Origin of the sequence: Aeromonas popoffii, from assembly GCF_000820025.1 — a bacterium.
GTDB lineage: Bacteria > Pseudomonadota > Gammaproteobacteria > Enterobacterales > Aeromonadaceae > Aeromonas > Aeromonas popoffii.
On sequence record NZ_CDBI01000014.1, the window covers coordinates 288,358 to 344,940 of the forward strand.

At 59.0% G+C, this 56,583-nt stretch carries 56 protein-coding genes and 1 pseudogene (1 of these 57 only partly in view); 34 read left to right on the forward strand and 23 right to left on the reverse strand.

Translation table 11 applies throughout. The features are described from left to right. From BN1129_RS03585 to BN1129_RS22135, 6 genes are all read left to right on the forward strand, one after another. On the forward strand, positions 1–655 hold the 3' portion of the coding sequence (locus tag BN1129_RS03585) for a DUF2157 domain-containing protein (RefSeq protein ID WP_042034536.1). The gene continues 284 nt to the left of window position 1, outside the view; the window shows 655 of its 939 coding nt (coding positions 285–939); its start codon lies beyond the left edge, outside the window; the stop codon is at positions 653–655. Positions 656–691: 36 nt separating this feature from the next. Further along, positions 692–1,711: a DUF4401 domain-containing protein gene (locus BN1129_RS03590; protein ID WP_042034537.1), complete on the forward strand. Its 1,020-nt coding sequence runs from the start codon at positions 692–694 to the stop codon at positions 1,709–1,711. Next, on the forward strand, positions 1,708–2,211 hold the full coding sequence (locus tag BN1129_RS03595; protein ID WP_042034538.1) for a GDYXXLXY domain-containing protein: 504 nt from the start codon (positions 1,708–1,710) through the stop codon (positions 2,209–2,211). Before BN1129_RS03590 ends, BN1129_RS03595 begins: the two co-directional genes overlap by 4 nt. 72 nt (positions 2,212–2,283) lie before the next feature. After that, positions 2,284–3,030, forward strand: a complete 747-nt coding sequence (locus BN1129_RS03600; protein WP_042034540.1) for a substrate-binding periplasmic protein — start codon at positions 2,284–2,286, stop codon at positions 3,028–3,030. A 113-nt stretch (positions 3,031–3,143) separates the two neighbouring features. Beyond that, complete coding sequence (locus BN1129_RS03605) at positions 3,144–3,890, forward strand: substrate-binding periplasmic protein (protein ID WP_042034649.1); 747 nt, start codon at positions 3,144–3,146, stop codon at positions 3,888–3,890. A 1,292-nt stretch (positions 3,891–5,182) separates the two neighbouring features. After that, positions 5,183–7,927, forward strand: a complete 2,745-nt coding sequence (locus BN1129_RS22135) for an NACHT domain-containing protein (RefSeq protein WP_084204559.1) — start codon at positions 5,183–5,185, stop codon at positions 7,925–7,927. Between the two features lie 634 nt (positions 7,928–8,561). On the opposite strand, the gene cysS is transcribed toward BN1129_RS22135, so the two are convergent. Further along, positions 8,562–9,938: a cysteine--tRNA ligase gene (cysS, locus tag BN1129_RS03610; protein WP_042034541.1), complete on the reverse strand. Its 1,377-nt coding sequence runs from the start codon at positions 9,936–9,938 to the stop codon at positions 8,562–8,564. 226 nt (positions 9,939–10,164) lie between these two features. Here cysS and BN1129_RS03615 point away from each other — a divergent pair, with 226 nt between their 5' ends. Genes BN1129_RS03615 through lpxH form a run of 3 tightly spaced genes read left to right on the forward strand, consistent with a single transcriptional unit; the run spans position 10,165 to position 12,066 of the window. Beyond that, complete coding sequence (locus BN1129_RS03615) at positions 10,165–10,662, forward strand: peptidylprolyl isomerase (RefSeq protein ID WP_042034542.1); 498 nt, start codon at positions 10,165–10,167, stop codon at positions 10,660–10,662. Then, positions 10,652–11,332, forward strand: a complete 681-nt coding sequence (locus BN1129_RS03620) for a DUF4269 domain-containing protein (protein WP_042034543.1) — start codon at positions 10,652–10,654, stop codon at positions 11,330–11,332. Before BN1129_RS03615 ends, BN1129_RS03620 begins: the two co-directional genes overlap by 11 nt. Further along, the gene (lpxH, locus tag BN1129_RS03625; protein WP_042034544.1) at positions 11,329–12,066 is read left to right on the forward strand and encodes a UDP-2,3-diacylglucosamine diphosphatase; all 738 of its coding nucleotides are present in this window, start codon (positions 11,329–11,331) and stop codon (positions 12,064–12,066) included. The genes BN1129_RS03620 and lpxH overlap by 4 nt, the downstream gene beginning before the upstream one ends. A gap of 98 nt (positions 12,067–12,164) precedes the next feature. Here the strand turns inward: lpxH and nrfD are convergent, their stop codons facing one another. The 4 genes from nrfD to pdsA form a co-directional block, all read right to left on the reverse strand. Then, on the reverse strand, positions 12,165–13,118 hold the full coding sequence (nrfD, locus tag BN1129_RS03630; protein WP_042034545.1) for a cytochrome c nitrite reductase subunit NrfD: 954 nt from the start codon (positions 13,116–13,118) through the stop codon (positions 12,165–12,167). 45 nt (positions 13,119–13,163) lie between these two features. After that, positions 13,164–13,832: a 4Fe-4S dicluster domain-containing protein gene (locus BN1129_RS03635; RefSeq protein WP_042034546.1), complete on the reverse strand. Its 669-nt coding sequence runs from the start codon at positions 13,830–13,832 to the stop codon at positions 13,164–13,166. After that, entirely contained in the window at positions 13,829–14,461 is a 633-nt protein-coding gene (gene netB / locus BN1129_RS03640) for an Nrf-like electron transfer protein NetB (RefSeq protein ID WP_042034547.1), read from the reverse strand. Before netB ends, BN1129_RS03635 begins: the two co-directional genes overlap by 4 nt. A 160-nt stretch (positions 14,462–14,621) precedes the next feature. Beyond that, complete coding sequence (pdsA, locus tag BN1129_RS03645) at positions 14,622–15,233, reverse strand: periplasmic diheme shuttle PdsA (protein WP_042034548.1); 612 nt, start codon at positions 15,231–15,233, stop codon at positions 14,622–14,624. A gap of 248 nt (positions 15,234–15,481) precedes the next feature. Here pdsA and BN1129_RS03650 point away from each other — a divergent pair, with 248 nt between their 5' ends. The 9 genes from BN1129_RS03650 to BN1129_RS03685 all read left to right on the forward strand — a co-directional run bounded on the left by BN1129_RS03650 (position 15,482) and on the right by BN1129_RS03685 (position 23,991). Then, a complete protein-coding gene (locus BN1129_RS03650; RefSeq protein WP_042034549.1) occupies positions 15,482–17,596 on the forward strand; it encodes an OmcA/MtrC family decaheme c-type cytochrome in 2,115 nt (704 codons plus the stop codon). Positions 17,597–17,649: 53 nt separating this feature from the next. Beyond that, on the forward strand, positions 17,650–18,624 hold the full coding sequence (locus tag BN1129_RS03655; protein WP_042034551.1) for a DmsE family decaheme c-type cytochrome: 975 nt from the start codon (positions 17,650–17,652) through the stop codon (positions 18,622–18,624). Between the two features lie 11 nt (positions 18,625–18,635). Further along, positions 18,636–20,627: an MtrB/PioB family decaheme-associated outer membrane protein gene (locus tag BN1129_RS03660; protein ID WP_042034552.1), complete on the forward strand. Its 1,992-nt coding sequence runs from the start codon at positions 18,636–18,638 to the stop codon at positions 20,625–20,627. Positions 20,628–21,029: 402 nt separating this feature from the next. Then, the gene (locus BN1129_RS22140) at positions 21,030–21,206 is read left to right on the forward strand and encodes a DUF3606 domain-containing protein (protein ID WP_080741165.1); all 177 of its coding nucleotides are present in this window, start codon (positions 21,030–21,032) and stop codon (positions 21,204–21,206) included. A gap of 330 nt (positions 21,207–21,536) precedes the next feature. After that, positions 21,537–21,701, forward strand: a complete 165-nt coding sequence (locus tag BN1129_RS23055; protein ID WP_157013245.1) for a hypothetical protein — start codon at positions 21,537–21,539, stop codon at positions 21,699–21,701. Between the two features lie 180 nt (positions 21,702–21,881). After that, positions 21,882–22,286 carry an MbcA/ParS/Xre antitoxin family protein gene (locus BN1129_RS03670; RefSeq protein WP_042034553.1) on the forward strand — a complete coding sequence of 135 codons (405 nt, stop codon included), beginning with the start codon at positions 21,882–21,884 and terminating at the stop codon, positions 22,284–22,286. Beyond that, positions 22,286–22,975 carry an RES family NAD+ phosphorylase gene (locus BN1129_RS03675; RefSeq protein WP_042034554.1) on the forward strand — a complete coding sequence of 230 codons (690 nt, stop codon included), beginning with the start codon at positions 22,286–22,288 and terminating at the stop codon, positions 22,973–22,975. The genes BN1129_RS03670 and BN1129_RS03675 overlap by 1 nt, the downstream gene beginning before the upstream one ends. 12 nt (positions 22,976–22,987) lie before the next feature. Beyond that, positions 22,988–23,536 carry a hypothetical protein gene (locus tag BN1129_RS03680; RefSeq protein WP_157013246.1) on the forward strand — a complete coding sequence of 183 codons (549 nt, stop codon included), beginning with the start codon at positions 22,988–22,990 and terminating at the stop codon, positions 23,534–23,536. Positions 23,537–23,694: 158 nt separating this feature from the next. Then, positions 23,695–23,991, forward strand: coding sequence for a putative quinol monooxygenase (locus BN1129_RS03685; protein WP_042034556.1), 297 nt, complete (start codon positions 23,695–23,697; stop codon positions 23,989–23,991). A gap of 189 nt (positions 23,992–24,180) precedes the next feature. On the opposite strand, the gene BN1129_RS22145 is transcribed toward BN1129_RS03685, so the two are convergent. From BN1129_RS22145 to BN1129_RS03700, 4 genes are all read right to left on the reverse strand, one after another. Further along, positions 24,181–24,411: a hypothetical protein gene (locus BN1129_RS22145; RefSeq protein WP_244463010.1), complete on the reverse strand. Its 231-nt coding sequence runs from the start codon at positions 24,409–24,411 to the stop codon at positions 24,181–24,183. Between the two features lie 91 nt (positions 24,412–24,502). Next, positions 24,503–24,625, reverse strand: a complete 123-nt coding sequence (gene cydX, locus BN1129_RS03690) for a cytochrome bd-I oxidase subunit CydX (RefSeq protein WP_042034557.1) — start codon at positions 24,623–24,625, stop codon at positions 24,503–24,505. A gap of 16 nt (positions 24,626–24,641) precedes the next feature. Next, positions 24,642–25,781, reverse strand: a complete 1,140-nt coding sequence (cydB, locus tag BN1129_RS03695) for a cytochrome d ubiquinol oxidase subunit II (RefSeq protein WP_042034558.1) — start codon at positions 25,779–25,781, stop codon at positions 24,642–24,644. Then, positions 25,781–27,352, reverse strand: coding sequence for a cytochrome ubiquinol oxidase subunit I (locus tag BN1129_RS03700; RefSeq protein WP_042034559.1), 1,572 nt, complete (start codon positions 27,350–27,352; stop codon positions 25,781–25,783). The genes cydB and BN1129_RS03700 overlap by 1 nt, the downstream gene beginning before the upstream one ends. Before the next feature lie 122 nt (positions 27,353–27,474). On the opposite strand from BN1129_RS03700, the gene BN1129_RS03705 reads away from it, so the two are divergent. The 5 genes from BN1129_RS03705 (at position 27,475) to BN1129_RS03725 (ending at position 31,544) form a co-directional block, all read left to right on the forward strand. Continuing rightward, the gene (locus BN1129_RS03705; protein WP_042034560.1) at positions 27,475–28,896 is read left to right on the forward strand and encodes an aminotransferase-like domain-containing protein; all 1,422 of its coding nucleotides are present in this window, start codon (positions 27,475–27,477) and stop codon (positions 28,894–28,896) included. Positions 28,897–29,041: 145 nt separating this feature from the next. Then, positions 29,042–29,839, forward strand: a complete 798-nt coding sequence (locus BN1129_RS03710) for a substrate-binding domain-containing protein (RefSeq protein ID WP_042034561.1) — start codon at positions 29,042–29,044, stop codon at positions 29,837–29,839. A gap of 46 nt (positions 29,840–29,885) precedes the next feature. Next, positions 29,886–30,305 (forward strand): COG4315 family predicted lipoprotein, encoded by a 420-nt coding sequence (locus BN1129_RS03715; RefSeq protein ID WP_052449310.1) that lies wholly within the window; start codon positions 29,886–29,888, stop codon positions 30,303–30,305. A 7-nt stretch (positions 30,306–30,312) separates the two neighbouring features. Continuing rightward, positions 30,313–30,855, forward strand: a complete 543-nt coding sequence (locus BN1129_RS03720) for an RNA polymerase sigma factor (RefSeq protein WP_042034651.1) — start codon at positions 30,313–30,315, stop codon at positions 30,853–30,855. After that, entirely contained in the window at positions 30,840–31,544 is a 705-nt protein-coding gene (locus tag BN1129_RS03725; protein WP_042034562.1) for a hypothetical protein, read from the forward strand. Before BN1129_RS03720 ends, BN1129_RS03725 begins: the two co-directional genes overlap by 16 nt. Before the next feature lie 87 nt (positions 31,545–31,631). On the opposite strand, the gene BN1129_RS03730 is transcribed toward BN1129_RS03725, so the two are convergent. Further along, positions 31,632–32,090, reverse strand: a complete 459-nt coding sequence (locus BN1129_RS03730; protein WP_042034652.1) for a GNAT family N-acetyltransferase — start codon at positions 32,088–32,090, stop codon at positions 31,632–31,634. A 198-nt stretch (positions 32,091–32,288) separates the two neighbouring features. Next, complete coding sequence (locus tag BN1129_RS03735) at positions 32,289–32,939, reverse strand: tellurite resistance TerB family protein (protein WP_042034563.1); 651 nt, start codon at positions 32,937–32,939, stop codon at positions 32,289–32,291. Positions 32,940–33,141: 202 nt separating this feature from the next. Between BN1129_RS03735 and BN1129_RS03740 the strand changes: the two genes are divergently transcribed. From BN1129_RS03740 to BN1129_RS03745, 4 genes are all read left to right on the forward strand, one after another. Then, complete coding sequence (locus tag BN1129_RS03740) at positions 33,142–33,612, forward strand: acyl-CoA thioesterase (protein WP_042034564.1); 471 nt, start codon at positions 33,142–33,144, stop codon at positions 33,610–33,612. A gap of 84 nt (positions 33,613–33,696) precedes the next feature. Beyond that, positions 33,697–33,852 carry a pleiotropic regulatory protein RsmS gene (gene rsmS, locus BN1129_RS22150; RefSeq protein ID WP_084204560.1) on the forward strand — a complete coding sequence of 52 codons (156 nt, stop codon included), beginning with the start codon at positions 33,697–33,699 and terminating at the stop codon, positions 33,850–33,852. A gap of 107 nt (positions 33,853–33,959) precedes the next feature. Beyond that, positions 33,960–34,112, forward strand: coding sequence for a hypothetical protein (locus BN1129_RS23060; RefSeq protein WP_244463011.1), 153 nt, complete (start codon positions 33,960–33,962; stop codon positions 34,110–34,112). Positions 34,113–34,200: 88 nt separating this feature from the next. Beyond that, positions 34,201–35,400 (forward strand): MFS transporter, encoded by a 1,200-nt coding sequence (locus BN1129_RS03745; RefSeq protein ID WP_042034565.1) that lies wholly within the window; start codon positions 34,201–34,203, stop codon positions 35,398–35,400. Positions 35,401–35,434: 34 nt separating this feature from the next. On the opposite strand, the gene BN1129_RS03750 is transcribed toward BN1129_RS03745, so the two are convergent. Then, the gene (locus BN1129_RS03750) at positions 35,435–36,277 is read right to left on the reverse strand and encodes a LysR family transcriptional regulator (RefSeq protein WP_042034566.1); all 843 of its coding nucleotides are present in this window, start codon (positions 36,275–36,277) and stop codon (positions 35,435–35,437) included. Positions 36,278–36,453: 176 nt separating this feature from the next. Between BN1129_RS03750 and BN1129_RS03755 the strand changes: the two genes are divergently transcribed. Beyond that, entirely contained in the window at positions 36,454–37,695 is a 1,242-nt protein-coding gene (locus tag BN1129_RS03755; protein WP_042034568.1) for a cyanate transporter, read from the forward strand. Positions 37,696–37,763: 68 nt separating this feature from the next. On the opposite strand, the gene rluF is transcribed toward BN1129_RS03755, so the two are convergent. Together rluF and BN1129_RS24355 are read right to left on the reverse strand one after the other, a co-directional pair. Beyond that, positions 37,764–38,798: a 23S rRNA pseudouridine(2604) synthase RluF gene (rluF, locus tag BN1129_RS03760; protein WP_042034569.1), complete on the reverse strand. Its 1,035-nt coding sequence runs from the start codon at positions 38,796–38,798 to the stop codon at positions 37,764–37,766. Then, positions 38,788–38,910: a hypothetical protein gene (locus BN1129_RS24355; RefSeq protein WP_258224700.1), complete on the reverse strand. Its 123-nt coding sequence runs from the start codon at positions 38,908–38,910 to the stop codon at positions 38,788–38,790. Before BN1129_RS24355 ends, rluF begins: the two co-directional genes overlap by 11 nt. 557 nt (positions 38,911–39,467) lie before the next feature. On the opposite strand from BN1129_RS24355, the gene gdhA reads away from it, so the two are divergent. Further along, positions 39,468–40,814: an NADP-specific glutamate dehydrogenase gene (gdhA, locus tag BN1129_RS03765; RefSeq protein ID WP_042034570.1), complete on the forward strand. Its 1,347-nt coding sequence runs from the start codon at positions 39,468–39,470 to the stop codon at positions 40,812–40,814. 208 nt (positions 40,815–41,022) lie between these two features. Next, positions 41,023–42,612 carry an alpha/beta hydrolase gene (locus BN1129_RS03770; RefSeq protein WP_042034571.1) on the forward strand — a complete coding sequence of 530 codons (1,590 nt, stop codon included), beginning with the start codon at positions 41,023–41,025 and terminating at the stop codon, positions 42,610–42,612. 141 nt (positions 42,613–42,753) lie between these two features. Here the strand turns inward: BN1129_RS03770 and BN1129_RS03775 are convergent, their stop codons facing one another. Further along, the gene (locus BN1129_RS03775; RefSeq protein WP_042034573.1) at positions 42,754–43,122 is read right to left on the reverse strand and encodes a VOC family protein; all 369 of its coding nucleotides are present in this window, start codon (positions 43,120–43,122) and stop codon (positions 42,754–42,756) included. Between the two features lie 414 nt (positions 43,123–43,536). On the opposite strand from BN1129_RS03775, the gene BN1129_RS03780 reads away from it, so the two are divergent. Further along, positions 43,537–46,680, forward strand: a complete 3,144-nt coding sequence (locus tag BN1129_RS03780; RefSeq protein ID WP_042034653.1) for a DEAD/DEAH box helicase — start codon at positions 43,537–43,539, stop codon at positions 46,678–46,680. A 113-nt stretch (positions 46,681–46,793) separates the two neighbouring features. Here the strand turns inward: BN1129_RS03780 and BN1129_RS22160 are convergent. The 6 genes and pseudogenes from BN1129_RS22160 to BN1129_RS03805 form a co-directional block, all read right to left on the reverse strand. Next, a pseudogene (locus BN1129_RS22160) lies at positions 46,794–47,014 on the reverse strand (IS5/IS1182 family transposase); the annotation flags it as partial. Between the two features lie 169 nt (positions 47,015–47,183). Further along, entirely contained in the window at positions 47,184–47,627 is a 444-nt protein-coding gene (locus BN1129_RS03785; RefSeq protein ID WP_042034574.1) for a hypothetical protein, read from the reverse strand. 93 nt (positions 47,628–47,720) lie between these two features. Continuing rightward, positions 47,721–48,317: a histidine phosphatase family protein gene (locus tag BN1129_RS03790; RefSeq protein ID WP_042034576.1), complete on the reverse strand. Its 597-nt coding sequence runs from the start codon at positions 48,315–48,317 to the stop codon at positions 47,721–47,723. A gap of 153 nt (positions 48,318–48,470) precedes the next feature. After that, entirely contained in the window at positions 48,471–49,124 is a 654-nt protein-coding gene (locus BN1129_RS03795) for a helix-turn-helix transcriptional regulator (protein ID WP_042034655.1), read from the reverse strand. 55 nt (positions 49,125–49,179) lie between these two features. Further along, the gene (locus BN1129_RS03800; RefSeq protein WP_042034577.1) at positions 49,180–50,469 is read right to left on the reverse strand and encodes an L-cysteine desulfidase family protein; all 1,290 of its coding nucleotides are present in this window, start codon (positions 50,467–50,469) and stop codon (positions 49,180–49,182) included. 22 nt (positions 50,470–50,491) lie between these two features. Continuing rightward, on the reverse strand, positions 50,492–50,875 hold the full coding sequence (locus BN1129_RS03805; protein WP_042034579.1) for a RidA family protein: 384 nt from the start codon (positions 50,873–50,875) through the stop codon (positions 50,492–50,494). A 249-nt stretch (positions 50,876–51,124) separates the two neighbouring features. Here BN1129_RS03805 and BN1129_RS03810 point away from each other — a divergent pair, with 249 nt between their 5' ends. Next, positions 51,125–52,420: an SLC5/6 family protein gene (locus BN1129_RS03810; RefSeq protein WP_042034580.1), complete on the forward strand. Its 1,296-nt coding sequence runs from the start codon at positions 51,125–51,127 to the stop codon at positions 52,418–52,420. 468 nt (positions 52,421–52,888) lie between these two features. Then, a complete protein-coding gene (locus BN1129_RS03815) occupies positions 52,889–53,179 on the forward strand; it encodes a hypothetical protein (protein WP_042034582.1) in 291 nt (96 codons plus the stop codon). A gap of 61 nt (positions 53,180–53,240) precedes the next feature. Here the strand turns inward: BN1129_RS03815 and BN1129_RS03820 are convergent, their stop codons facing one another. Then, positions 53,241–53,429: a hypothetical protein gene (locus BN1129_RS03820; RefSeq protein ID WP_042034583.1), complete on the reverse strand. Its 189-nt coding sequence runs from the start codon at positions 53,427–53,429 to the stop codon at positions 53,241–53,243. Between the two features lie 285 nt (positions 53,430–53,714). Then, positions 53,715–55,616, reverse strand: coding sequence for a biosynthetic arginine decarboxylase (gene speA, locus BN1129_RS03825; protein WP_042034584.1), 1,902 nt, complete (start codon positions 55,614–55,616; stop codon positions 53,715–53,717). 27 nt (positions 55,617–55,643) lie between these two features. On the opposite strand from speA, the gene BN1129_RS23065 reads away from it, so the two are divergent. Continuing rightward, positions 55,644–56,099 (forward strand): hypothetical protein, encoded by a 456-nt coding sequence (locus BN1129_RS23065; protein WP_157013247.1) that lies wholly within the window; start codon positions 55,644–55,646, stop codon positions 56,097–56,099. The last annotated feature ends 484 nt before the right edge of the window (positions 56,100–56,583 follow it).

The following is a 56,583-nucleotide window of genomic DNA, read 5'->3' on the forward strand; positions in this document are numbered from 1 at the left end:
GGCCGACACGCCTCGCCAGGCCTTGCTGCTGGCCGCAGCGCTCACTATCGGTGCCCTGCTGGCCCTGGTGGGGCAGACCTACCAGACAGGCGCCGACCCCTGGCAGCTGTTCGCCACCTGGGCCCTGATGCTGCTGCCACTGGCGGCGCTCGGCCAAAGCCCCTTGCTGTGGACCTTAAGCTGGCTGCTCGGCCAGCTGGCGCTGGTACTCTACTGGCGGCTCGGCCTGTTCACCCTCTTCGTTGCCTTCGATGAAGAGGCGCTCGGCTGGAGCCTGACCCTGCTCAACGCCGCCCTCTGGGGCCTGCTTTCACTGGTGCCCGCGCGCCACACGCTGCTACCGGCCTGGCTGCCGGGCCTGGCCGCCGGCCTCGGCGTCACCCTGCTGGCGTTGCTGGCGCTGTTTGATGCCGCCTCCCCCTGGGTCTGGCCCGCCTGGATCGCATGGCTTGGCGCCGCCTATCTGTGCTGGCACCACAAATTTATCGCCGGGCTCGCCATGGGCTGCCTGAGCCTGATCGCCGTGATCCTGGCGGCCCTTGGCAAGTGGATGGAGCCCGACATCAACGGCTTTCTGCTGCTCAGTCTGATTGCTATCGGCCTGTCAGTGGCCGCCAGCCGCTGGCTGCAACAGCAACGGAGGTCCCATGCCTAAGCAAGGTATCTGGCAAGCCCGTCAAGAGGAGGCACCATGGCTGATCTGACCCCCTGGCAGCGGCTGCAACAGGCCAATTTGGTGGAAGGGGACGCCCCCCATGATACCCGGCCCCACTGGTCGAGCCGCTTCCTGCTCGGCATGGTGGGCTGGATCGCCGCCCTCTTCCTGCTGTTCTTCCTGTTTATGTCGTTCTCGCAGCTCACCCGGGATGCCAACAGCGCCCTGATGATGGGCGTCGTGCTGATGGCCATCGCCTATAGCCTCAACCGCTTCGCCCAGCGCAATGCCACATCCAGCGATCTGGTGGATCAGTTCGTGCTGGCGCTGGCGCTGGCCGCCGATGCCTGGCTGCTCTATGGCCTCATCGATCAACTTGACCCGCACTCGGCACCACTCTGGCTGGGGCTGGCCCTGCTCTCGCTGGCCATCGCCGCCCTGTTCGAGCACTGGCTGATCCGGCTGTTCCACAGCTTCGCCGCCGCCATACTGCTCACGCTTGGGCTGGCTTGTCTCGGCCTGCAGCTGCTGGCGCTGCCGCTGGTGATGGCGGCCATCACCCTCTGCTGGCTGCAGGCGGAGCGTCAGCCCGTCCACCATCAGTGCTACGAATCCCTCACCTTGGGGTTGGCGCTCTCCCTGCTGGTGCTGGGGCGCTTGCACCAGCCGCTGTGGGACGGGGGCGCCAACATGCTCGACGAGCTGGGCCACTCCCGCCTGCCGCTCTGGCTCAATCCCCTGCTCTGCGCAGCCCTGCTGCTCGGGGTCATGGTCCGGCTCAAGCTGCCACTGCGGTATGGGCTGCCACTGGTGCTGATCAGCGCCCTCATCCCCGGCATGGGGGCTGGCACGCTGGTGCTGGTGCTCGGCTTCTATGCCGGGAGCATGGGGCTGATGACGCTGGCGGGCCTGCTGCTGCTCGGCTTTGGCTCCCTCTATTACTACGATCTGGGGCTGACCCTGATGACCAAATCCTGGTTGCTGCTGGGCTCGGGCGCCCTGCTGCTCGGCACTCGCCAGCTACTGAAGGTTCTGAATGGGAGGGCACCATCATGAGACGGCTTGGGCTCCTGCTGACCGGCCTCGCCATACTGGCAGCCATCAACGTCACCGTCTGGCGTTACGAGCGCGCCATCAGCAGCGCCGACAGGGTGCTGCTCAGGCTGGCACCGGTCGACCCCCGCTCCCTGATGCAGGGGGATTACATGCGGCTGAACTACGACATTGCCCGCCAGCTCGGCGCCCATCGCGACAGCGAACGCGCCAATGGCAGCGATACCCTGGTGATCCGCCTCGATGGGCAACAGGTGGCCAGCTGGGTGGCCGATGGCACGCCTGCGCAACTGGCGCCGGATGAGCGGCTGTTACAGGTGCGGCGCAGCGACAACCAGTGGCTGATCGGGCCCGATGCCTTCTTCTTCGAAGAGGGCACAGGGGCGCAGTATGAAGGGGCACGCTACGGCGAATTTCGGCTGCAAGCAGATGGCAAGGCGCTGCTGGTCGGGCTGCGTGATGAGCAGTTCAAGCTGATGGGAACCAGCAGGGGGCGTTGGTAAGCACTTGCAATATCAGACCTTTTTACCCACTCTGCGCAAGAGGATCACAGGCTTTACACCAAGGATGGGCTCATGAGGATAAAGTTGTGCTGTTATCTGCTGTTGATGTCGAACCTTGGTTCCGCGCAGGCAGATCTGGCCAAGCTGGAGTACCTGACCGAGGAGTCCCCCCCCTACAACTTCAGCGATGAGGCCGGTCAGCCCAGCGGGCTGGCGGTCGAGTTGTTGCAGATGGTCTGGCAACGCAGCGGCACCCCTGCCCAGCCCATTCGCATCCTGCCCTGGGCGCGAGGCTACAACCTGCTGACCCACAAACCCAATGTGGTGCTCTTCTCCATCGCCCGCACCGACACCCGCGCCCCCCAGTTCAAGTGGGCCTGCCCCATCGACGACGCCGAATACATACTGCTGGCCCACAAGCAGCGCCCCATCAGCCTGACCACCCCCGCGCAGATGAACGCCTACCTGATCAGCGCCGTGCGAGCCGATGCCTCCGCGCAGTTGCTGCTCAACCGGGGCATGGATGAATCGCGCATCATACCGGCCAAGCGGCTGAGCCAGGCGCTGCGCATGCTGGTCTCGGGCCGCACCGATCTGCTCGCCACCAGCAAGCTGGCCGGTTATGACGCCATCGACGAGCTCAAGCTCAACCCCGATGATTTCAATGTGGCCCTGGTGCTGGATGCCGAAGCGCTCTGCTACGCCTTCAGCCCTCAGGTGGATGACAGCGTGGTCAAGCAGTTCCAGCACGCCCTGACCGGGGCGCTGGCCTCGCCGGAGTTTCAGCGCCTGCGGATCAAATACCTCTCTCCCCCTTGAATCCAGCGCGACCTGGCGACCCATCCCCTTGATGCCCGCGCCGATCCGATTGGCGAATAATCATGATGTGGTAACACTTGAGGGTGAAGGAACACCCCATCAGGATGGCCAAGATGAAACAATGGATTGGAATCGCCGCGCTCATGGTTACCGCCATCACCCAGGCCAGCCCTGGACTGGGCAAGCTGCACTACCTCACCGAAGAGTACAAACCCTACAACTTCGCCAACGAAGCCGGCGCCCCCACCGGCCTCGCCGTCGAGCTGCTGCATCAGGTGTGGCAAAAGACCCACACCCCGGCCCAGACCATCACCATCATGCCCTGGGCACGGGGCTACTACCTGCTGACCCAAAAACCCAATGTGGTGCTCTTCTCCACCGCCCGTACCGGGGCGCGGGATCCGCTGTTCAAGTGGGCCTGCCCCATCGGCTATGCCGAGATTGTGTTGATGGGGCTGGCCAAGCACCCGCTCACCCTCACCAAGCTGGAGGATGCCCAGCAGTACAACATAGGGGCGGTGCGCGCCGACGTGGGGGAGCAACTGCTGCTCAACAACGGCTTTGACGAGCAGAAAATCATGGCTGCCAACCGCCTGCCACAGGCGCTCAAGATGCTCACCTCGGGCCGGGTCGATCTGGTCTCAACCAACAAGACCACCCTGATGGATCTCATCACCACCCAGCAGCTGGATCCCGCCCAGTTCAAGGTGGCCTGGACGCTGAGTTCGGAGCAGTTCTGCTTCGCCTTCAGCCGCCCGATCAGCGACGAGCTGGTCAAGGAGTTCCAGACCGGCCTGACTCAGGTGCTGGCCAGCAGCGAATATCAGCAGATCCAGAACAAGTACTTCCCCGCCCGCTAGGCGAACCCATCATGCGGGGCCCATGGGGCCCCGTGTGATGTCTGGTGTCGCCATGGCATCACGCCAACCCTCTCGCCAACGCGCTACCCAGACCCGCACTCCCCGCCTCGACAGCCTTGGGGCCAACCCCCATCACGCCCACCGGCCTTGCCCCCTGATCTGCCTGGTTAAGATCCCCCTGCCGGGGCCATGGGGCCCGCCACCACCCCCGCCAGATCGGCGCCGAAACCTTGCGCTGGCGCAAAAAACCATTCAATTCTGACACTTGCGTCACTAAATCAATGGAATTTCATGGATCGGGCCGAAACGGCTCCGTAAAATAACCACGGTGCCTGTTGGCCCCCTTGTTCACTCTGATGGTCAACAGCGCATTGTGGTAGCGACAGCCAGGGGCGGTAGCAATTATTGTGCAGTCCAGCCGGACTCCCGCCCCTGCGCCGTGACCCGAGGGTTGCACCCTCGACGGGCGTTCCCGTCAACCCTCGGGGCTGTGCCCACGCCCCCATGCGGATGCGACGCTTGGGGCAATTTGTAAGGTCGAATCGGGTCGAGTAGGGTCGATTAGCGAAGCGTAATCGTCCGCGGTAACCGTCCCCTCTCCCCTTGCGGGAGAGGGTTAGGGTGAGGGGTCGGTAACGTCATTGCATAGCGGAATATCGCCCCCCCTAATTGGCATGGCTTCGCCATGCAGGACACGAGGACTCCGTCCTCGACGGGGTTTCGCCGCCGCTGCGCGGCCTGGCGAGTGACTTTTCTTTGCGTGGCCAAAGAAAAGTCACCAAAAGAAAGGCCACCCCCACTTGTTCGCCCTCCTGCGTCGGGTTCCCTCGGTTCACCCGTTTGTCCGACGGCACGCGCCGATGGGCCATCCCTGGCCCAGCGGCGCTCGCTCGGCGTCCTGCCTCGCGGCCTGGACAAACGGGCTCACCTCGGCGAACAACAGGGGGGCAAAACCCAGCCCGCCGCACCGAGGCCTGTTAACAGTACTCTGTCTATTCAGGACACAGAGCGGGAGGGTTTATTATCTCTGATCCGGCACCTCGCCCACCACACGGCGAGGCCAGACTATTGCACATAATGCAGCAAGTGAAATAAGCTTGGTTACATAGGTTAAAAATACACATTAAGTACCGCAAAAAACTGTCCCCCTATCGGAGAGTGCCTGATATTGAAGCCCGACAGTGAGCGTTTACCCATGATAAAGTCTTATTTCTCGAACGTTCGATGACGCTTTTCCAATCGAACCTACGGCCCTTATTACAATCATTGTTTAATATAATTAATGGATCACTATGACTGAATCATCTAATAACTATTTAAAGTCATTAATTAGCATGCGAGAGGATGACTTTACAAAAAAAATTTTAAAACCTCTATTTGAAGCAATGGGATACGAGCGGGTTGATTTTAATGGTGGGCCCTATGAAAAAGGAAAAGACTTGATAGCACACTATCGGCAACCACCTCGTAGAGAAAACAAAATAACATTCATTCAGTCAAAAAAAATAGGTGACATACAAAATACAGAGACGGCTGCTAAACTGACGCAATTGTTACATCAACTAAGACAATGCATAACAGACAAAATATTATTGATTGATGGACAAAAAACTAAGGCCGATGATGTTTTACTTGCCTGTCCAGAGCAAGCATCAAGTAGACTCATTGAGGAGATAGGGTCACAACTCTATGAACTGAAAGAAAAGGTAAGAATATATGATGGCCCTCAAATAATACAAGATATTATTCACTATAAACCTGAATTACTAAGATCACTTACTAGCATAGAAGATAAATTAACCAACACGTGTAATCGCAGCCTAATAAATGAAGAACTACTCTCGGCACTAAAGACTGAACAGCACAATACCAATAACTCTTTTTATAGTGATTTAAGTTTTTTTGTAGGTTCTATTGATAGCAATATTTTGCTACATATGGAGATATCAAATATTTTAGAAAAAGCAACTGTAGATACCACACAATGGACGACAGTTAAAAAAGAATTAACCGAAATCAATAAAGAATACGATATACAAATCACATCAACTTCGATTGATGATATTGAACACGCATATAACATAAAACTTAATAAATTCAGCAGCCAATTGAATATAAAAAGAGCTGAGCACTATAAGAAACTTCAATCAATACATAGTGAAATAATTTTATCACTCCATGATAAATGTGAATCACTATTATCGATGCTAAATCAACCAAAATATTCTGACGATAAACAGCGCCCAATAATCAATGATTATATATCATATTTAAAAAAGTCAATTTCCCAAAATGGGGACATTGATAAATTTGAATGTTATGACCTAATAGCTCCAAACTTTAGAGCTGAAATATTATTATTACAAGACTGTTTTTCTGCCAAAATAAACCTTGTTAATAAGCTAAACCATTTAGATAAGATCATTATTAAAGCCCCGCAGTATGAAATACCTATAAATTCAAAATGCATAAGTGAAACTCTAGATAAATATAGACAAGAATATTATTCTGATGTCCTTAAAATAAATAACCGTTCACTAGGCTTATCTTTACTTAAGATTTTTTTAATGAAAACAGAGAAAACTCTAGGATTTATATCTAACATAGAGAATAAATCTAAATTTCTCAATAAAGTTATAACCCTTAAATATAGTAAAAAAAATGATGATAGAGTCTCTATATCACCACATGATATATTTGCAACTGGAGTTGATATCGCTATATACGGTGGTGCAGGCGTAGGTAAAACCACTACTTTACAAGTATATGCTGAGCAACAACAGAAATATACATGCCGCAATATAATTTACATACCACTAAATCGAGTATATCAGAAAATAAAGCCCATTCTTGACTCTAAAGATGGAGATGACCTTTTAAAAGACCCCGATTTACTCAAAGATGATGAGTTTTTTAAAAATCACGACTTCTTAAAAAATCGCGATTTCTTGAAATCTCAACTAATACTAAAAATGATATTGCTAAGCAAAGACATTCCCGCAACGGAGGAATATCTAGTGCAAGCAAAAGATTTACTCCCTAGTGATATAACATTGATTTTAGACGGTTTAGATGAAGTATACACATCCATCCCTGAAATAATTGATGCAATTAAAGAATTCAAGAAAAGCTTTGCAAACTCACAAATAATAATATCAAGTAGAGATTGTGTGAGCTATTTAAATGATATTAGCTTCCTTGGCATAACTTTATTACCATTTACTAGAGAACAATTGAATAGATTTATTAGTGGATGGTTAGCCGATGAGAATAAGTACAACTCTCTGATCAAAAAAATAGATGCACTCAATTTATACGATTATATAAAAACACCTCTAATAGCAACTATAACTTGCGCCCTTTTTGAGAAAGGCGTTAGAGTCCCCTCCAATGAATGTGCAATTTACTCTGAAAGAATGAAATTGCTAACAGGGCATTATGATTTTCATAAAGGTATAACTAGGCAGAAGCAATCAAGCGAACATCTAATAAAATGTGCATCTACCATAGCCTTTGTAATGCAAGAAAGAAATGTTCGGTCATTATCTAGAGGCGAAATGCTAGAAATTCTACGAAGTAGACTTCTAAGCGCATTTACTGATGATTTACTCAAATCATGCTTGCAAGAGTTAATCGACCCATGTAATGTCATTGTTATTGACAGAGTAACTAATACTCTTTCATTTGGACACTTTAGATTTCAAGAACATTTAGCAGCACAAGAAATAAAGTCCAACAGAGGTATTGATGTAATAGATTACATTTCTACTGATTGGTGGCGAGGTACCTTAGGTCTATATGCACAAGATACCGACTTTGAACATATTTTTGAAGCGATATATACAAAAGAGGGCACTATTAAGCATTCTGAATCGACTTTAAAATTCATGATTAACTCTGCACCAGAAAACAAAAGAAAACATCTAGACGAGTTCTATATCAACTACAAGAGAATGGGTGAGCACAATGATTACTCAGAACTATACAGTGATACCTATGACAGTGATATAGATCTTGGTTATCCATATAACAACTGAGACTTTTATATTTCATCTATTAATCCTATCTCAGGCTGGGGTTAACTAAAAAACTAAAAAAAAGCTATCATCTGCTGTTCTATGTAGTACTCAACCTGTTCAGCATTCCCATAGGAGTAATATTTTCGATAACACTATTCTATTTATGGAGCCAACAAAGAAAGTCTCGTTTATCACCCATCAAAATGAAACCGCAGCCTTGAGCTGCGGTTTTCATTTCTATTCCCCAAACGCTCTTTCACAAAAGCCAACCCCCTGCGGCGGGATAGGCGGTCAACATGAACGCTAAAGCCACGGGCAGGCACGGTATTCGTCCCCCTGCAAACCGCCGAGCCAAGTTCAACGGGTCAAGAGCGCCATCAGGGATGATGGCGCAGCCGCAGTCGGCACAGGGATGTGCCGTCTGCGGCGCTCCGTCCGACCCGTTGGACGAGACGAGGGAACCCGCGAAGCGGGCGGTTTGCCGGGGGAGAAGACTTTTGGTGACTTTTGGTCTTTCAAAAGTCACTCGCCAAGCCGCGCAGCGGCGGCGAAACCCCTTCGAGGGCAAAGCCCTCGCCCAAACAAAAACCGCAGCCCTTGGGCTGCGGTTTTTTATTGGGTCAACCTGTTGGCACCAACAGGGCAACCGGCCTTAGGCACGGCGCCAGCTGGTTTTGCCGGCGCTGTCTTCCAGCACGATACCCATCTCGGTGAGACGGGCTCTGGCGGCGTCGGCGGCGGCCCAGTTCTTGTCGGCGCGGGCCTGATTGCGCTGGGCGATCAGCTGCTCGATCTCGGCCACTTCGTCATCGGCGTCATTGCCCTTGAGGAAGGCGTCCGGGTCTTGCTGCAGGATGCCGAGCACGGCGCCCAGCTCGCGCAGACGGGCGCCCAGCGCGGCAGCAACGGCCATGTCTTCACCCTTCTGGCGGTTGATCTCGCGTACCAGATCGAACAGGGCGGAGTAGGCTTCCGGGGTGTTGAAGTCGTCATCCATCGCCTCTTTAAAGCGAGCCACCTGCTCGTCACCACCGGCAGCAGGGGCCAGCGGCAGGTCGCGCAGGGCGGTGTACATGCGCTCCAGCGCGGTGCGGGCTTGCTTGAGGTTATCTTCCGAATAGTTGAGCTGGCTGCGGTAGTGGCCAGACATCAGGAAGTAACGCACGCTCTCGGCGTCGTAGTGAGCCAAGACATCGCGGATGGTGAAGAAGTTGCCAAGGGATTTGGACATCTTCTCTTTATCCACCATCACCATGCCGCTGTGCATCCAGGTGTTGACGTAGTCGCCACCGTGGGCGCAGCAGGACTGGGCAATTTCGTTCTCGTGGTGCGGGAACTGCAGATCGGAACCGCCGCCGTGGATGTCGAAGTGGTTGCCAAGGTGCTTGGAGTTCATGGCGGAGCACTCGATGTGCCAGCCAGGACGACCCGGGCCCCAGGGGCTTTCCCAGGTCGGCTCGCCGGGCTTGGACATCTTCCACAGCACGAAGTCGAGCGGGTTACGCTTGGCATCCACCACGTCGACGCGGGCACCGGCTTGCAGCTGCTCCAGATCCTGACCGGAGAGCTTGCCGTAGTCGGCGTAGGATTCGACGATAAACATCACGTCGCCGTTGTCGGCCACGTAGGCGTGATCCTTGGCGATCAGGCTCTCTACCAGTTCGATGATTTCACTGATGTGCTGGGTGGCGCGGGGTTCGACGTCCGGGCGCACCATGCCGAGGGCATCAAAATCCTGGTGCATGTCGCCGATCAGGCGCTCGGTGAGATCGTCACAGGTGACGCCGGTCTCGGCGGCGCGCTTGATGATCTTGTCATCCACGTCGGTGACGTTGCGCACGTAGTTGAGCTGATAACCGCTGTAACGCAGGTAACGGGCCACCACGTCGAAGGCGACGAAGGTGCGACCGTGGCCGATATGACAGTGATCGTAGATAGTGACGCCACACACATACATGCCCACCTTGCCCGGGTGGATAGGTTTGAATTCTTCTTTTTGACGAGTGAGTGTGTTGTATATCTTCAGCATCTTATGACCACTGCCTGTGAGTAAAATGGCCTGCCATTCTACCCGCATCCGGTGGAGAAAACGAGGCAGAAAACAGGGCGGATCCGGCCTCACAGCCATGTCAGCGCTATGCCAGACGACCACTATGGGCTAGAATTGCCACCACTTTATGCCATAGCCCCTGCAACAAGCTGCGAGCCGCTTATCTGCCCGCGCAACTTTTGCCCAAAGAATGAAAGGACATATCATGGTTACTCTGCACACCAATCACGGCGACATCACTCTGACCCTGAACGCGGAAAAAGCCCCGGAAACCGTGGCCAACTTCCTGCAATACTGCCGTGACGGTCACTACGACAACACCATCTTCCACCGCGTCATCGACGGCTTCATGATCCAGGGCGGCGGCTATGCCCCTGGCTTTGAAGAGAAAGAGACCCGCGCCTCCATCAAGAACGAAGCGGCCAACGGTCTGTCCAACAAGGTCGGCACCATCGCCATGGCCCGCACCATGGAGCCGCACTCTGCCAGCGCCCAGTTCTTCATCAACGTAAGCAACAACGACTTCCTCGATTTCAAATCCGCCACCACCCAGGGCTTCGGCTACTGCGTATTCGGTGAAGTGACCGCGGGCATGGACGTGGTCAACAAGATCAAGGGTGTCAAGACCGGTAACGCCGGCCGCATGCACCAGGATGTGCCGGTAGAGGACGTGGTGATCACCAAGGTGACCCTTGCTGACTGATCTCTGCCTTCTGCGAGATGAACTGACTGCGGCCCCGGCCGCAGTTTTTCCATCTGCACTTGCCACGGGCCCGAACTGGCGCCGCCTCGACTATCTGGCTCACGGCAACGAGCGCCAGCGCGCGGCCCATGCCCTGCTCACCGGCACGCCCCTGTGGCGCGAGTTGCAAAGCCGGTGTCTGGACGTGGCGCTGGTGAGCACCCTGGCCATCGGGCTCGACCGGCCCGGCAGCGATCTCGATATCCTCTGCCAGCATGAAACGCCCGCCATACTGGCCGCCCAATTTGCCGAACAGGGTTGGCAACGCCGCGCCCTGGGCAGCGACATCTGGCTGCTGGAGCAGACCCTGACCGACGCCGATGGCCGCAGCTGGCCCATCGAGCTCTATGTCACCCCGGCGAGGGTCGAGACCCTCAACGGCTGGCGCCACCTCAGCCTGATGGCCGCCCTGATCGAGCACTTTGGTCACCCCTTTTACCGCACCCTGCTCGCCCTGCGCCTGCAGCAAGGGCTGAAAGGGGAAGCGGCCATCTGCCGCCTGCTGAAATTGTCCGGCGATCCCTATCAGGCGCTGTTGACCCTGGAAGGGCGCAACCTTGACCAGTTTGACTGGCACCCTCACCCTATGACCCATACAGCCAGAATCGGGGCACCTCGCACGCCATCATGAGCACCCTCTTTATCAGTGACATTCACCTGTGCAGCGATCGGCCCGACATGACGGCCGCGCTGGTGCACTTTCTGGAGCACGACGCCCCCGGTGCCGACGCCCTCTACGTGTTGGGAGATCTGTTTGAATTCTGGATTGGCGACGACGATCCCAATCCGCTCCTCCAGCAGATCGCCGAGGCCTTTGCGGCCCTGAGCCAACAGCAGGTACCCCTCTATTTCATTCACGGCAACCGTGACTTTATGTTGGGCCAGCAGTTTGCCAAGCGGGCTGGCATGACCCTGCTCGGCGACCCTTGCGTCATCGAGCTCTATGGGGAGCGGGTGCTGCTCAGCCACGGCGATCTGCTCTGCACCCGGGATGAGGGATATCAGAAATATCGCCGCATCACCCAGTTCAAGTGGCTGCGTTGGCTGTTCTTGCGGTTGCCGCTGAGCCGCCGTCAGGCCATCGCCCACAAGATCCGTGGCCAAAGCCGGATGGAGAAAACCGTCAAACGCCAGACCATCATGGATGTGACGCCACAGGCGGTGGACGATATGCTACGCCAGCACGGCTGCCGAACCATGATCCACGGCCACACCCACAGGCCCGCCATCCACGACTTCACGCTCGACGGTCAACCCGCCCGCCGCATCGTGCTGGGGGACTGGTTCGAGCAGGGATCCGTGCTGGTGTGCCGCCCCGGCGAGCAACGCCTCGAAGTGCGGGCCCTGCAAGGGGCCAGTGACTGAGCGGTCACTGGCGAACAACCGCGACGCACAGCCATGAAAAAGGCGGGATCATCCCGCCTTTTTGCTTTTTCTCTTGCGCCAAGGCAGAGCCGAGCGCGTTACATCACCGTCATCTGACCGGCATAGAGGATGAAGTAACGCAGCAGCAATATGCCCACCAGACTCAGGCTGCAGATCAGCGCCAACCGGGCAGGCTGGTGCGCCCGCGCCTTAGCACCAAACAGCCCCAGCGACTGGGGTAGCACTATGCCAAGGCCTATCACCCCGAACCAGAACACCTGGGACCAGAAACCGCCGCCAAGCGCCGCCCACATGGCCGCCTCGCGCTGACCACCACCGAAGTAGAGGCCGGTGAAGAAACAGACCAGCAGGAAGATCTCGATGGCGACGATGGGCCGCTCGAACCTGTGCACGAAACTCACCCCCTGGCTGTGGCCATCCTCCCGAAACAGGGTCACCGCCAGCAAGATGGTGGAGGCGATGCCCGAGCTGATGCCGGACACCAGAAACAGTGCAGGCAGGATGGGATTGTTGAGCATGGGGTAGGTCTTGAGGGCGGAGAGCAGGAAGCCGGTGTAGGCCCCGAGCAACACCGCCAGCAGCAACAGCAAGGGGCTGAGCAGCCGTTCGAGCTGCGCCAGCTTGCCAATCAGGGTGTCGATAAAGGTGAACTTGTCCCCTAGCCACTGCCGACGCAGCGCCCCGATCTCGGCCCTGAACACCACGGCCAGCCAGGCGAACAGCACCGCCATATAGACCTGAAACAGCATGACCCCCATCGACATGACGGAGTCGAACTGGTAGTGGAACATCAGCTTCCAGAAGGTCCAGGGACGGGCCAGGTGGAAGATAAGGATCAAGAGCCCCAGGATCACGCTGAGCGGCGCCAGTATGGCGGTGGCCCTGATGATGCCACTCTCGCTGCCGGCCCCCTGGCGCCGCAGCAGCACCGACAGGGTGGTCGACCCCGCCGAGATGCCAAGCAGGAACAGGTAGATGGCGATGGGGCCGTCCCACACCAGAGAGTCGAAGTGAAATGCGTCATGCCACATGGTGCATACCTCCCATCAGACAGAGACCATCAGACCGATGTGCGCTCATGATGCCACCTCCCCTTTGGGCACCCGGTACATCTTGGGCGAGGTGCCGAGGAACCGCTTGTAGCGATAGGTGGTCTCCTGCACCAGCCGCCTGGCGATGGGACTTTGGGGGTCATCCAGATTGCCGAACACCAACGCCTTGGTGGGGCATGCCTCCACGCAGGCGGGCTGCTTGCCATTGGCCAGGTTGGTCTTGCGGCAAAAATCGCACTTGTCGGCGACGCGGGTCACCGGGTTGATAAAACGCACCTGATAGGGGCAGGCCGCGAGGCAATAGCGACAGCCGACGCAGAGATCGGGATTGATGTCGACGATGCCATCCTCGACCCGGATGTGGGAGGCACCGGTCGGGCAGACATGCACGCAGGGGGCATTGTCACAGTGCTGGCAGGATTTGCGAAAGAAGCGGTACGCCTGATCCGGATACTCCCCCACGGGGCCACTGCGCAGGATCTCCAGCCGGGTGACCTCGGGTGGCACCTGATTGACCTCGCGGCAGGCATCCATGCAGGCGGTGCAGCCGATGCAGGCCGTCTCGTCGTGGATCATGCCGTAGCGTACCCCCTCTATGGTCATGCTGTTGGCGAGGGCGCGGGGCGAACCTGTCATCAGGATCAAGGCGCTGGCACTCATCCCCACCATAAACTCGCGACGGGTCGTGCTCATGCGCCCTCCTTGACGGCAGCTTGCTGCTTGGCCTCATGCTGCTTGCTGTGGCAGTCGACGCACAGCTTGATGCGGGACTTTTCGGGAATGCCGACCATGGGCTCCTTGGCCGGGTGCAGCTGGTGACAACTGGTGCAGCTCACCCGGGTGGCGTGCACGTCGTGGGCCCACAATGCCTTGCGCAGATCGTCCGGCTCATGGCAACTCATGCAGACACCGTTCTGCTGGCTGAGGGGAAACGCCTCGTCACCAAAACGCATCACATCGACCATGCCGCCGCGCTGTTTACGGTGATCGGCCGACGCATTGCCGTGACAGTTGGTGCAGGTGACCGCCTCATTGGTGTTGGGGTTGGTGACGCTGCCGTGCTTGCCGTGCATCCCCTCCTCCCCATCGTGACACTTGTCGCACTTGGCAAAGCGGGCAGCCGCTTTTCTGGCGGCGGCCTTTTTCTTCTCCGCCTTGGCCTGACGTTCGGCCAGGGTTGACTGATCGGCCGGTGAGGCGGTGGATGAGGCCTGGGTGTGGGTGGTCGGGGTATCGGTCGCCGGGGCCACCTCGGCCCTGGCAAACTGGGTTGTGCCCAGGCAGAGGCTGCCGAGCAGCAGCCACTTAATGACAGCGTTCATAAAAACTCCGGATCAGGGACACCCGGTGGGTGTCATCTCCCCCAGTGCGCAAAAAAGGAACGGATAGCAGCGCCTTTGACGGTCATGACCGGGTAGCAGGAGCACACCCCGCCGGCGGGCGGCGAGGTGGCTGCGTCAATGGGAGCGGGTGCGGCGACGGTTACTGCTGGCTTGCGTAATACTCGGCCAGCGCCTTGAGGTCTGCATCGCTCATGGCGATGAGCGGCTTGTTCATCTTCTCGTCGTTGCTGCGCTTGCCGGCCTTGAACTCCTGCAGTGCAGTCAGCAGGTAGCCCTTGGGCTGACCGGCGAGGATGGAGGCTTCATCTTCCGCCACAGAGCCCCCTTCCGAGTGGCACTTCTTGCAACCGGACTCTTCGTGCAGCTTCTGCCCGGCCTTGGCCAGCGCCGCATCGAATGGCTGCTTCATCGGCTGGTAGGGCAGCTCGGCATAATGGGCCGCCAGCTCGTCGATCTGATCGTCGCTAAGGCCCTTAACTATGTCGGTCATGTTCCCCTGCTTGCTGGTATCACCGGTGACATGATTAACGGTCTTGGCAGGGCGCCCATCCAGGTAGCTGCGCAGCTGCTCGCTGAGGTTGGCCTCTGCCAGTCCGGCGATAGTCGGGATGTCGTTATGGGTACTGATCCCCTGACTTCCATGACATGCATTACATGTTTCCACCAACGCAGCCATGCTGGCATGCGCAGTGCCAATAGAGCCCAATAATAACGACAATCCCAGCACTTCCAGTTTCATACTGCGTTTCATTTCTCATCCCTCGTGAAAAAAAGACCCAAAAACCCCAATCGAAACAGATATTTTTTTTCTCTCAGCGTGCGTTGAGATCCATTTTTGAGACCTCGGTCAACGCCGTTTAATATATAAACCTTAGAATTAAGATGGAAATTATTTATACCGTAATAAGTCCTCGTTTGACCCTTAAGTAGTACATTTTTGGGCATTTTTTGACTTGGCTCATACATGGAACAATAAGTCCGATAAAAAAGGATAAAACAATGAAATACTGGAAAGTATTGGTGGCTGTAGCAATGGTGTTCGCCCTGTCGTCCTGTGGTGGCGGTGGCGACGGAAATGACAAGACAGACCCACCGCCCCCCCCTCCCGGCACCCCAAACTCGCTGATCATCTCGGCATCCACCCCCCAGTTAAACGAGAGCGGCCAACTCTCGGTGCAGTTCAGCGTCACCGACAAGCAAGGCAAAGGCTATGAGCTGGGAGCCACACTCCCCTCCTTCACCCTGGCCAAGGTGATCCCCGGCCGTGACGCCGCGCGGCAAGACCCTGTCGTCTGGAAGAGCTTCATCTACAACACCAGAAACAACCGGCCGACCGGTGAAAGCAGCGGCAAGCTGGAACCGCTGGGCAATGGCCAGTACCGCTACACCTTCTCCTTCAATGCCACCACGGTGCGCGATCCTTATCCGAGCGATTCGCTGGACAACAACGACTTGATCCGCTGGGATGAGGCTGCGACTCACCGCCTCGGCATCTACTTCGGTGGCAGCAATGGCATTCCGGTCACCGACTATGTGCTGGACTGGGTGCCCGCAGGGACGCCGCCACTGCTGACCCGCGACATTCTGGCGCAGCAGAGCTGCGACAGCTGCCATATGAAGCAGCCGATCCACCACGGCAACCGCGCCGATCCCAAGCTCTGCGTCACCTGTCACAACGAGAGCGTGCCCGGCAGCGGACGTGGCGATCTGACGACCCTGGTGCACAAGCTGCACGGCAACCTGGACCAGAAAGACACCAAGCTGGTGAGCCATTTCCCGCAGGATCCGCGCAACTGCGACACCTGCCACAAGGAGGTCACCCCGACCACGCCGAACGCCAACAACTGGCAACATGCCCAGGAGAAACCCTGCGGTGCCTGCCATGCGGACTCCACCACGGAGACCGGTTACGTCAGCCACATCAACGGCAAGATCAAGAGCGGCGCCCTCTGTACCCAGTGCCATGCGGAAGAGCCAGGCAACACCAAGTCCCCCAGCAGCGTGCACATGGGCTATCTCGCCAATGAAGCCGCCGGTCGCGACAAGCTGGTGTTCACATTCGATGACGTCAGATACGCGGCGCCCAACATCGAGGTCGAGCTGACCGTGACCGCCGATGGCAGCCCGGCCCAGACCCTGGACGAGGTGCTCAAATACATCAAGTACGGCGATCTGGCCAAGGCCCCCTACATCCTGGTCAACTGGGATCAGGGCAGCGGCTTCGAGCTGGCTTATACCAACCCGCAAACGTTCGTCACCGGCAACAAGATTGACTTCACCCAGTGCGAAAGCCAGGGTGGCGGCCGCTTCCTGTGCCGCAAAGAGGTGGGCAACGAGGTCACCGGCACCCTGGCGGCCACGGTCGCCGAGTTGCAGGTGTGCGTGGCCCGCAAGGCGGATCGCAACGGCGCCTTTGCCGCCGGGGATCTGCTCCCCTGCAGCAGCACCGCCAGCGCCCTCTCCTACGTGACCATCAACCCGGCCAAGGCCTACTTCCGGGTCGAAGGCGGGGTCGACAGCCGCTATGTGCTCAAGGTAGGCACGGAGCTGACCTCCTGTAACGGTTGTCACAAGGATCTGGCGGTCCATACCGAGGGGAACGCGGGCTCGGCCCACGCCTCCAAGGACTTTGCCCAGTGCACCAGCTGTCACAACGCCACCCGCAGCTCCTTCTACGCGGGCGTGCCGGGTGATCTCAAGTACCACGTGCACTCCTTCCACGCCTACGGTTCCCACCGCAGCGGAGATGCCACCTTCCCGGGCAAGCTGAACAACTGCGAGTCCTGCCACACCAAGGCGCAATACAACCTGCCCAACCAGCAGAACGAGCGCCCCTCCCTGGTGAGCACCACGGCAGACAACAAGCAGCCCAAGTTCTTCAGCCCGATGCTGGTGGTCTGTGCCAGCTGCCACCTCAAGTCGCCGCTGGGTCTGGTCAAACCGGACAACCCGGTCGCCGGGGACGAGTGGGCAACCCACATGAAGAACAACGGCGCCATCTTTGGTGCAGAAACGATAGAGGCCGCCACCGGGGTTGAACAGTGCGCGTCTTGCCATGCCGTCGGGCAGGAGCAGGGCGTCGACAAGGTTCACAAGGTGTATGACTTCCGTTGAAACCATCAGGCCAGGGGACTTGCCCCTGGCCCTTTGCCGTTGAAGGACACGATATGAAAATAACCACCCCGCAGTGGCTCCTCGCGGGTTTGCTGGCACTCTGTTGCCTGCCTGTCTGGGCCAAGAGTGATGCCCAGCTGGCGGCGGCCGATGCCGATCCCCGTCTGCAGATCGAGGCGACCCTCGACCAGAAATTCGATCAGGGAAAGTACTCCCCCAAGGGCGCAGATACCTGCCTCAAGTGTCACGACGCCGATTCGCGCAAGCCCGCGACCGGCATCTTCCACAATGTGCACGGCAACCTGGGCAACCAGAATGGCCCCATGGCAGACAAGCAGTGCGAAGCCTGTCATGGCCCCGCTGGCAACCACCCGCGCGCCCCCCGCAAGGGCCAACAGCGGGAACCCATGATCACCTTCGGCCCCGATTCACCGGTACCGGTGGAGAAGCAAAACAGCGTCTGCCTCTCCTGCCATACCGACGCCAAGCGGATGGGCTGGCATGCCAGCGCCCACGCGGTGGAGGATCTCTCCTGCACCAGTTGCCACGCGTTGCATCAGGCCAAGGATCCGGTGATGGACAGCCAGCGGCAGGTCGAGACCTGTACCAGCTGCCACGCCCAGCAGAAAGCCGATCTGCACAAGCGCACCAGCCACCCCATTCTCAATGGCGAACTGCCCTGCTCCAGCTGTCACAACCCGCACCAGTCGCAGAACGAGGCCAGCCTGAAGCAGCCCAGCCTCAACGAAAGCTGCTACGAGTGCCATGCCGAGAAACGGGGCCCCTTCCTGTGGGAACACGAGCCGGTGACCGAGGATTGCTCCCTCTGCCACAGCCCGCACGGTTCCATCAACCAGGCGCTGCTCAACAAGCGGGTGCCGCAACTGTGTCAGGAGTGCCACAGCGTGCCCCATGCCAACGTCTCCATCCCCGAGGGGGATCTCAAGGTGCGTGGCGGCAGTTGCCTGAATTGTCATAACCAGATCCACGGGACCAACCACCCCAATGGTCAATCTCTGCGACGCTGAGGAGAGAAGTCATGAAATATTCAACACTTTGGCTCTCCCTGCTGGCGGTCTGCTCGGCCCAGGCGGCCGAGACGCCGCTGGCAGTCGGGGATTACTCCCTGCAACAGGCCAAGCCGGCCAAGACTGAGCGCTGGAGTTGCAAGTCATGCGAGCACGACAGCGGCTGGTTTGGCGAGGTGGGGCTGGGGGCCGGCTATGCCAACGATGACGGCGCCCCCCGCTTTCGCAACTGGGTACCCAGCCCGCAGGAGAGCGGCATGCTCGGCATCTTCAACGCCGATCTGCAATACCGGGGAGAAGGCTCCCGCTACGGCTCCCTCGAGGCAAAAAACCTCGGCATGGAGCGCTTCAGCCTGGCGCTGGAGCAGGGTCACTATGATGGCGTTCGCGCCAGGATGGGCTACTCGGAGTCCCCCTTTTACTGGAACAGCCATGGGCGCAGCGTCTATCGACCGGGGGACAGCCCGCTGACCCAGGGCCAGCTGGCCGAATTTGACAAGGAGGTGGTGCGCAAGAAGCTGGCCGCAGGGCTCGCCTATACGCCAAAGAGCCCGTGGCGCCCCTATGCCGATTTTTCTCATGAGAAAAAAGAGGCCACCCTCGCCTACTACCAACCGACCGTGCCCGGGGTCGGCGGCGTGCCCGGCCTCCTGCCCAAGCCCGTCGACGATACCTCGACCACTCTGGTCAAGAGCGGCGTCAGTTATCTGGGCGAAGGCTGGCTGGTCGATCTCGCCTACAACGGCTCCCTCTACCGCACCGATGACACCGCCCTCTATTACGGCAGCGTCACCGACCCTTACGCCAACGAACGCGCCTATGAACCGGACAACAACTTCCACCAGTTGAGCCTCTCCGGCCAGTACAACTGGGACAGGCAGAGCCTGACTGGCCGCGTCCTCAGCAGCCAGGCCACCTCCAACGGCAGCCTGACCGCCTTTCGCAATGCCCCCGTCACTCAGGATGACTTCCACGGCGAGATCAGCACCTTCCAGGCCGATGCCAAATGGGTGAGCCGCGTTGGCCGGGATCTCACCCTGCGGGCCGGTGGGGAGTATCGGGATCGCAAGGACAAGTCAGACGAATACGCCGTGATAGGCAAGCCGCGCAGCAAGCGTGATCATACCCGCAGCAAGGCGGATCTGGAGGCCGACTACAGGCTCAGCCGCGCGGTCAAGCTCACCACCGGTTACCAGTACAAGGCCGATCAGCGCGAACAGGCAGACCGGCAGGACACCGACGAGCACACCCTGTTCGTCAAGGGACGCTACCGCCCGGCCGGCCCGCTGCAACTGGGTGGCAAACTCGCCTGGGGCACCCGAAACGGCTCTGACTGGCGTCACGACAACGCTGGCGGCAACGGCAGCCCGACCCTGCGCCAATTCTATCTGGCGGATAAGGACAGGGTGGAGCTCAGAACCGATCTCGGCTACCAGTTCAGCGAGGGGCGGGATGCCAGCCTGGAAGGCTGGTGGGCCAAGGATGATTACAAGGAGCCGGACATAGGGCGCAGCGAGGGCGAGGACTATGGCCTAGACCTCACCCTCAACCAGCAGTTTGACGACAACCTGAGCGGCCATCTGTTCAGCAACCTGCAGTGGATCACATCAACGCAGAACCACGCCTACACAGGCGCGCCGGACTGGGATCCCTACCGCACGGCGGTGCGCGACGAGATCACCACCCTGGGGTTGGGACTGACCCAGAAGAAGGCGTTTGACCGGGATCTGGAGCTGGGGCTCGACTACAGCTTCGCCTATGGTCGCGGCAAGACGGACGCCAGCAAGGGCTATAACTACCCCGACCTCACCAGCAAGCAGCACCGGCTGGAAGGTTATGCCCTCTATCAGCTCACCCGGCAGCACTCGCTGCGCTGGGATGTGCGCTACGAATACTTCCAGGATGTGGATTACCTCTACACCGGCGAAGAGCGCAACCTCGGCAATTTGAATCAGGACTACAACGGCTACTTCACCGCCGTCTCCTGGCTCTACAAGTTCTGACCGCTGTGCAGTAAACCCAAGGGGAGCCTGGCTCCCCTTTCTCTTGCCTGATAAAGGGGTCCATCCTCGCCGCCCCGCCCTGAGGCGCGCGGTTTTGGCCACGGGGCCTGCGGGCGCAAGCCTACCGTGACCATCAAGATGCTCGGGATGCCCGGAATGCCCGGAATGCCCGGAATGCTCGGGATGGATGACCCCATCAGCAACCTGATCTGACAACCGCTTTGTGTGCAATGCGCATCATCCAGCCACAGGGTCCGATGATTCGGGTCGTGAGCGGGCCTTGTTTCACCCGCTACCTGCGTTGTGTGAGCCCCATCACCACGCCCACGACCGATATGGAGGAACATGAGCACAGAGTCAGGACCGCTGTCTCGCCAACCATTTCAACAAGTTGAGGTTCTTATGCCTGACAACAATACCATCGCCCATCCCCTCGATGCCAAAAGCATCAACGTCAACGACCCCTATGAGATGAAGCTGTGGATCAAGACCTTCGAGTGCACCGAAGTACAGCTGAAAAGAGCGGTGAAAGCCGTCGGCACCTCGGGCAAGGCCATCAGAAAGCACCTCAAAAAATAGACACCCAGCTCCGGGTAATCATCACCTGACAACAAGCCCACCCCGCGCGAAACCCGCGCTTTGCGGCGGCCCGCTATGCCGCGGATAACGGCCTCTTCCGCTGCTATCTCAAAGGCATGGGCGGGCGCTGGCTACCCGCGCCGAGTGCTCCCCAATGATCCAGATTGGATGCCAGATGGCAAGCCACCAGCCGAACAGGCCGGAACGGATGAATACGTGATCCCGGCCCATGACCAGGACTGGCCGATACTGGTCCAACTCTGCGGCAAGGTCTACCGAACCAGTTTCAGACCAAAGCCAACCGTCCCAAGGTGTCGGTGCACTCAGCTGATGGCTGACCGGTTGGCCGCCGGGCTCACCACCGTGGTCATCTACCAGCGCAGCGCCATCAGATACGCCGTCACAGGCCGCACCCTCTTTATCGCTCCGGGCAGCATTACCGACCCGCTGCCGAACAGCCCAACCCAAGGTCCCAGCCTGCACTGCATCAGGTAGTGTCTGACAACAAAGCGTTTTTGCGTGACCTAAAACAAGAGCATTAATGTTCACATCCACTCACATTTTGGCATGCATGTATACATGTGTACATGCATGCACATTTCTTCTACACTAAACTCAAGTTAACATTTCACGCGCCAGACAGCAGTCTGGCGCTGATTACATTAAGGAGGAGATATGGCCAATACAGCACGAAAAGCCCTGAAAAATGGCGCCATTGACCCCAGCAAGGCACTGCCTGTGGTATTCCGTATTCTGGATAAGTGGCAATGCAATACGGATGAACAGCTGAAGCTTCTTGGCATCTCATCTCGTTCAACATTGAACAAATACAAGGAATCAAGCGGTGGGATCCGCCTGACCGTGGATATGCAAGAACGGATGAGCTACATCCTCAATATCCACAAGTGTCTGAGGATGTTGTTCAGTGCCGACGACAGCATCTACGGCTGGGTGCGTAAACCCAACAGCCACCCCTTCTTTGCCGGGCGCAGCGCGATGGACATTATGAACGCTGGCCGCGTGGCTGATTTGTATGAGGTCGCCACCCGCCTGCATGCCTGGCGCGGGGGAATGGCCTGATGCAAGAGCAGCCACTGATTGAACTCAAGGGGGAGCGAGCCTATCGGATCATTCCAAGCCGCTACCCCACCATCGATCTCTATGAAGACGTGGCCAATGCGGACGAACTGGAGGCCGTCTGGGCCATCGAGTCACTGACCAATGATCGGTTGAATGAAGCGGCGGGTGATCTGTCGTTGGTACCGAAAGAGGATTGGTTGGTGGGACTGAATGGCAGCAGCTATGTGATGGCAGCCTTCACCCATATCAACCCGGAAGGGGCCAGATTCACCACTGGCGATTTCGGCGGGTATTATTGTGCGCCCCTACTCGATACCGCCATCAAAGAGACGGTCTATCACCAGGAGCGGATGTTCAGCTACACCAACGAACCCGCTCAGAAAGTACAGATGCGGGTGCTCTATACCGAGTTCAACGCCAATCTGGTCGATATCACCAGCGCGGAATTTCTCTCCACCCCGCTTTATCACGCAACCAGCTATGGTCAATCCCAAGCTTTCGCCCAAGAGCAGAAAACCAAGGGGATGGACGGTATCCACTACCGTTCTGTGCGCCACAGCGGTCATAACTGCCATGTGCTCTATCGCCCCCGCCTGGTCACCAAGATCCACCAAGCCCAGCATCTGGAATACCACTGGAATGGCAGTGCCATCGCCAATGTATTGGAGATCAAGCTTTATGGGGAATAAGCTTTCGTCTTATTGATAATAAGTTCTGAGACAACTCTTGTAGAATCAACCATTGCCAAAAAAAGCAGCCCGAGAAATATATCCATTCAGCTTGATGAAACCCAGGGCTCTTCTCGGCAAGGCCGCTCAGCCTCAGAGGCCAATCAAGATGACTCCTACATATCCATTGCTATGGATGCAGAGAACAAGCCTTTGACTCAGAACGCCATCACTAAAACGGCTTCTGGATTCAACTACGGATGGTATACCAAGTGTGCCGGCTTGGCGGTTGGCGGCGGCATCATAAGCTGTCAGATTGATGCAGAAGCGGCAAACTACAACTATCTGACGTTCACCGGTGAAGGTGGGGGCCTTGGATATGGCTATGTAGAAGGTGTATGGACATCGATTTATCCCAAAGATCAACTGCGTGGGCGCTCTGGCACCTTCCGATACGCGTCCTTCCTGTATTCATCTATCACCATGAAAGATAAAAATGCATCAAGTGACCACAGCTGGTTCAAGGGGGGCGGTATGACAGTTGGTTTCTTTGGTGGCAATGCCAGAATTAATCCTAGATAAGACCAAGGACTATATAAGGCAATAGTGAGTTCCAGCACTATTGCCTTTATTTACTCCCATTACTGCCATTCCCCTCAATACTGTTTTGCGACCAGCGCCCTGTTTTCAGCAAGTAGCGACAGGCATACTGACCCTTCTTTTTTGCCAAGGAGGTTCAGATGTCATCACTCGTGATTGTGATTGCCCAGCTTGAAGCCAAGCCCGAATGTGCCGAGTTGTTTCGCGCCGCCCTTGAACCGCTGATGGCGGCCACCCGGCAAGAGGCAGGTTGTCAGCGTTATCAGCTGCATCAGGATCTGGACAATCCCCACAGCTGGATGCTTCACGAGGAGTGGGAGAGCGGTTCCGCCCTCACCGCCCACCAGCAGCAGCCCCACTTCATCGACTTTATCGCCAGGGCCGAGCCTTGGCTTGCCAGCAGCAATATTCGCCGCTATCAACCGCTGGATGCCTGATCTGCCCTTGTACCACTTGCCGCCGTGCAGCCCTGCATGGCGCAAGCTTGTCCCCACTCTTGAACAACACGCCTCCCTCACTCTTTGCCGCATAAAAACAAGCGGCCCATGCCGTAATGCAAGTCTGTTAAGAGCATGTGAGCCCCCACCTGCGAGGTATAAGGGCCGCTCATCTCTTTTCACGCCCTGTTATTTTGCTTGTTGCGCAAGTCGGCCAGATGAGCGGTGTGAAAGTGGGTGATGCCGATAACATCGACCTGATGCGCGTTTGGCCCCCGCCTGACCAAAGCGCAGGTAGACGCCGCCACTGCCGGGCACCCGCTGGGTAAAGGCTTTGTCCTGCGGGGTCAGTTGTACGGGTTCGGCATGCGCTTGGGCGGCGGCGAGCGCGCAGCCGATGGCCAGCGCCACCGTTTTCAACGGTCTGTTTCATCACCATTAGCTGTCGGTTGTATGACAACAGAAGTTGGCTGGGGCTATGCACCTGGGCGCATTCCCCAGACGACGGGGGTCAGCGGTGGGGCGGCTTGTCGTCCCGTTCATCGGCTTCCCAGCGCGCTTCCAGCCAGAGCAGGTTGCAAAGGCCAAGCAGCAGGGCGAAACCCAGGCCCAAAATCCAGGTGAAGTACCACATAACGGCTCCCTTGAGGTCAGTAAAGTTGATGGCTGTCGCGCTTGATGCGGGCGCGGTCGAGCTTGCCGCGCACCACCCGGTAGACCCAGCCGGTGTAGCCTAGGTTGATGGGCATCAGCACCAGCACGATCCCGAACATGATGGCCAGGGTCTTGTAGCTGGAGGTGCCATCCCACAGGGTCAGGCTGCTGGCCGCATCAAGGGATGAGGGCAGCACAAAGGGAAACAGGGCGATGGCCACCGAGCAGAGCATGGCGGCGCAAGCCAAGCCGCTGGCCAGCAGCGCAATCCGTCCCCGCTCCAGCCAGGCGGCGATGCCGCTTGCCAGCGGCGCCAGTGCCCCGATAAGCGGCACCAGCCACAGCAGCGGGTAGTCGACGTAGTTGCCAAGCCAGCCGCTGGCCTGGGGGATCACCCCCTTCATCAGAGGGCTGATGGCGGCATTGGGATCAAAGGGCTGGCCCGCCAGGCCAGTCAGCTGATAACCGGGCAAGTCCAGCAGATGCCAGCCGGCCAGCAGGTAGCAGAGGGTCACCAGCGGGGCCAGCAGGATGGCGAGACCACGGGCACGCAGCGCCGGGGTCCCCTCCACCTTGGCTTGCAGGAAACTGGCACCGTGCAGCAGCAACAGAGTGATGGCGGTGGCGAGCACCGAGAGCAGCCAGCCCCAGTGGACATTGAACGCGCCGTAGTGCAGCCGCAGTGCGCTGTCGAAGCGAAACGGCAGCCCCTGCATCACCAGCGCGATGGCGGCGGCAAGCACCAGGGTCGGCACCAGACCACCGGCCACCAATGCGCGATCCCACCAACGGCGCCACACCGGGTCGGCCAGCTTGCTGCGATAGTCAAAGCCGACCGGACGCAAGAAGAGGCCAAACAGCAAGAACATGAAGGGCACATAGAGCGCGGAGAAGGCGGCGGCATAGACCAGCGGCCAGGCGGCGAACAGGGCGCCAGCCCCGGCAATCAGCCACACCTGATTGCCTTCCCATACCGGTCCCACGCTATTGATCACCAGTCGCCGGTCTTCATCATCCTTCGAGACCACCGGCAGCAGCATGGCGATGCCCAGATCGAAGCCATCCATCACGATAAAGCCGACCATCATGAAGAGCACCAGCCCCCACCAGATGAGTTTCAGGGTTGCGTAATCCATCAGGCGATCCTCATAAGTTCGGGTTGTTCACCAGCGTAACGGCCGGTATGAAGCATGGCGGGCCCCTTGCGGATCACATGGCACAGCAGGAACAGCTCCACCACCAGCAACAGGGTGTAGATAGAACAGATGGCGATCAGGCTGAACCAGAGCTGGCCCGGTTGCAGCAAAGAGACCGAGGCCGACACCGGCAGCACGTCGCTGATGGTCCAGGGCTGACGACCGAACTCGGCCACCAGCCAGCCCGCTTCGATGGCTATCCAGGGCAGCGGAATGCTCCAGATCAATGTCTTAAGCAGGCGTGGCGAGCTCTGCAGGCGGTTGCGGCAGAGCTGGACAAAGCTCACCACGAACAGCCCCAGCATCAGCATCCCCAGCCCGACCATGATGCGAAAACCCCAGAACAGTGGCGCAACGTGCGGCACCGAGTCCTCCACCGCCCTGGCGATCTCCGCCTCACCGGCCTTGGCGATATTGCTGGCATAGGGGGTGAGCAACAGCCCGTAACCGAGATCCTTGCCGTGCCGCTCGAACAGCGCACGGTTCTCGGCCGACTCGTCGCCCGCACGGATCTGCTCGAGTGCCCCGGCCGCCAGCATGCCGCTGCGGATGCGCGCCTCGTGCTGCACCTTGAGATCCTTGATGCCGGTCACTGTCTCATCGAGGGAGCGGGTGGCGATGATCCCCATCAGATACGGGATCTTGATGGCGGCATGAGTGGTCTCGGCGTCCTGATCCGGGAAGCCGAACAGGGTGAATGACGCAGGCGCGGATTCTGTCTCCCACTCCGCCTCGATGGCGGCGAGTTTGACCTTCTGCACCTCGCCGGTGCGGTAGCCCGACTCATCCCCCAGCACGATGACGCAGAGGATGGCCGCCAGCCCGAAGCCGGAGGCGATGGCGAAGGATCGCAGGGCGAAGCGTACCTCCATGCGGCGCAGCAGATACCAGCTGCTCACCCCCATCACGAACAGGGAGGCCGCCACGTAGCCCGCGGCCACCGTGTGGACGAACTTCACCTGGGCCACCGGGTTGAGCAACACAGCGGCGATATCCACCAGCTCCATGCGCTGGGTCACCAGGTTGAACTCGGCGCCGACCGGGTTCTGCATCCAGCCATTGCCGATCAGGATCCAGAGCGCGGAAAGGTTGGAGCCGAGCGCCACCAGCATGGTCACCAGCAGGTGCTGACCGCGGGAGAGCTTGTCCCAGCCGAAGAAGAAGAGACCCACCAGCGTCGATTCGAGGAAAAAGGCCATCAGCCCCTCGATGGCCAGCGGGGTACCGAAGATGTCCCCCACATACTGGGAGTAATAGGCCCAGTTGGTGCCGAATTGGAACTCCAGGGTAATGCCTGTGGTCACCCCCATGACGAAGTTGATGCCAAACAGCTTGCCCCAGAAACGGGTGATGTCCTGATAGATCACCTTGCCGGTCATCACATAGGCCGACTCTGCGATCACCAGGATCCAGGACAGCCCCAGCGTAAGGGGCACAAACAGGAAGTGGAACATGGCCGTGGCGCCAAATTGCAGGCGCGACAAGCTGACCACGTCATCCGGATTGATCATGCGTCACTCTCTTTTGTTGTATTTGTCTTGCACGTTTTGTGCGAGACAAGTACACCACGGAGCATGACACCTATAACAGATGCAGTTATAGTCAATTACACCTATAACAGTTGTGTCATCCCATGTCCCTCTACCGCCAGCTGGCCGACCGTTTGCAACACCAGATAGATACCGGTATCTGGCAACCGGGAGAGCGCATCCCCTCCATTCGCCAGAGCTGCAAGACCCACGGTCTCAGCCCCATGACGGTGCTGCAGGCCTATCAGTTGCTGGAGAGCCAGGGGCGGATCCTCGCCCGCCCCCAGTCCGGCTACTACGTCAAGGCCGCCCCTTCCCGCCAGCAATCCGCGACCCAGAGTGAGCCCCACTACAGCGGCTCGGTGGACATCAACGATCTGGTGTTCGAGGTCCTGCAGGCGAGCAAGTCGCGGGAATTGGTGCCCCTTGGCATGTCGGTGGCCGATCCGACCCTGTTCCCCCATCCCCAGCTCGGGCGGGCACTGGCCAGCTGCATGCGCAAGCTCGATCCCTTCAGCACGGTGGCCGACCTTCCCCCCGGCAACGAGGCGCTGCGCCGCGCCATCGCCCAGCGCTACGCCAGCGACGGGCTGGCGGTCGACCCGCAGGAGATCATCATCACCACGGGGGCCATGGAGGCGCTCTCCCTCAGCCTGCAGGTGCTGACCGAGCCGGGGGACTGGGTGGTGGTGGAAACCCCCACCTTCTACGGTGCCCTGCAAGCCATCGAGCGGCTGAAACTCAAGGCGGTGGAGATCCCGGTGATCCCGGGGGTGGGTATCGATCTGGCGCTGCTGGCCGAGGCGCTGGCCGAGCGCCCCATCAGAGCCTGCTGGCTGATGGGCAATGTGCAGCACCCGCTGGGCCACTCCATGCCTGATGAACACAAACGCGGGCTGATGCAGTTGCTCAACACCCACGGCGTTGCACTGGTGGAGGACGACGTCTATGCCGAGATCTATGTTGGCCGCGAGCGGCCCAGGCCCATCAAGTATTGGGATGCACGCGGCGATAGCCTGCTCTGCAGCTCGTTTTCAAAGTGCCTGGCACCGGGCTTTCGGGTCGGCTGGGTGGTGGCGGGGCCCCATGCCGAACGCATCCAGCGGCTGCAACTGATGTCGACCCTCTCCACCAATGTGCCGAGCCAACTGGCACTGGCCCAGATGCTGCTCAACGGCGGCGTGGATGCCCACTTTCGCCGTCTGCGCCACACCCTGGCACAGCGCCAGCAGCAGATGCGGGCGGCCCTGCTGCGCCTCTTCCCGGATGAGGTGCGCATCTCCTCCCCCGATGGCGGCTACTTCCTCTGGCTGGAGTTTGACACCCGCCTCGACAGCCGCGCCCTGCACGCCCGGGCCCTTGCCAGTGGTTTTTCAGTGGCCCCCGGCGCGCTTTTTTCCAGCCAGGGGCAACACAACCACTGCCTGCGTCTCAACAGCTCCCATCCCTGGAGCCCGCAGCTGGAGCAGGCGCTCGCCCGACTGGCACAGCTTGTCCACCAGCAGCTCGGCACCGGCCAGGGCTAGCCACTTGGCCGCTGAGCTCGTCTGCGGGGCAACTCGCCTTCAGCCTCGCCCTCCATATCAACAACGCCGATTTTTTCTGCTCGACTGCATCCAATAGCCTTCCTCCTTCGTCTCTTGCTTGAACTTCAATTAAAAGGAGAAGACGATGAAATTCCACCCCCTATGGCTAGCCCTGCTTTGCTCGACCCTTACCCAGCCACTGCAGGCTGGCGCTTTTGCCCAGACCGATGTTGTCCATCAGGCCGGTGACGGAGTGATCCGCCTCTATGGCCCTGGCGGACCGGATACCGCCCTGAAACGAGCCGCTGCGGCCTTCCAGCAGGAAACCGGGATCCCGGTCGAAGTCAAGGCCGGCCCCGAAGCCACTTGGCGCGATCAGGCGCTCAAAGATGCCGATCTGTTCTTCGCCGGCGCAGAGCAGTCAATGTCTGCCTTCCTCGAACGTTATCCCTTCCTCGACAAAAAGAGCACCCACTCCTACTACCTGCGCCGCAGCGTCATTGCGGTGCAGAAGGGCAACCCGGCGCGGATATCGGGGGTGGAAGATCTGATCCACCGTCCCCTAAAGGTGGTGGTGACCGAAGGACTCGGCAGCTACAACACCTCAGGCACCGGACTTTGGGAGGACGTGGCCGGACGCAAGGGCAAGCTGGCCGATGTGCAGCAGCTCAGGCGCAACATCGTCGCCTTTGAGCAGGGCAGCGGCGCCAGCTTCCGGGCGTTCACCAATCAGCAGGCCGATGCATGGATCACCTGGGTGCACTGGCCCCTGAACCACAGCGAAAAGGCAGACTTCGTCGAGATGGAACCGGAGCGCCGCATCTATCGCGGTCTGCTTATTTCCAAGGCGCAAGGAGCGGATGCCAGCACCCAGCGCTTTATCGATTTCATCGACAGCCCCAAGGGCGAGCCCTTCTTCGCTCAGGATGGCTGGACCCGTTAACCCCTGACCTCCCGACCCATAGACCACATAGCCAAGGAGAACACCCATGAACAAGTTCCTTATCACCCTCGCCTGCCTGCCCCTCGTCTCAGCTTGGGCCCTGGAGACCCAACCCCTGAGCGGGGCCGAACAGTTGCCCATCGCCCAGATGACCGAGAACGGAAAAACCTATCTGGTCGATGACAAGGGCTTCAGCCTCTACCGCTTCGACAAGGATGTCCAAGGAAAATCAAACTGTTATGCTGAATGCGCCGATAAGTGGCCACCAGCATTGGCCAACGCAGAACAGGTCAATGCGGGCGTCGGCAGTGCGGCCGATGCCGGTGTCAACCTGATCCTGCGCGACGATGGCCGCTATCAGTGGAGCTACCGTGGCCAACCGCTCTATCGCTGGAGCAAGGATGAACAGCCTGGCCAGAGCAGCGGGGATGGCGTGAAGAATGTCTGGCACCGCGTCCAACTATGAGGTCTTAGTGAATATTGACAACCAGCAGCTTGCCCACCTGCTCGCTCGCAGCCGGCAGAGGGACAAGCAGGCATTTGAAGCTCTCTACCAACTGACGAGCCAGCCCCTGTATGCCATGCTCCGCGCCCTGCTCAAGGACAAGCAGTGGGCCGCGGACATCCTGCAGGAAGGGTTTTTGAAGATCTGGCACGGCCAGAACGCCTATCCCGTCGACTACCCTTGGGCTTGGCTCTGTCAGTGCATGCGTCATCTGGCCATCGACGCCCTGCGGACGAAGAAACGCCGCGGGGAGAGCAGGCTGGAGGAGTCCTGGGAGGAGGAATTCTGGGAGGATAAACCCAGCCAAGAGACGGAGGGGCTTGCCCCCTCTGTTTCCCTCGAGCACTGCCTCGGGCGGCTCTCCGTCGATAAACGCAACGCCATCGTGCTGGCCTATCGCCATGGCCTGAGCCACCAAGAGATAGTCACCCACACCCACACCCCCCTAGGCACGGTTAAGTCCTGGCTCCGGCGCGGACTGGAGGAGCTCAAGCTATGCCTGACCCAATGACCCCCAAACGCTATCGAGACCCCACCCTGCGCGAGCGGCTCGCTGGCGAGTATGTACTGGGTACCCTGAGCCCGCGGGTGCGGGCCAGGATGAACCGCCTGATCGCCCGCGACCCTGACTGGTGGCAGTGGATTGAACAGTGGCAACAACATCTGGATCCTCTGCTGCAACAGCCCCAACCCACTCCGCCCCTGCCCCGCCAGATCTGGCACAGGATAGAGCAGGGGATCTCCCCCAAGCCTAGGCCCAACCACCTGTGGTGGCCTCTGGCCATGGCCGCCTCCCTGCTGCTGGGGGTGTGGCTCCAAGTACTGCTTCCCTGGCCCTCCGCGCCCATCCAGCCGGCGCGTTACCTGGCCATGATGTCCTCCGCGGACGAGGAGGCCCCCTTCGTGCTGGTAGCCTATCAGGGCAAGCGGCCGGGCCAGTCGAGCATTCGCTTGCAACAGAATCTGGCGAACCCGCTCAACCTGCCCGCCGACGCCATGCTCTGGATGCGCGACAGCGAGTCACAGCTGCTGGTGCCCCTAGCCCCACTCAAAGAGGTCATGGCGGGCCGCCTGATGAGCCCGACCGAATGGAAACAGCTCAAACAAAGCAGCGAGCTGCTGGTAATGGTGAAGGGAAGTGAACACCCGCTCTATCGCGGCCACTGCATCGAGCTCGGCCCCTGGCCGACGGAGAGCTGAGCACGATCGCTGCACATGCAATAACCCGGCCCCGTGACGGGGCCTGGTTGATCGTAAAGAGGCGCAAGCCAGCCCTGCGACAGGGGGCTATCTGGCATAAATTTCAGACTGGCGTTGAAAGCCAAGGGATTGGTAAAGCGACTTGGCTCTCTCATTGAAGGACATGACTTCCAACCGGATCTGACAGGCATCACGGGCCTTGGCCCAGTCGTCGCAATGGGCAATCAAGGCCTTGCCTATGCCTCGGGATCTGTGGTGTTCGTCAACCACCACTGAGCCGATACGGCAGATGGGAAGTCTGGTGAGAAAGGGGATGGCTTCATTGATGTCGATTCTGGCGGTCAGAAAACCCACCACCTCGGCATCCAGCACGGCGACACAAAACAGTCGCCCTTCGCTGCCGATGGCATTGAGCAGAAAATCCCGCTCCTGCGGTGATGGCGGACAAAACACCTCGGGTGCATGTTCAAAGTGGATCAAGCCTATCTGCCGATTCAGCTCGAGAATGGCGTCGATATCCTGCCCGGTTGCCGTGCGTATCTCCAACATGTGCTCCTTGCTCTGGTGCTTGCTAACAGGTGGGTACGTCCATCCTCTTTGGGATGGGCGAAAAGCCCATCATTATGGGAGTCAGCGGCAATTGCAAGGGTCAATCGTATCCACTCGTGGCCGAGTGTGAGCCTCGCAGCGGGCAACAACAACGCCCCGTGACGGGGCGTTATGGCCATTCCCGCTACTACAGCGTCAGCTCGGGGATCCCAGCTGGGCCACCTGCCGCTCGATACTCCCCTTGAGGTTATCATCGAGTTTCAAGGCCCGTGCCAGCTCATCCAGATAGCCGCGCTCCATGAAGTGATCCACATCGATGGCGAGCAGGGAGGCGAGGTAAACCTCGGTGGCCTGCTCCATGTCGGTCACCTCCCGAGCCAGCGCCTGCGGATCGAGGGGACGGGCCAGCTCGGCGTCAATCCAGCGTGCCGCATCGCTTTGGCCCTGCTCGGTCAGGTAATCCTGGACCTTCTGGCGCTCGGCCGCATCGATGTGGCCGTCGGCCCGGGCCGCCGCCACCATGGCGCGCACCAGCAGGGTGGCGCGCGCATCCAGCGCCTGCCCCTGCAGGGTATCGAGGGGCTGGGTGGGTTGCGTGGCTCCGCTCTGCTGGGCCTGCCAATCCTGATAAAGCTTGTAGGCGAGGCCACCGAGGGCCGCCGCCCCGCCTACCGCCGCCACCTTGCCGCCATACTTGCGCACCTTCTTGTTGCCAAGCAGCAAGGCCATGGCACCGGCGGCCAGGCCGCCCTGCGCCATGCCCTTCATCTGCGACTTGCGGCTGTCGCCGCCTTCGTTGAGCCAGCCTTTGCCAGCGCCCAACAACTGATCCAGCATCTGTTTCATCATGACTCCTCGCAATGGAATCCCCATGCTCGCGCCACGTTTATGAACCAAGAGTGAACGCCTGCCCAATATCGCACCGGGTCCTGTGCATCTTGTCTTTATTCACGGTATACCTGACATACATGCGGTCCTGCTTCTCGGGCCAGCCAGGGCGCCGGTAAGCCCACCGGCCCCGCAACTATTGTCAGGAAAAGGAGAGTGTATGACCCCACCCCGCGAACTGACCCTGCAGTTTCTGGCCGAGCCCGCCGACGTCAACTTCGGCGGCAAGGTACACGGCGGCATGGTGATGAAGTGGATAGATCAGGCGGGTTACGCCTGCGCCGCCGGCTGGTGCAGCGGCTATGCGGTCACTGTCTACGTGGGGGGCATTCGCTTTCTGCGCCCCATCCAGATAGGCCAGTTGGTGGAGGTTCACGCCCAGGTGATCCACACCGGCACCACCAGCATGCACCTAGCAGTGGATGTCTACAGCCGCCATCCGGCCAGCCGGGAGCGCCACAAGACCACCCATTGCATCATCATCTTCGTGGCCATGGACGAGACAGGCACACCGACCCCTGTGCCCCAGTGGCAACCGGTGAGCGAGAGTGATCGGCAGTTGCAGCTCTACGCCAAAAAGTTGATGGCCCTGCGCGAGGAGATCGACAAGGAGATGCGCCAGCACCTCTGAGCCGTGCATCACCCGTGACACAGAGCCGGTCCCTATCCGGGTGCGGCTCTGTATAATGGCATTTTCCCCATTACGGAGTCTGTCATGTCACTGGAAAATGCCCCGCCCGAGGTCAAGCTCGCGGTGGATCTTATCGAGCTGCTGGAAACCAACCGGATCGATCCGGCACTTGCCCTGGCGGCGCTGGCCATCGTCGCCGAGGACTATCAACGCAAGCTGAAAGAAGGTAAAGATCACTGAGCACGGCAGCACTGCCGCCCCACACAGCAAGTGCCATAGCTGATCCTATCCGTTTCGAAACCGAGCGAGCATGCCTATGGCGTCATCTGCGGCGTGAGTGCCACGGAATGCGAATATATCTGTGCGGTGGACGTCACTGCGCTGGCGGTGCGGCCCAAGACGTCGAGCGCGATGGCGCGGCCTTTGACCCCTACACAGACCACGACGAGGTCGAGCTCTGGCTCGCCGTGCTGCCAGGCCATGGGCCGAGTCCCCGCTGACCGCCGGGCAAGACTTAAACCAGATGGGGAGCTGACTCGGCCTGCGGACAGTGCAAAGATATCGCCCCCTCATTGCCCGAGCGTTGTTATGGATAACCAGGATTGCATCGACCAGGCCGGTCTCTGGAGCCTCTCCGCCCGCATCATGACGCTGGCCTGCCTCATCGTATTTATGGCCCAGATGGCTACCACCGTTTATCTCCCCTCCCTGCCCGTTGTGATGACGGATCTCGCCATAACCCGCCTGGAGGCTGAACTCTCTATCTCCTTGTTCGTTATTGGGGCCGCCCTACCGTTGTTGTTTTGGGGCGCGGCCGCCGATCGCTACGGCCGTCGGCTGCCCCTCGCCCTATCACTGCTGCTGTTTGTCGGCCTCAGCCTGCTGCTGGCTACCACCAGCCAAGGGCCGCTGCTGCTGATCCTGCGAACACTGCAAGGGGTGGCCGCCGGGGGGGCCACCATCATTGCCCGCATTCTGGTGCGGGATCACTGGCAGGGAGATGAGCTGGCGCGCCGCCTCTCGGTACTCTCCATCGCCTTCATCACGGCTCTCGGCGGTGGTCAGTGGATAGGCGGTATCATCAGCCGTTATGCCCACTGGCAGTTGGGATTTGTACTGATGGCCGGGGTCGGTGTTCTGGCACTGGCGCTGATGAACAGCCTGCCGCTGCAAGGCCCCAATCCAGCAGCAACAGGCGGTGGCATGTGGTCACGTTATACCAGCCTGCTGCGTCGCCCCGGTTTTCTCTGGCCAGCCTGCGCTGGCGGACTCGGCTTTGCCATCACGGTCACCCTGCAAGAGGTAAGCCCCTTCGTGCTACAACAAGGATTCGGGCTTGAGGTCACCACCTTCGGAACCCTGGGGTTACTCATCGGGGTCGCCTATTTTGCTGGTGCCATGACGGTTAACAGGCGCGTCGCCCGCGTGGGTAGCCGCCAACTGATGCATCAGGGGGCCGCCCTCATTCTGTTGGCCGCGGGCGGGATGTTGTTACTCTGGACCTTGGGCGCATTGCAGGGCAGCAGCGGACTGGTGGCCATGATGGCTTGCTACTGCCTCATCATCTTCGGTCAGGCGGTGCTCTTTCCCAACAGCATGGCGCTGGCAGTGAGTGATGGCAGGGAGCACGGCGCCTACGCCATGGCCCTGTGCGGTTTCTTGCAACAGAGCGTGGCTGGGGTTGCTGCCGCCGGAGCGACTCTGATAAGCCATCACGGAGCCTGGGCCCCGCTCATTTTCACTCTGGCCATCATCACCCTGCTCATCGTGAAGGGCAAGGTGCGCTAGCGCTTGACTCGACCCGCTCACGCACTCATTCACTTTACTGCGGCCCCATCACCTCGTCACAAAGGGCGATCAGGGCCGCGCTCAAGCGGGTCAGTGGCTCGCCCCCACTCGCCCCGGCATGCAGCGCCAGCTCTACCGGATTGATCTTGGGCCAGTGCGACAGGGTCACCTGATCCGGTTGCAACAGCCGTTTGGGCAGCAAACTCACCCCGATCCCCGCACTCACGGCCCCCTGCAAACTGGCGAGACTGGCGCTGACATAGGCGATGCGCCAACGCCGCCCCTGTCCATCAAGCGCCTCGGTGATCTGCCGCCGATAGAGGCCTTCGCTCGGGAACACCACCAGCGGCAAAGGGTCACGCTCGCTGGCGGGCCAGTCACGACTGTCGACCCAGGCCAGGGGTTCACGCCAGCTGGCGAGGGGGGCGCCTTGCCCACGCGCCTGCTTGACCAGCGCCAGATCCAGCTCACCGGCCTCGAAGTGCTGCCAGATCTCGTGGCTCAGGCCGCTTTGCACCTCCAGCCGCACCTCGGGATAGTCGCGGGCAAAGGCCGCCAGCACCGGGGCCATGGCACCGGCGGCAAAGTCTTCCGGTACTCCCAGACTCAGTTGCAGGCTCCCTTCGGTCACCTGCTCCTCGGCCTGTGCCAGCAGCGCCAGAATGCGGCGGGCCAGCCCCAGCAATTTTTCGCCCTCCGCCGTCGCCACCACCTGGCGGCCAGCGCGGTCCAGCAGCGGGCAGCCGAGCTGCTGCTCAAGGCGGCGGATCTGCTGGCTGATGGTGGATTGGGTCAGGTGCACCCGCTCACCGGCGCGGGTGAAGCTGCCGGTGTCGATAATGGCGACAAAACTGCGCAGTAACAGGGGATCCAGCATGGGGCACTCCATTTACAAAACCACTGAATGTCATTCTATCATTTAATTTCCAAATGACTTTCAACCCCGCTAGGCTGGCGTTTTTGCCCCCTTTGACGGTGTTCTGCCATGTTCAGCCCCGATTATTCCGCTTCCCGAATGCTCCCCGTTTCCCTCTGCACCGAGGGCGGTGCCTGATGAATCAACGAAATACGGATCAACACCCAGGCCACACCGCCCTGCTGGTGCTGGTGATCCTGATTGGCCTAAACCTGCGCCCCTTTCTCACCGCCATCGGCCCCTTGAGCCGCGACATTGCCGACGCGCTGGCGCTGGGCATGGATACCCTGGCCTGGCTCACCCTGCTGCCGCTCTGGCTGATCGGGGTCGGTGTGCTGATCACCCCGGGCCTGCGCCGCCTCACAGGCCCGCGTCAACTGCTGGGAGCCGCCCTCTTGCTGCTGGGGATGGGCAACGCCATGCGCTTTGATGCCCAGAGCGGCGCCCTGCTGATCGCCAGCGCGGCGCTCTGCGGCCTGGGCTCGGCACTGGTGCAAGGCGTGCTGCCCGGCCTTATCAAGCAGACCTTCACCCACAAGGTACCGCTGGTGATGGGGATCTTCTCCGCCTGCATGATGGGGGGCGGGGCGCTGGGGGCCAGTCTCACCCCGCAACTGGCGGCCAGCCTCGACTGGTCACGGGCACTGGCGCTGTGGAGCCTGCCGGTGCTGCTGGCCATGGTCTGGCTTATCTGGCGGGTACGCCTGCCAAGCGCCGCTGCGGTCGCAATTCCCCACGGCGAGCAGCGCCTGATTGCCCTGCCCCGCAGCTGGCTGCTGATCAGCTGCTTTGGCATCATCAACAGCGGTTACGGCATCGTCGTCGCCTGGCTGGCCCCCGCCTACATGGCGCAAGGGTGGAGCCCAGCGCAGGCGGGCGAGCTGGTGGCCTGGCTGGCACTGGCGCAGACCGCCAGCGGCCTCGGCCTGCCGCTGCTGGCCGCCCGCAACACAGACCGGCGCCCCTGGATGGGGTTGGCGATTGTCATGCAGCTGGCCGGTTTTGGCGGCCTCTGGCTCGCCCCTGCCAGCGCCCCCATCCTCTGGTGCATGCTGTGTGGCGCAGGGCTTGGCGGCAGTTTTTCGCTGATCATGGTGATAGCGCTGGATCACCTGCCCGACCCGCGCCGCGCCGGCACCCTCAGCGCCCTGATGCAGGGGTTCGGCTTTATGCTGGCGGCGACCGGCCCCTGGGTGGCCGCCCGCCTCTATCACCTGAGTGGCGACTTCGCGGCCGCCTGGCAGTGGCAGCTGGGGGGATTGGCGCTGATGAGCCTGCTGGTGCTGCGCCTGGATCCGCGCAGCTATGCCAAGGTGATGAGGTTGCCCGCGCCTGCGGTCATGGGTAGCAGTACGGCCCAACGCAACACACCGGCCTGAGGCCGGTGTGTTGGGGATAACCGTGTTGGGGATAACAAGAAGAGGCTGACGCCGCTCAGGGTGGCACCTTAGCGCCCCTTCTTCTGCCGGCCGGACTGAGCGGTGCGCGGCTTGCCTGCGGCCGGTTTGCTGCCCTTGTTGGGGGCGCCTTTACCCGCACTGCCTTTGCCTGCGCCGCCTTTGTTGGCAGCCCCTTTCCCCGCGCCGACCTTGCCAACCGGGATCTTCTTCTCGAAGGCCTCCGGGCCCGGCACGTTGGGGCGACCACCTATCTCGTGGTCATCATCCCGGCGCGGCTTCTTGCCCTGCGCCGCTTTGCCGCTTTGCGTGGCCGGGGCCTTGGCTACCTTGGGCTTGTCGCCTTTGGCCGGTTTCACCTCGGAGGAGGAGTCCTCAATCAGCTTGAACAACTCGATCAGCTCGTCGTCAGTGAGATCGCGCCACTCGCCCACCGGCAACCCCTTGAGGCTGACGTTCATGATGCGGATGCGCTCAAGCTTGGTCACTTCAAAACCGAAGTGCTCGCACATGCGGCGGATCTGGCGGTTAAGCCCCTGCACCAGCGTGATGCGAAACACGAACGGCGCCTCTCTCTTCACCTTGCACTTCTTGGTGACGGCCCCGAGGATCGGCACCCCGGCCCCCATCCCCTTGATAAACTCGTCGGTCACCGGCTTGTCGACGGTCACCAGGTACTCTTTCTCGTGATCGTTGCCCGCCCGCAGTATCTTGTTGACCAGATCGCCGTGGTTGGTCAGGAAGATCAGACCCTGAGAATCCTTGTCGAGCCGCCCGATGGGGAAGATGCGGGTGCTGTGGTTGACGAAGTCGACGATGTTGTCCTTCTCGCCCGCCTCCGTGGTAGAGACGATGCCCACCGGCTTGTTGAGCACGATAAAGACCAGGCTGTCGGCTTCCCGCGCCTCGATCACCTGACCGTTCACCTTGACCAGATCCCCGGCAAACACCTGATCGCCGATCCCGGCCCGCTTGCCATTGATAAAGACCTGGCCCTGCTCGATGAAGCGGTCGGCTTCACGGCGCGAGCAGATGCCGCTCTCGCTGATGTATTTGTTCAGGCGCATGGATTCATCAGCCAGCATGGGTCACCTGCCACAGGCTGATAGCCCCATCCAGTTGTGCGGTTGCGGGTTCCGGCCAAGCCGGGGAGGCTGTCTGCTGCATCAGCCGATTCACTACGTCAAAGTTCTGCATACCATTCCATCTTCAAAAAGGCCAAGGCCAGCTTAACCATCAAAAAACGCCGCTACAGTAGCATATTGCCCCGTCCAGCACGCCGGATACTTGCCATTCACGGCGACGCGCCGCCCCAAAATGTGCGGGGCGTCATGCCATGATGAGAGCGCACCGCTGGCGCATTGCTCAGCCCCTCACACGGCAAGGGCAGGATGGGGCGAAGATAAAGGTAAAAATGACGACCCGAGCGAGACAGAAGATCCCCACGCTTTCACCCTGAAAACATTCACGCCATATGCAATCGGCTTGCGCCTGCGCCACACAGCACCAATAACCACTTGCTATTTATTAACTTAAAATGCATAAAAAGATTTTCGTTGTCGCACATTATCTTACTGCAGCCATTCCGGTTTTCTGTGACTTTCGGCGGCCAACACAACCATCGTTGGTAAACCAGACACAAACCCACGTTTTTGTCCGCATTCATCCCCAACACAAATCATAAATTTGGATGCACGGCATGGTTTTTTTCTCTGGCAAGAGGCCCATTTCATCATTCACTACAGGAGTTACAGATGAGTCATTCCCTATCCCAGACGGATTTTCTGGCCCAGGTGGCCAGCCGCAACCCCCACCAGCCCGAGTTCATTCAGGCGGTGAGCGAGGTGGTCGCCTCCATCTGGCCCTATGTGGCACGCCACCCCCGTTATTTGCAGCATGGTCTGCTGGAGCGGCTGGTGGAGCCGGAGCGGCTGATCCAGTTTCGAGTCAGCTGGGTCGACGACAAGGGTCAGGTACAGGTCAATCGCGGCTACCGTATCCAGCACAACTCGGCCATTGGCCCCTTCAAGGGCGGCATGCGCTTTCACCCCTCGGTGGATCTCTCGGTACTGAAATTTCTCGCCTTCGAGCAGACCTTCAAGAACGCCCTCACCACCCTGCCCATGGGTGGCGGCAAGGGCGGCAGTGATTTTGACCCCAAGGGCAAGAGCGAGGGGGAGGTGATGCGCTTCTGTCAGGCGCTGATGCTGGAGCTCTATCGCCATCTGGGGGCCAACACAGACGTGCCTGCCGGCGACATCGGGGTGGGTGGGCGTGAGGTGAGCTACATGGCGGGCATGATGAAGAAGCTCACCAACAGCGCCGAGTGCGTCTTCACCGGCAAGGGGCTCTCCTTTGGTGGCAGCCTCATCCGCCCCGAGGCCACCGGCTACGGCCTGCTCTATTTCGTTGAAGCCATGCTGGCCCATCGCGATCAGTCGCTGGCGGGCATGACGGTGTCTGTGTCGGGCTCCGGCAACGTGGCCCAATACGCTATCGAGAAGGCGATGGCACTGGGTGCCCGCGTGATCACCGCCTCAGACTCCGGTGGCACCGTCCATGATCCGGATGGTTTCACCCCCGAGAAGCTGGCCAGGCTGATGGAGATCAAGAACGAACAGCGCCAGCGGGTTGCCGATTATGCCAACGAACTGGGGCTGGAGTTTTTGAGCGGCCGCACGCCCTGGCACCTGCCCACCCGGATCGCCCTGCCCTGCGCCACCCAGAACGAATTGGGGGAAGAGGATGCCAGACAACTGGTGGCCAGCGGCCTGCAGCTGGTGGCCGAGGGCGCTAACATGCCAAGCAGCGCCGCTGCCATCAAGGTATTCCACGAGGCGAAAGTGCTGTTTGCCCCCGGCAAGGCAGCCAATGCGGGGGGCGTCGCCACCTCGGGGCTGGAGATGAGCCAGAATGCCCAGCGCCTCCCCTGGAGCCGGGAAGAGGTGGACGCTCGTCTCAGGGAGATCATGACCAGCATACACGCCACCTGTGTCCGATTCGGACAAGATGGCGAGGGCCATGTGAACTACGAGAGTGGCGCCAACATCGCCGGCTTCGTCAAGGTGGCCGATGCCATGCTGGCGCAGGGGGTCTGCTAGCCCAGTTCGGCGACCAGGCTCCACACACCACGCGGCAGCCCGGGGCTGCCGCGTTTTTCATGGCCTTGTCACCGCTCGCTTCATCTGTACTTATCACCTTGTTTCTATTAGAATTTAGACAATATCCAAGCATTAAAATCGCTACACTCATCCCGGCAGCCCAGTCCAACCGGTGCCGCCCCCCTCTTTCCTCGCCAAGGACAGTTCTATGCTGGCTCGTACCCGTCGTCTCATTCGACGCTCTCTTCTGACCCTCTTGCTCATATTGCTGGCCGCTTGGGCGCTGATCGCCTACTTCGCCTGGCAGGCTGCGCCGCTGCAGCTGTGGCATACCTTTATTCCCCCCGAGCTCAGTGCCGACGAACTGGATAACAGCGACTGGCAAGCCTATCTGACCCGCGAGCAGCAGTTGATCGATCTGGTGGAACAGGAGGTGGTCGCCAAGACGCCGCCGGAGCAACAGCTGGCGGGCAATCGCTACTTTCAGAACGCCCCCATCAATCCCGCCCATTTTCGCGATAACTGGAACCGATCCTACCTGCTGCGCCCGGATGGCGAGGTGAAGGGGGTGGCCGTGTTCCTGCACGGCCTGACCGACTCCCCTTATAGCCTTCGCCACGTGGCCCAGCGTTATCGCGAGCAGGGCTTCATCGCCCTGGGCCTCCGTATTCCGGGCCATGGCACCGTGCCCGCCGGGTTGGTCAACATCGAATGGGAAACCTGGCTGGCGGCGACCCGACTGGCCGTGCGCGAGGCCAGAGTGCTGGCCCCGGGCAAGTTGCCGCTGCATCTGGTGGGCTTTTCCAACGGCGGTGCGCTGGCGGTGAAATACGCGCTGGATGCGCTGGAAGACAAGACAGGCACATTGACAAGGCCGGATCAGCTGGTGCTCATCTCCCCCATGATTGGGGTGACCCGCTTTGCCCGCTTCGCCGGCCTGAAGGCGGTGCCCGCCCTGTTGCCCGCCTTTGCCAACGCGGCCTGGCTCGGCATCATGCCGGAGTTTAATCCGTTCAAATACAACTCCTTCCCGGTCAACGGGGCACGCCAATCCTTCCGGCTGACCCACGCCATCCAGCAGCAGGTGCGCCAGCTGGCAGCCAGTGGCGAGCTGGCGGCATTTCCCCCGGCCCTCACCTTCCAGTCTGTCATCGACTACACCGTCAGCACCCGCTCCATCATCGCCGATCTCTACCACTTCCTGCCGGCCAACGGCAGCGAACTGGTGCTGTTCGACATTAATCGCGGTTCTGTCTTCGGCCCCCTGATGAGCAGCGCCTCCGAGCTGGCCCTGAGTCACCTGCTGCCGAGTCAGCCCCAGCGCTACACGCTGACAGTAGTGGGCAACAAGGCGACGTCCCGTATACAGACGCAGGCCAGCACCCTGGCGGCGGGCGGCGGGTCACAGCAGATCCAGCCCCTTGGCATCGACTATCCCAAGGATATCTTCTCCCTCTCCCACGTGGCCCTGCCCTTCCCCATGGACGATCCCCTCTACGGCATGGCGCCACGCCCCGAGCAGATGAACCAGTACGGCATCAATCTGGGCGGCCTGGCCCTGCGCGGGGAACTCGGGGTGCTGATCGTCAATCCAGGCTCCCTCACCCGCACCTCTTCCAACCCTTTCTATCCCTACCTGCAAGAGAGGGTGATGGAGACGCTGACGGCGCCGGCCCAGCCCCCGTCTGCGGCAGTGGGGCTGGCGGCTCCGGTCGGCAACGATCGCAGCGATGCCGACTATCGGGCCGACATAGACGCGTTTTTGGATGAAGCGGACGCCCCTGACTGGCCCTTTTAGGGCGGTCAGCAGGACCTAACGCGCGAACCGTCAGCGGAGGGGGTCGTCGCCCCTTCGGGGGCGACTGATGACGATAGGGTCTGAGGGGCCCAAACGGTGGAATGACCCCATCATCTTTCCGGCAGGGCTCAGGTCACGCCATCAGGGGTAGCGGCTGATCTCGATAAGATTCTGATCCGGATCCAGACAGTAGACGGATTCGATGGGCCCGCAGGCGCCGCGCTTGGTGACGGGCCCTTCCACTATCTCGACCCCGTGACAGTGAAGCTGGGTGATGACCTGTTCCAGCGGCCAGCGGGTGATAAGGCAAAGATCCCCCGCCCCCACCTGCGCCCGGTTACGCGGCTCCTGCCCCGGCAGTTGCAGATTGATCTTCTGGTTGCCAAAGCGCAGCGCCCGACGCCCCTTGCCAAAGGTGATGGCCTCCATATTGAGCACAGCGCTGTAAAACGCCACGGCCCGCTCTATGTCGCTGACCGTCAATACCAGATGGTCGATATGGCTGATCATGGTTCCTCCTGGTTGCTGTGGTGGTGCAACCTCATCATACCCCCCTTGCCAGAGGGATCTGTGCCAAGGCACGCAAAGCGTCCATCAGGTGTCACCTATTCAGGTAAGCCTTTATCCACCATCTATTCACGGGATCGGGGCACAGGCCTGCTCGCGCTGGGATAGCAAGGTTTCATCCTGCCGGGTCAGGCCATCGCAAACTGACGCCTTGCCCGTGCACCGGCTAAAGCGCCGCACAGCTGACTCATAAGGACGACAGACACCCGGCTGCTGGATCTGCCACTGCCGGGCTGTATCACCGAAAACCGGGGCGATTTTCAAACGAGTAACAGACGACAACAGCTTACTGATTTGGTTGGAAAAAATGATACTCTTCTCGCCACCCTCATGTACAACGTTCAAGGCCAGTGTACGATGCAACAATGCGGTATTTATGAACAACTCATTACTCAACTGCTGACATCTCGACTCGACCGCGAGCGCTTTTACGTAGGGGAACGCCAGCTTGAACCTGCCGAAGCGGCAGTCTGGTTATCACGATTTCTGAGTCGTGTTTTGGAATATGCGGTGGGTTCGGTCACTGGAGAGGATCAGCTGCAACGGCAAATTGAACTGGCTAACCAGTTATTGCTTTGGCTAAAAGATCGCACGCAAGACCCAGACTTTATTGGCGAGAATCTCATCGATAGTCAGGGGAAAATCCTGACGGCGCTCTACCAGTTGGATAACCCCATCTCAGCCAATTTAAAGCAATATGCCGAAGATGTTTTCCCTCTGACCGGTCTAACGCAAAGTGAGCTGTTCTGCGGTAGCAATGCTGGCTTATCGATGGAATCAGAGATTAAACGGGAAATATTATCGGCAGATAGCATCTGCTGGCTGGTCTCATTTATCAAATGGGCAGGTATCCGGATTTTCCGTCATGAGCTGGAGGCGTTCACCCGCAGCGGCCGCCAATTAAAAGTGATTACCACCTCTTACATGGGGGCAACCGACGCCAAGGCGGTCGAATTTTTAGCCAGCCTGCCCAACACCGAAGTCAAACTCAGCTATAACACCCAGCACGAGCGGTTGCATGCCAAAAGTTATCTCTTTTGCCGAAATACGGGCTTTCATACCGGCTATATAGGTTCATCCAACCTTTCTCATTCTGCCCTCACCAGTGGCTTGGAGTGGAACCTAAAAATCACCTCGCAAGAGATCCCTCATATTATCGAGAAATCCCTGAGTACCTTTGAAACCTATTGGGAATCCGATGATTTTGAGCTGTTTGATGGCAAGCTCGAAAGCCGTACAAAATTACAGCATGCGCTGCAAGAGGCCCGTGGGGATGGTGACAAAAATAGTCCTGCCTATTTCTTTGATATCACGCCGTTTCCCCATCAACAGGAGATCCTTGAGCAATTGGCGATGGAGCGCGCTTTACATCAGCGCTTTCGTAACTTGGTGGTAGCGGCCACCGGGACGGGCAAGACCCTGATCTCCGCCTTTGATTTTGCCCGTTTTCTGAAAACCAAACCCGACGCCAAGTTCCTGTTTGTCGCCCACAAAGAGGAGATCTTGCGCCAAGCATTGGCCTCTTACCGCGGTGTGCTCAAGCAATCCAATTTTGGTGAACTCTTGGTCGGTGGCGCCCTGCCAACCCACTACCATCAACTGTTTGCCTCGGTGCAATCCTTGAATAACCAACTGGCTACGTTGCGCCTTAGCCCAGACTATTTCGATTACATCGTCATTGATGAGGTTCACCATATTGCGGCGGCCAGTTATCGTGGTTTGCTCGCCGCCTTTGAACCTCACATTCTGTTGGGATTGACCGCGACGCCAGAGCGCCATGATGGCGGTGATATTCTCGCTGACTTTTGTGGTGTCATCGCAGCAGAGATCCGCTTGCCAGAGGCCATTAATCGTCGTCATCTCTGTCCATTCCAATATTTTGGTATCGATGATGATACTGACTTGCGCCAAGTCGCTTGGAAAAATGGCCGCTATGACATTAGTGAGCTCACCAATATCTACACCCACAATCAGCAGCGGGTGCAGAAAATAGTCCAGAGCCTCGATGAGATCGTCACCGATATTACCAATATCAAGGCGCTGGCATTTTGTGTGAGCCGTGAACATGCCGATTTTATGTACAAGGCATTTTTACTAAAGGGCATCAAGGCAGACATCCTCACCAGCGATAACAGAGACGAGCGGTATAGTAAACAACACGCTTTGCGCAACAAGATTATCAATATTCTCTGCGTAGTAGACATCTTCAACGAAGGGGTCGATATCCCGGAAGTTGATACCTTGCTGTTTTTACGACCAACGGAAAGCCTAACTATCTTTTTGCAGCAATTAGGACGCGGCCTGCGGCTGGCGAGCAATAAAGAGTGCTGCACCGTGTTGGATTTCGTTGGCAATGCTCGCGCGGAGTATGACTTTGCCCAGAAATTCCGGGCACTGGTGGGTAAAACCAATAAAGCGATCAGCCACGAAATCAAACAGGGCTTCCCTCATGCCCCCTTGGGCTGCCGTATCGAGTTATCAAAACAGACCCAAGAGTTAATTCTGAGCAATATCAAGAAGGCGACCCTCAATACCTCGCGACTCATGGGCCTGATCCGCCGTTTCTCGCAGGACTGTAATTTACCGCTGACGCTGGCGAACTTTTTGAAGTTTTACCCTCACATCAGCCTTGAAGAGATCTACAAGCGCGGTAACTGGAGCTCCTTGGTCAAACAGGCCCACAACCATACCATTTCTGAAATGAGCGATGAGAAGTTATCAACCCTCTACACTCGGGCCATCAAAACCCGGCTATTGGGCTGCGATGCGCTCCATTACTTGAAATTCTTACAAACCTTGGTCGCAGACGCCTTTACCTTAACGGGTGAGCACGATGAGCGCATGGCCTTGATGTGCCATTACGACTTCTGGCAACAGAGCGGCCCCAACGCAGGCTTTAGCTCCTTGGCGCACAGCCTGAAACAACTCAATCAACCAGCGTTAAGGGCCGAGCTGGCAGATCTGCTGCCCATGCTGATCAACCGGGTGCAGCACGAGCAACGAGCCATGTCAGACCTTCCCGGTAATCCGCTGCAACTGCATGCCCGATATGCCAGAGAGCAGGTGCTGGTTGGCTTTGGCGCGACCACCTTCGCGCAACAACCGACTGCTCGCGAAGGGGTGTATGTCATCGCAGAGCAAAATATCGAGTTGCTGTTCGTGACCCTGAACAAAACGGAGCAGCACTTCTCCCCGACCACTCGTTATCACGACTACGCCATCAACGAGTCACTGTTCCATTGGCAAAGCCAAAACAGCGCTCGCCCCGAGCGGGGTAAGGGGCTGAGTTACATTCAACACAGAACAGAAGGTAAGCGCTTGTTTTTGTTCGTCCGTGAGCAGAGCAAAGATGAATTTGGCCACACCCTTGGCTTTGTGAACTTTGGTGAGGTGGAGTACATCTCCCACAGCGGCAGCCAGCCAATGAACATTAAATGGCTCCTCACCACTCCGATGCCACCTTTCATGTGGAAAGAAGCAGCAAAGCTGGCGGTTGGCTAACTCCGGTTAGATAAAACACCTCGCCTATCTGCGAGCTGTTTTCATTAATGTCGGCACGGTATTGCTACCTAAATCAGTCAGCAGGCCATGACTTCCAAAGCCCCAAGTGACCGCTACACTCGGGGCTGTCCTAGAGGCTGACCACGGGTGTTCTGTGTGTTTATCGCGCTCACATACGCCATCACTTCTCCTACTTGACCGTGTGGTATCTTCGCAGAGTGATTTTGCCCGCCAGCAACGGCTTGAATCGATACATTGCCGCCTTCGCCAGTGAACGACTGTGATACCTCGAGACCTTCTTCCTGTGCGTCAGCCCTTCCTTTCGCATCACCAGAAATCTGGGATATAAGATGCCTCATCTTGCCGCGACAAGGTGTTCTGATGTGTTGAACTGCGGCAAAGACGGGTTTCCGTATGTGTAGCCCGCCGCCGAAAATGGAAAAGACCACCGGGGGAAATGGAGCAATCATTAAAGCGGCAAACTATTGCCGCCCATGGCATCTTTATTCAGGGGCATTGCCAGAAGAAGGATTGGATTGTTGCTCTTCATCGTCACCGGTCTGACGTCGCTCAATTGCTTCCTTGATCAGCGCCTCTTTCTGCAGGTCGAGATCCGCCAGCAACTTCTGGCGTTCTTTGTCGGATAGATCGGTATTCGCCTCAACCTCTTTCTTCTGCTGCTCGAGCTCCTCGAGCTTCTCTTTGCTGAGTCCAATTCGTTGCGCAGACAAGTGTTCCAACGCGATCTGGGTCAGGCTACGTTCCGGCACCTTCCTGACCAGACCAGAGCGATCGTAAGTGGGAGAGGCATCATCATGACTGCCGTTCAGGGTGACCTTATCCTCAGCAAGCTTGATGCTTTTTTGTTGTTCACCAAATTGGGCCCTACTTTGCCCAGCAACCTGCGATGGTTGCACCAATTGATATTGAGCCGCGCCGATGATCATAATGCCCTCTCTGCGTTGTATCTCTCGACATACGGCAATACTCAGCAATATTCACGCCATTTTTCCACCATCGCCCATGGCATGGTGGCAACCTCACGGCAACTGGCAGGCAATGCGGGTGATATGACCGTCCTGCAGCTGGTAGAAGGCATCTTGCGGCAGCTCCTGCAGCCAGGTGGTGGTGTAGTCGAGGTCGGCATAGGCGCCGCGCAGCATGGCACCGAACAGCCCGTGGGAGACCACGATGGCGCGCTCGGCAATGCGCTCATCCTGCAGCCACACCTGGGCCCGGCGCTGAATGCTCTGAAAAGTCTCGCCATCAGGGGCCTGCAGATACCAGTCTGGCTGCTCGAGGTCGAGCTCGGGGTGGGCCGCCAGCAGCTCGGGCACCCGGCGACTCTCCCACTCCCCCATGCCCAGCTCCACCAGCCGTTCGTCCCAGACGATGCGATCGCTATCGAGCCCAAGCTGCTGACACACCAGGTGCGCCGTCTGCCGGGCACGGCCGAGGGGGCTGGCGTAGAGTGTCCAGCGGGTGGCGTCATCCAGCAAGTCGCGCAGGCGAGCGCCCATGGCGGTGGCTTGCGCCTCCCCTTTGGCAGTCAGGTCCGAGTTGCAGCGCCCCTGCAGCCGCAGCTCGGCGTTATAGCGGGTCTGGCCGTGGCGCAGCAGATAGATGAGTCGAGACATGGTTTCTCCAGCACGTTCAAATAGATAGAAAAATGAAGGGGGACGATGATAGCAGATGAACACGGGGGATGACGCAAACAGGGAGGCAAAACCGGGCGTAAAAACCGGGCACGGCTGACCCGTTTGCTGCCAAAGCAGCCGGGGTGAGCCGGCTCAGCCCTTCTTGATCTCCCGCAGATAGCGGTAGATGGAGTGCACCGAGATATCGAGCTGGCGGGCGGCTATCTGGGCACTGTCTTTGAGCTCGAAGATCCCCAGATCATGCAGCTGCTTGACCATGACCCGGGTCTTCTGGGACGGGGACACGGCGTCGTTGCCACGCACCTCGGCACTGACGGTGTCTATGGTGCTGTTGAGGGCCTCGTCTATGTTGCGGGCAAAGACTTCCGGCGTGGTGCTCGGCTCATGGTGCTGTATGCACTCGGGCATCATGGTACGCAACACGGATTGCAGCGGGGCGTCCATGTCGGTGTTGATGCAGAGCAGCCCGATGGCCTGCCCCTCACCATTGCGAATGACGGTGGTCAGGGAGCGCAGGGTCTTGCCGGTAGCGCACCTGGTCATGTAGGGGCTGGAGATATCCTGCCCGCTCTTGAGCTTCATCATCGCCAGATTGGTGATGGGGGCCCCGACACTGCGGCCCGTGATATGGCCGTTGGCAATCTTGATGATGGCAGGATTGCGCGCATCCAGGCTGTGCAGCAGCACCTCGGTGTGCTGGCCATACATGGCGGCGATGCCGTCCACTATGATCTCCATCGCCTTGAGGATCTCGAAGTCAGTCGGGGTCAGCTCTTGCAGTTTCATGGGGGCCTTCATGGTAACGCTGCTGCCCGTCACCGGCAGCAGCCAGGTCACGTGATCAAGCAGACATGATGTCAATAATGGTGGTGTCTGTGGCAGACATGCCGTCTTTTACCATCTGCCCGATATTTTTGATAGTTTGCTCGACATCGTGCGAGACAATCCCCTGCCCGGACACCGAGTGGCTGTTGATGGCCATCAGAAAACCGCGCACGGCCGCGCCGGAGGAGGTGCTCACCTTCATGGCGCAGGAGGCTTTCGCTCCGTCACACACCATGCCGGCGCTGTCGCTCAGCACGTTCTGGATGGCGTGGCAGGATTGCGCCAGGCTGCCGCCCGCCAGATAGACCATGGCCATGGCGGCCGCCGCGCTGGTGACCGTATTGCCACAAAACGCCGACAAGGGGGGATAGTGGGACTTGATGTAGATGGCCCCCAGGTGGCTCATGATAAGAGCTCGCGCCAACTGCTCCTCGCTGGCGCCGTAACGCTCGGCGATCACCACCACGGGAATGGTGGCGGCGATGCCCTGATTCCCGCTACCGAAGTTGCTCATGGCTGGCAGGCTGGCGCCCCCCATGCGGGCGTCGGAGGCGGCGGCGGTAAGCATCACGATGCGGTTCATCACATCCTCGCCGATGAAGCCGGCGCGGATGCTCTTTTGCATGGTGCGGCCTATCTCCAGGCCATAGGGGTGCTTCATCCCCTCGTCGGAGAGCTTGCCGTTGAGCTCGGAGGCCTGGAGGATGAAGCGGATCTGCTCAAATTCCACCTGGGTAGCGAACGCATGGATGGCAGCGATGCTGATGTCGACACCGTCACAGATGGCACCGGTGGCACCCCGCAGGCTCTCATCGGCGACAAAGGTCACCTCGCCATCGCGGCGCTGCTCGACGATGCGGGTATGACCGCCGCACAGGGTCACGGCGGCGCTGTGCTCCTCCCCATTCTCATCGCACCCAAACAGGGTCACACGGCAGTAGATGAACTCGGGGGCCTCGGTGCGGCTGACCTGAACGCCGCCGGCATCGATCAGGCTCTGGGCACGGGCAACCTGCTCCGGGGTGATGGCGGCCAGCACCTCCAGTCCGGCATCGGCCTTGCCGCCGATGGCACCGGCGGCGGCAGCGATAGCCAGCCCTATCTTGCCGGTACCGGGCACATAGACCCCCATGGAGTTCTTGTAGAGATTATCCGACACCACGACCTCGATGCGCCGGGCTTCACAGCCCAGCTGCCGAGCCGCGACGGCGGCGGCATAAGCGGCGGCGATGGGCTCGGTACACCCCAAGGCCGGTTTGACAACCTGTTGAATAATCTGCAGATACTGCTGCCATGCTTGCTTCATTACCGGGACCTTTTTATCAGCATTAACGGGCGATATGGGCGATCGCTTCGATTTCAACCTTGACGCCCATCGGCAGATCCTTCACTGCAAAGCAGCTGCGGGCCGGGCAATCTTTCTGGAAATAGTCTTTGTAGACGGCATTGAACTGGGCAAAATCGCTGATCTCTGCCAGATAACAGGTGGTCTTGAGCACGGTATCCAGGCTGCCACCGGCCGCTTCCAGCACGGATCTCAGGTTTTCCAGCGATTGGCGGGTCTGGGCTGCTATCCCCCCCTCCACCACGCCGCCCAGCTGCTTGCACACCGGCAGCTGGCCGGAGGTAAAGATGAGATCGCCATAGGCGGTGCCATGACTGTAGGGACCGATGGCATCGGGTGCTGCGGCTGATGTTATGATGGTTTTCATATGGCCTCCACTTGCATTCAAATAATGTTGAACTCGCGAAACTTATTTCATGCAACATTATTTGCTTTTAAAACCATTCGTTCAACTATTTTATAAATTTAAAGCCTATTTTTGCGCGATAACGCCGTATTAACAGAAACTGTGAGCGCCATTCCGATTTGAACCACTGGGAGAAACCCGCCATTGTTTAGGGCTTTTTATTCAACTATATTTGCGCCAATAATCACTCACATAACAACAAGGTCAACCATGGACGCTCACAGCACGACACTCACCGGGCCCGCCACGGGCACACTGGAATGGAAAGAAGCAGTTCGTTTTGACAGCACCGACTGGGGCTGGATCATCATGAGCATCGGCATGGCCATCGGTGCGGGGATCGTCTTTTTGCCGGTACAGGTGGGGCTGATGGGGTTGTGGGTCTTTCTGCTGTCGGCGGTGATCGGCTACCCGGCCATGTACATGTTCCAGCGCCTCTTCATCAATACCCTGGCCACCTCGCCCGAGTGCAAGGATTACCCCAGCGTGATTACGGGCTACCTCGGCAAGAACTGGGGCATGCTGCTCGGCGCCCTCTACTTCGTGATGCTGGTGATCTGGGTGTTCGTCTACTCCACCGCCATCACCAATGACAGCGCCTCCTTCCTGCAGAGTTTCGGCGTGACCCGCCACCTGCTCTCCGAGAACCCCTTCTACGGTCTGGTGCTGATCTGCGGTCTGGTGGCGCTGGCGTCGCGCGGCGAGAACCTGCTGTTCAAGATCTCCACCTTCATGGTGCTGACCAAGATCAGCGTGGTGGCCTTGCTCGGCCTCATGATGGTCGACAAGTGGGATGCGGCCAACATCACCGCCATGCCGGCAGCCGGTGACTGGATGAAGGACGCCATCATCATGCTGCCCTTTACCCTCACCTCCATCCTCTTTATCCAGAGCCTGAGCCCCATGGTGATCTCCTACCGCTCGCGGGAGAAGTCGCTGGAAGTGGCCCGCTTCAAGGCGATGCGCGCCATGAACATCGCCTTCGGCATCCTGTTCGTGGTGGTCTTCTTCTACGCCATCTCCTTCACCCTGGCCATGGGCCACGAGCAGGCGGTCAAAGCCTCTGAAGAGAACATCTCGGCGTTGGCCATGGTGGCGCAAGGCATGCCGGGCCAGACCCTCAAGCTGCTCAGCCTGACCCTCAACATCTTTGCGGTGATGACCGCCTACTTCGGCGTCTACCTGGGCTTTCGTGAAGCCTGTCAGGGGCTGGCCATGAACCTGCTGCGCCGGGTGATGCCGGAAGAGCGCATCAACAAGGGAGTGGTGGGTCGCGGCATCATGCTGTTCACCGTGCTGCTCTCTTGGGGCGCTATTGTGCTCAACGCCCCCGTGCTGAGCTTCACCTCCATCTGCAGCCCCATCTTCGGCATGGTGGGTTGCCTCATCCCGGCCTATCTGGTCTATCAGGTACCGGCGCTGCACAAGTACAAGGGCGCCTCCCTCTACATCATCATCGTCACCGGCCTGCTGCTCTGCGTCTCGCCCTTCCTGGCGTTCAACTGACCCGCGGCCAACCGGGCCGCGTGGCCCGCTGTTCGCCCAATAACGGGCCCCCTCTCCGGGGGCCCGTTTGTCTGACTCATGCCACCCCGGCCTGCACCGACACATCACCACTTGCCCCCTGGGTCAGCGGACGTTGTCGGCTCAGGGTCATATCCCGCCATCACGGTGCACGCCCCTGCGGGGTGCAGCGCTCAGTGCTCTGCCGCCGGTTGATAGCGGGTTCGACAACCTTGCCGCCAGCCCCCTGATGAGGCTGGTTTTTTAGCGATGCGGCTCGTGCGGCGCCATGGCGTTGTCTGGCAAACAAGGCCCATGTTCCCCTTGCGCCCCCAAGTGGGACCGGGTAGGCTCGAACGACAAAAAAGACTCGAACGTTGCTTTTTTAGCGCCTTGATGAGATGGCCAGGGGGACAGTTCGACGAGCAGAAGGTCACATCATTTATCACCCGTTCAGGCGAGGAATCGCAGATGGCTAGATACCAGTTTTTTACCGTCCCGGCATCCAACCGGCAGCAGTACACCTTTGTCGACATGGCCTCCCCCACTTTTCTGATTGAGAAAGAGGCGCTGCTGGCACAGGGATTCGAGGTGGAAGAGGATTTTATCGATGCTCACAGCCGGGAAGAGGCGGTGGAGAAGTACCGATCCAACTTCCTCTACGTGGCCGATGAGATTGGCAAGTCAGACAGCAGCTACGCCGCTGCGACCGCCCTGATGGAGATGGGCAAGAAACTGTTTGGCCGCAAGGCGAACGGCTGACGGGAAAAAACAGAAGGTGGCCATCGCGGCGCACTGCCCGATGGCCATGAGACAGCCCTGCTCAGAGGCGGGCCAGTTGCTGGAGCATGGCGATCAGCTCCTCCTCGCTGCTGGGCTCATGGGTCAGCTCCAGACTCGGGGCCGCGCCCCCCATCAGCATATAGACATGTGTGCTGCAGTGGTCATAGTGATACCACTTACCGTCGATACAGAGGTCGGTATAGCATCTCGGGTCCCTTTCCAGTTCCATCTTCACATCCTTTTGTTATCTGTCACCCACATCACTCCTGACCGTAAAATACCCCGCCCGCGTCAGGCTTGATGCAGATCAAGAGAAGAGGCGGAGTGAAGCCGATATCTGCCGGCACCGGGCCCCGAGCCGCGCACGGCCGCCGCCACTCGTCATATGACGCTGGCCGCCCCGCATCCCGCCCTCAAGAAGAGGAGGATGCCATCAACAACAACGGCGCCCGAAGGCGCCGTTTTTTCATTCCCGTCTTTTTGTTTCCACCGACGGGGCGAACAAGCCTGAGGCTTATTCGTCTTCCAGATAGGCGTAGCCTTGCAGACCCAGCTCCAGCTCGTCAAGCAGGGCTTTGCGGGTCGCGTCGTCCAGCGCCGGGTGGGAGACGATGCGCTGATAGTTCTCGCGAATGACGGAGGGGTCGATGTTGACGTAACGCAGCAGCTGATCGACGGTATCGCCGCGCACCACATTGCGAATCTCCATCTTGCCCTCTTCATCGAGACACACTTCCGCGCAGTGAGTGTCACCGAACAGGTTGTGCAGATCCCCCAGGATCTCCTGATAGGCACCGACCAGGAAGAAGCCGACGTGGCACACTTCGTTCTCGGCGTACTCCGGCATCGGCAGCGTGCTCTCGACACCCAGACCGTCGACGTAGTGCTCTACCTGACCGTCCGAGTCGCAGGTGATGTCCATCAGGATGCCACGACGAGTGAGCGGACGATCGAGACCGGTCAGCGGCATCACCGGGAACACCTGACCGATACCCCAGGCATCCGGCAGGGACTGGAACAGGGAGAAGTTGGCAAAACACTTGTCGGCCAGTTTCTCGGAGAGCTCGTCAGCCAAGGCGCGGTGGTTGCGGTTGACCGGGTTGAGCAGCTCTTTGAGCGTCAGACAGGTGTTCTGGTGCAGCATCTCGGCCCAGGCACGTTGCTCCAGGTTGAGCAGGCCCATGGTGTACTGGGTGTTCACATCGCCCAGATCCGCCACCGAGTCGTGGAAGATCTCCAGCAGGGAGGGATCTTCGCTGCGAAGATCCAGCCAGCCTTTCCACATGTTCTGCAAAATGGTGGGGGCGTCGTCATCCGGCGCGCTGATGTCGCTCATCTCCACCCCTTCGGCACCAATCAGATTGGTGACCAGCACGGCGTGGTGAGCGGTCAGGGCACGGCCGGACTCGCTGATGATGGTCGGGTGAGGCAGGTCAAACTCGCGGCACACATCGCCTATGCCCCACACCACGTTGTTGGCGTACTCGGACAGGCTGTAGTTGGCGGAGCAGTGACTCTGGGAGCGGGTGCCCTCATAGTCCACACCCAAGCCACCCCCCACGTCGACCACGTCGACGGGCACGCCCAAGCGACGCAACTCGGAATAGAAGCGGCCGCACTCGCGGATCCCGCCCTGAATGTCACGGATGTTGGCGATCTGGGAGCCCAGATGGAAGTGCAACAGTTGCAGGCAATCCAGCTTGCCGAGACTGCGCAGGCGCTCGACCAGCGCCAGGATCTGGGAGGCGGAGAGGCCAAATTTGGACATGGAGCCGCCGCTCGATTCCCACATGCCGGAGCCGGTGGAGGCAAGCTTGGCGCGCACCCCTATGTTGGGCTTGATGTTGAGGCGAGCTGACTCGTCCAGCACCATTTCCAGTTCAGAGGGTTTTTCCACCACGATATAGACCTTGTGGCCCATCAGGTTGCCCAAGAGGGCGTGGCGGATATATTCGCGGTCTTTGTAACCGTTGCAGACGATCACCGAGCCTTGCTCATGGTGATGGGAGAGCACGGCCAGCAGTTCCGGTTTGGAACCAGCTTCCAGGCCAAGCCGGGGCTTGTCGCTGTAGGACTGGCTGATGGTCTCGATGACACGACTCTGCTGGTTTACCTTGATCGGGTAAACACAGAGGTAGTCCCCTTCATAGCCTGACTTCTCGATGGCCTGACCAAAGGCGTTGAACAGCGCATCGACCCGACTCTTGAGGATGTCAGGGAAGCGCAGCAACACGGGGGTGGTCAGCCCGGACTGACGCAACTGTTCGATAGCATCAGAGATGACGATGTGTGCATCAGGGCGTGATTTGTCGGGCGCGACGGTCACATGACCGGCGTCATTGATGTTGAAAAAACCCGCACCCCAGTAGGGAACGTTGTAGACCTTCAAGGAGTCCTTGCTGGACCAGTTAGTCATGGGCTATGCCTCGCAAATGAGCGGCCAGTGGCCGCCTTCGTTACCCTCAATCACATCCAGACCATCTCGTGCAAAGCGTGGCGAGCCAACGCTGCCTGCTGGAGTCTGGAAAGTCATCTGTCTGAGCCCGCGGCGCAGGGCCGCGTGACCTCGACCGTGACTCGCTGTCACATCCAGACCATCTCTTTGCACATCGCGGCAAGCCTGTGGCTGCCTGGTGGATTTTGGGAAGTAACGAGTCTTGATGTGGGGCTGGTGGCTTTACATCAAGCTCAACGGTATGCGGTGCTGCGCAAACAGCGCCGCGGTACTTTGATGACAGACGACATCAGCCACGCCGTCAGTTCATCATTCGGCAGCATCACGACGACAAGGGAGGTTTCAAAGAAGAAAGCGAGGGCGCCAGCACGCAAGCGTGTTGATAGACGACCACGACCACAGCCCAACCCAGTACCCGTGACCGCCCATGACAAGGGAAGATGATGAGCCATTGGCTCACTCGGTCAGATGGATAATGAGTGTCCGTTGTTCTCCCTGATACCGGAGCCTAACCGGTATTAAAGAAACCATACCCCAGCAGTGTCTGTCGTTTCTGCGTGCCTCGCCCTATAGGCGTATGATCTTTCAGGTTTCTGGCGGCCTCTGCCTGCTTCAGGGTTACCCTTGGATCGGCGCGGAGTGTACACACTTACCGCCAGCGGTGACAATAAAAAATAGTGTTCAAAAACTGCTTTTAATAAGGCGATCAAATCCTGCTACCAATGAGGCTGGCACTGGGATGCCGAGGCTCACCCGCAGGTCATTCTTGCCCCTGAAAATAGCGCGGGATTGGCCCCCTCGTGCAGAGCCCTTGTGGCACCCCGCTGCACACCTCATAGGGCCTCATGACAACACGCTTAAAAATGCATATTTCTCGTCATTTTATTCTAAGTAAAATATCACTAGCCACCGCTTGCTCTACCTTACA

Coding starts and splice junctions, on each gene's coding strand:
- BN1129_RS03650 (WP_042034549.1), top strand. CDS start 15,482: ATGAAATACTGGAAAGTATTGGTGGCTGTAGCAATGGTGTTCGCCCTG.
- BN1129_RS03770 (WP_042034571.1), top strand. CDS start 41,023: ATGCTGGCTCGTACCCGTCGTCTCATTCGACGCTCTCTTCTGACCCTC.
- BN1129_RS03600 (WP_042034540.1), top strand. CDS start 2,284: ATGAGGATAAAGTTGTGCTGTTATCTGCTGTTGATGTCGAACCTTGGT.
- BN1129_RS03780 (WP_042034653.1), top strand. CDS start 43,537: ATGCAACAATGCGGTATTTATGAACAACTCATTACTCAACTGCTGACA.
- BN1129_RS03800 (WP_042034577.1), bottom strand. CDS start 50,469: ATGAAGCAAGCATGGCAGCAGTATCTGCAGATTATTCAACAGGTTGTC.
- cydX (WP_042034557.1), bottom strand. CDS start 24,625: ATGTGGTACTTCACCTGGATTTTGGGCCTGGGTTTCGCCCTGCTGCTT.
- BN1129_RS03670 (WP_042034553.1), top strand. CDS start 21,882: ATGGCCAATACAGCACGAAAAGCCCTGAAAAATGGCGCCATTGACCCC.
- gdhA (WP_042034570.1), top strand. CDS start 39,468: ATGAGTCATTCCCTATCCCAGACGGATTTTCTGGCCCAGGTGGCCAGC.
- BN1129_RS03700 (WP_042034559.1), bottom strand. CDS start 27,352: ATGATCAATCCGGATGACGTGGTCAGCTTGTCGCGCCTGCAATTTGGC.
- BN1129_RS03745 (WP_042034565.1), top strand. CDS start 34,201: ATGGATAACCAGGATTGCATCGACCAGGCCGGTCTCTGGAGCCTCTCC.
- BN1129_RS03590 (WP_042034537.1), top strand. CDS start 692: ATGGCTGATCTGACCCCCTGGCAGCGGCTGCAACAGGCCAATTTGGTG.
- pdsA (WP_042034548.1), bottom strand. CDS start 15,233: ATGAAACGCAGTATGAAACTGGAAGTGCTGGGATTGTCGTTATTATTG.
- speA (WP_042034584.1), bottom strand. CDS start 55,616: ATGACTAACTGGTCCAGCAAGGACTCCTTGAAGGTCTACAACGTTCCC.
- BN1129_RS22135 (WP_084204559.1), top strand. CDS start 5,183: ATGACTGAATCATCTAATAACTATTTAAAGTCATTAATTAGCATGCGA.
- BN1129_RS23055 (WP_157013245.1), top strand. CDS start 21,537: ATGGCTGACCGGTTGGCCGCCGGGCTCACCACCGTGGTCATCTACCAG.
- BN1129_RS03595 (WP_042034538.1), top strand. CDS start 1,708: ATGAGACGGCTTGGGCTCCTGCTGACCGGCCTCGCCATACTGGCAGCC.
- BN1129_RS03805 (WP_042034579.1), bottom strand. CDS start 50,875: ATGAAAACCATCATAACATCAGCCGCAGCACCCGATGCCATCGGTCCC.
- lpxH (WP_042034544.1), top strand. CDS start 11,329: ATGAGCACCCTCTTTATCAGTGACATTCACCTGTGCAGCGATCGGCCC.
- BN1129_RS03655 (WP_042034551.1), top strand. CDS start 17,650: ATGAAAATAACCACCCCGCAGTGGCTCCTCGCGGGTTTGCTGGCACTC.
- BN1129_RS03710 (WP_042034561.1), top strand. CDS start 29,042: ATGAAATTCCACCCCCTATGGCTAGCCCTGCTTTGCTCGACCCTTACC.
- BN1129_RS03675 (WP_042034554.1), top strand. CDS start 22,286: ATGCAAGAGCAGCCACTGATTGAACTCAAGGGGGAGCGAGCCTATCGG.
- cydB (WP_042034558.1), bottom strand. CDS start 25,781: ATGGATTACGCAACCCTGAAACTCATCTGGTGGGGGCTGGTGCTCTTC.
- BN1129_RS22140 (WP_080741165.1), top strand. CDS start 21,030: ATGCCTGACAACAATACCATCGCCCATCCCCTCGATGCCAAAAGCATC.
- BN1129_RS03790 (WP_042034576.1), bottom strand. CDS start 48,317: ATGTCTCGACTCATCTATCTGCTGCGCCACGGCCAGACCCGCTATAAC.
- BN1129_RS03740 (WP_042034564.1), top strand. CDS start 33,142: ATGACCCCACCCCGCGAACTGACCCTGCAGTTTCTGGCCGAGCCCGCC.
- BN1129_RS03725 (WP_042034562.1), top strand. CDS start 30,840: ATGCCTGACCCAATGACCCCCAAACGCTATCGAGACCCCACCCTGCGC.
- BN1129_RS24355 (WP_258224700.1), bottom strand. CDS start 38,910: ATGCAGAACTTTGACGTAGTGAATCGGCTGATGCAGCAGACAGCCTCC.
- cysS (WP_042034541.1), bottom strand. CDS start 9,938: ATGCTGAAGATATACAACACACTCACTCGTCAAAAAGAAGAATTCAAA.
- nrfD (WP_042034545.1), bottom strand. CDS start 13,118: ATGTGGCATGACGCATTTCACTTCGACTCTCTGGTGTGGGACGGCCCC.
- BN1129_RS03785 (WP_042034574.1), bottom strand. CDS start 47,627: ATGATCATCGGCGCGGCTCAATATCAATTGGTGCAACCATCGCAGGTT.
- BN1129_RS03715 (WP_052449310.1), top strand. CDS start 29,886: ATGAACAAGTTCCTTATCACCCTCGCCTGCCTGCCCCTCGTCTCAGCT.
- BN1129_RS03735 (WP_042034563.1), bottom strand. CDS start 32,939: ATGAAACAGATGCTGGATCAGTTGTTGGGCGCTGGCAAAGGCTGGCTC.
- BN1129_RS03705 (WP_042034560.1), top strand. CDS start 27,475: ATGTCCCTCTACCGCCAGCTGGCCGACCGTTTGCAACACCAGATAGAT.
- BN1129_RS03635 (WP_042034546.1), bottom strand. CDS start 13,832: ATGAGCACGACCCGTCGCGAGTTTATGGTGGGGATGAGTGCCAGCGCC.
- netB (WP_042034547.1), bottom strand. CDS start 14,461: ATGAACGCTGTCATTAAGTGGCTGCTGCTCGGCAGCCTCTGCCTGGGC.
- BN1129_RS03750 (WP_042034566.1), bottom strand. CDS start 36,277: ATGCTGGATCCCCTGTTACTGCGCAGTTTTGTCGCCATTATCGACACC.
- BN1129_RS03605 (WP_042034649.1), top strand. CDS start 3,144: ATGAAACAATGGATTGGAATCGCCGCGCTCATGGTTACCGCCATCACC.
- BN1129_RS03775 (WP_042034573.1), bottom strand. CDS start 43,122: ATGATCAGCCATATCGACCATCTGGTATTGACGGTCAGCGACATAGAG.
- rsmS (WP_084204560.1), top strand. CDS start 33,697: ATGTCACTGGAAAATGCCCCGCCCGAGGTCAAGCTCGCGGTGGATCTT.
- BN1129_RS03820 (WP_042034583.1), bottom strand. CDS start 53,429: ATGGAACTGGAAAGGGACCCGAGATGCTATACCGACCTCTGTATCGAC.
- BN1129_RS03685 (WP_042034556.1), top strand. CDS start 23,695: ATGTCATCACTCGTGATTGTGATTGCCCAGCTTGAAGCCAAGCCCGAA.
- BN1129_RS03795 (WP_042034655.1), bottom strand. CDS start 49,124: ATGAAACTGCAAGAGCTGACCCCGACTGACTTCGAGATCCTCAAGGCG.
- BN1129_RS03815 (WP_042034582.1), top strand. CDS start 52,889: ATGGCTAGATACCAGTTTTTTACCGTCCCGGCATCCAACCGGCAGCAG.
- BN1129_RS03615 (WP_042034542.1), top strand. CDS start 10,165: ATGGTTACTCTGCACACCAATCACGGCGACATCACTCTGACCCTGAAC.
- BN1129_RS23060 (WP_244463011.1), top strand. CDS start 33,960: ATGCGAATATATCTGTGCGGTGGACGTCACTGCGCTGGCGGTGCGGCC.
- BN1129_RS03810 (WP_042034580.1), top strand. CDS start 51,125: ATGGACGCTCACAGCACGACACTCACCGGGCCCGCCACGGGCACACTG.
- BN1129_RS03660 (WP_042034552.1), top strand. CDS start 18,636: ATGAAATATTCAACACTTTGGCTCTCCCTGCTGGCGGTCTGCTCGGCC.
- rluF (WP_042034569.1), bottom strand. CDS start 38,798: ATGCTGGCTGATGAATCCATGCGCCTGAACAAATACATCAGCGAGAGC.
- BN1129_RS03755 (WP_042034568.1), top strand. CDS start 36,454: ATGAATCAACGAAATACGGATCAACACCCAGGCCACACCGCCCTGCTG.